Source organism: Prosthecobacter vanneervenii (assembly GCF_014203095.1).
GTDB classification, from domain to species: domain Bacteria; phylum Verrucomicrobiota; class Verrucomicrobiia; order Verrucomicrobiales; family Verrucomicrobiaceae; genus Prosthecobacter; species Prosthecobacter vanneervenii.
Window position 1 is genome coordinate 1 of sequence record NZ_JACHIG010000019.1, and the last position, 48,506, is coordinate 48,506.

General features: G+C 61.2%; 37 protein-coding genes and 1 pseudogene. 8 read left to right on the top strand and 30 right to left on the bottom strand.

Going from position 1 to position 48,506, the window contains the following annotated elements; genetic code table 11:
* Window positions 1–393 precede the first annotated feature (393 nt).
* From HNQ65_RS25315 to HNQ65_RS25335, 4 genes are all read right to left on the bottom strand, one after another.
* Entirely contained in the window at window positions 394–3,684 is a 3,291-nt protein-coding gene (locus tag HNQ65_RS25315; protein WP_184344433.1) for a tetratricopeptide repeat protein, read from the bottom strand.
* A 189-nt stretch (window positions 3,685–3,873) separates the two neighbouring features.
* Complete coding sequence (locus tag HNQ65_RS25320; protein WP_184344435.1) at window positions 3,874–4,770, bottom strand: hypothetical protein; 897 nt, start codon at window positions 4,768–4,770, stop codon at window positions 3,874–3,876.
* A 593-nt stretch (window positions 4,771–5,363) separates the two neighbouring features.
* Complete coding sequence (locus HNQ65_RS25330) at window positions 5,364–5,969, bottom strand: SOUL family heme-binding protein (RefSeq protein WP_184344439.1); 606 nt, start codon at window positions 5,967–5,969, stop codon at window positions 5,364–5,366.
* A gap of 315 nt (window positions 5,970–6,284) precedes the next feature.
* Complete coding sequence (locus HNQ65_RS25335) at window positions 6,285–6,626, bottom strand: nucleotidyl transferase family protein (protein WP_184344441.1); 342 nt, start codon at window positions 6,624–6,626, stop codon at window positions 6,285–6,287.
* A 189-nt stretch (window positions 6,627–6,815) separates the two neighbouring features.
* Here HNQ65_RS25335 and HNQ65_RS25340 point away from each other — a divergent pair, with 189 nt between their 5' ends.
* The gene (locus tag HNQ65_RS25340; protein WP_184344443.1) at window positions 6,816–8,849 is read left to right on the top strand and encodes a DUF1549 and DUF1553 domain-containing protein; all 2,034 of its coding nucleotides are present in this window, start codon (window positions 6,816–6,818) and stop codon (window positions 8,847–8,849) included.
* Window positions 8,839–10,266 (top strand): DUF1501 domain-containing protein, encoded by a 1,428-nt coding sequence (locus tag HNQ65_RS25345; protein ID WP_184344445.1) that lies wholly within the window; start codon window positions 8,839–8,841, stop codon window positions 10,264–10,266. Before HNQ65_RS25340 ends, HNQ65_RS25345 begins: the two co-directional genes overlap by 11 nt.
* Window positions 10,267–10,600: 334 nt before the next feature.
* Here the strand turns inward: HNQ65_RS25345 and HNQ65_RS25350 are convergent, their stop codons facing one another.
* Both HNQ65_RS25350 and HNQ65_RS25355 read right to left on the bottom strand, forming a co-directional pair.
* Window positions 10,601–13,279, bottom strand: coding sequence for a winged helix-turn-helix transcriptional regulator (locus tag HNQ65_RS25350; protein WP_184344447.1), 2,679 nt, complete (start codon window positions 13,277–13,279; stop codon window positions 10,601–10,603).
* A 22-nt stretch (window positions 13,280–13,301) separates the two neighbouring features.
* On the bottom strand, window positions 13,302–14,474 hold the full coding sequence (locus tag HNQ65_RS25355; protein WP_184344449.1) for a hypothetical protein: 1,173 nt from the start codon (window positions 14,472–14,474) through the stop codon (window positions 13,302–13,304).
* Window positions 14,475–14,892: 418 nt separating this feature from the next.
* Here HNQ65_RS25355 and HNQ65_RS25360 point away from each other — a divergent pair, with 418 nt between their 5' ends.
* From HNQ65_RS25360 to HNQ65_RS25375, 4 genes are all read left to right on the top strand, one after another.
* Window positions 14,893–15,783, top strand: coding sequence for a type IV toxin-antitoxin system AbiEi family antitoxin domain-containing protein (locus HNQ65_RS25360; RefSeq protein ID WP_184344451.1), 891 nt, complete (start codon window positions 14,893–14,895; stop codon window positions 15,781–15,783).
* 19 nt (window positions 15,784–15,802) lie between these two features.
* Window positions 15,803–16,657 (top strand): nucleotidyl transferase AbiEii/AbiGii toxin family protein, encoded by an 855-nt coding sequence (locus HNQ65_RS25365; RefSeq protein WP_184344453.1) that lies wholly within the window; start codon window positions 15,803–15,805, stop codon window positions 16,655–16,657.
* Window positions 16,658–16,755: 98 nt separating this feature from the next.
* A complete protein-coding gene (locus HNQ65_RS25370; protein ID WP_184344455.1) occupies window positions 16,756–18,018 on the top strand; it encodes a right-handed parallel beta-helix repeat-containing protein in 1,263 nt (420 codons plus the stop codon).
* An 83-nt stretch (window positions 18,019–18,101) separates the two neighbouring features.
* On the top strand, window positions 18,102–19,070 hold the full coding sequence (locus tag HNQ65_RS25375) for an alpha/beta hydrolase (protein ID WP_184344457.1): 969 nt from the start codon (window positions 18,102–18,104) through the stop codon (window positions 19,068–19,070).
* A gap of 499 nt (window positions 19,071–19,569) precedes the next feature.
* Here the strand turns inward: HNQ65_RS25375 and HNQ65_RS25380 are convergent, their stop codons facing one another.
* The gene (locus tag HNQ65_RS25380; protein ID WP_184344459.1) at window positions 19,570–22,266 is read right to left on the bottom strand and encodes a tetratricopeptide repeat protein; all 2,697 of its coding nucleotides are present in this window, start codon (window positions 22,264–22,266) and stop codon (window positions 19,570–19,572) included.
* Between the two features lie 795 nt (window positions 22,267–23,061).
* Between HNQ65_RS25380 and HNQ65_RS27070 the strand changes: the two are divergent.
* Window positions 23,062–23,262: pseudogene (locus HNQ65_RS27070) on the top strand (DUF1501 domain-containing protein); the annotation flags it as partial.
* An 816-nt stretch (window positions 23,263–24,078) separates the two neighbouring features.
* On the opposite strand, the gene HNQ65_RS25390 reads toward HNQ65_RS27070, so the two are convergent.
* The 5 genes from HNQ65_RS25390 to HNQ65_RS25410 form a co-directional block, all read right to left on the bottom strand.
* Window positions 24,079–24,882, bottom strand: a complete 804-nt coding sequence (locus HNQ65_RS25390; protein WP_184344463.1) for a hypothetical protein — start codon at window positions 24,880–24,882, stop codon at window positions 24,079–24,081.
* 483 nt (window positions 24,883–25,365) lie between these two features.
* The gene (locus HNQ65_RS25395) at window positions 25,366–26,853 is read right to left on the bottom strand and encodes a PKD domain-containing protein (protein ID WP_184344465.1); all 1,488 of its coding nucleotides are present in this window, start codon (window positions 26,851–26,853) and stop codon (window positions 25,366–25,368) included.
* 113 nt (window positions 26,854–26,966) lie between these two features.
* Window positions 26,967–27,758 carry a hypothetical protein gene (locus HNQ65_RS25400; RefSeq protein WP_184344467.1) on the bottom strand — a complete coding sequence of 264 codons (792 nt, stop codon included), beginning with the start codon at window positions 27,756–27,758 and terminating at the stop codon, window positions 26,967–26,969.
* A 287-nt stretch (window positions 27,759–28,045) separates the two neighbouring features.
* Window positions 28,046–29,083 (bottom strand): tetratricopeptide repeat protein, encoded by a 1,038-nt coding sequence (locus tag HNQ65_RS25405; RefSeq protein WP_184344469.1) that lies wholly within the window; start codon window positions 29,081–29,083, stop codon window positions 28,046–28,048.
* 152 nt (window positions 29,084–29,235) lie between these two features.
* Window positions 29,236–29,943: a hypothetical protein gene (locus HNQ65_RS25410; RefSeq protein WP_184344471.1), complete on the bottom strand. Its 708-nt coding sequence runs from the start codon at window positions 29,941–29,943 to the stop codon at window positions 29,236–29,238.
* 689 nt (window positions 29,944–30,632) lie between these two features.
* On the opposite strand from HNQ65_RS25410, the gene HNQ65_RS25415 reads away from it, so the two are divergent.
* Window positions 30,633–31,328 carry a hypothetical protein gene (locus HNQ65_RS25415; protein ID WP_184344472.1) on the top strand — a complete coding sequence of 232 codons (696 nt, stop codon included), beginning with the start codon at window positions 30,633–30,635 and terminating at the stop codon, window positions 31,326–31,328.
* Here the strand turns inward: HNQ65_RS25415 and HNQ65_RS25420 are convergent.
* The 18 genes from HNQ65_RS25420 to HNQ65_RS25505 form a co-directional block, all read right to left on the bottom strand.
* Window positions 31,310–31,882, bottom strand: coding sequence for a class I SAM-dependent methyltransferase (locus tag HNQ65_RS25420; protein ID WP_184344474.1), 573 nt, complete (start codon window positions 31,880–31,882; stop codon window positions 31,310–31,312). The genes HNQ65_RS25415 and HNQ65_RS25420 overlap by 19 nt on opposite strands.
* A complete protein-coding gene (locus HNQ65_RS25425; protein WP_184344476.1) occupies window positions 31,837–32,538 on the bottom strand; it encodes a hypothetical protein in 702 nt (233 codons plus the stop codon). Before HNQ65_RS25425 ends, HNQ65_RS25420 begins: the two co-directional genes overlap by 46 nt.
* Window positions 32,535–33,374: a hypothetical protein gene (locus tag HNQ65_RS25430; protein WP_184344477.1), complete on the bottom strand. Its 840-nt coding sequence runs from the start codon at window positions 33,372–33,374 to the stop codon at window positions 32,535–32,537. The genes HNQ65_RS25425 and HNQ65_RS25430 overlap by 4 nt, the downstream gene beginning before the upstream one ends.
* Window positions 33,374–33,655 carry a hypothetical protein gene (locus HNQ65_RS25435; protein ID WP_184344479.1) on the bottom strand — a complete coding sequence of 94 codons (282 nt, stop codon included), beginning with the start codon at window positions 33,653–33,655 and terminating at the stop codon, window positions 33,374–33,376. Before HNQ65_RS25435 ends, HNQ65_RS25430 begins: the two co-directional genes overlap by 1 nt.
* 12 nt (window positions 33,656–33,667) lie before the next feature.
* Window positions 33,668–34,462 (bottom strand): hypothetical protein, encoded by a 795-nt coding sequence (locus HNQ65_RS25440; RefSeq protein WP_184344481.1) that lies wholly within the window; start codon window positions 34,460–34,462, stop codon window positions 33,668–33,670.
* A gap of 9 nt (window positions 34,463–34,471) precedes the next feature.
* Window positions 34,472–37,201, bottom strand: a complete 2,730-nt coding sequence (locus HNQ65_RS25445) for a beta strand repeat-containing protein (RefSeq protein ID WP_184344484.1) — start codon at window positions 37,199–37,201, stop codon at window positions 34,472–34,474.
* A gap of 90 nt (window positions 37,202–37,291) precedes the next feature.
* Complete coding sequence (locus HNQ65_RS25450) at window positions 37,292–37,840, bottom strand: peptidoglycan-binding protein (RefSeq protein WP_184344486.1); 549 nt, start codon at window positions 37,838–37,840, stop codon at window positions 37,292–37,294.
* Window positions 37,841–37,938: 98 nt separating this feature from the next.
* Window positions 37,939–38,256 (bottom strand): hypothetical protein, encoded by a 318-nt coding sequence (locus HNQ65_RS25455; RefSeq protein WP_184344488.1) that lies wholly within the window; start codon window positions 38,254–38,256, stop codon window positions 37,939–37,941.
* 94 nt (window positions 38,257–38,350) lie between these two features.
* Window positions 38,351–39,097: an alpha/beta hydrolase family protein gene (locus tag HNQ65_RS25460; RefSeq protein ID WP_184344490.1), complete on the bottom strand. Its 747-nt coding sequence runs from the start codon at window positions 39,095–39,097 to the stop codon at window positions 38,351–38,353.
* Between the two features lie 5 nt (window positions 39,098–39,102).
* A complete protein-coding gene (locus HNQ65_RS25465) occupies window positions 39,103–39,351 on the bottom strand; it encodes a hypothetical protein (protein WP_184344492.1) in 249 nt (82 codons plus the stop codon).
* A gap of 144 nt (window positions 39,352–39,495) precedes the next feature.
* On the bottom strand, window positions 39,496–40,257 hold the full coding sequence (locus HNQ65_RS25470) for a glycosyltransferase (protein ID WP_184344494.1): 762 nt from the start codon (window positions 40,255–40,257) through the stop codon (window positions 39,496–39,498).
* Between the two features lie 92 nt (window positions 40,258–40,349).
* A complete protein-coding gene (locus HNQ65_RS25475; protein WP_184344496.1) occupies window positions 40,350–41,069 on the bottom strand; it encodes a hypothetical protein in 720 nt (239 codons plus the stop codon).
* 118 nt (window positions 41,070–41,187) lie between these two features.
* Window positions 41,188–41,478, bottom strand: coding sequence for a spike base protein, RCAP_Rcc01079 family (locus tag HNQ65_RS25480; RefSeq protein WP_221306298.1), 291 nt, complete (start codon window positions 41,476–41,478; stop codon window positions 41,188–41,190).
* Between the two features lie 259 nt (window positions 41,479–41,737).
* Window positions 41,738–42,355 carry a hypothetical protein gene (locus HNQ65_RS25485; RefSeq protein WP_184344498.1) on the bottom strand — a complete coding sequence of 206 codons (618 nt, stop codon included), beginning with the start codon at window positions 42,353–42,355 and terminating at the stop codon, window positions 41,738–41,740.
* A 467-nt stretch (window positions 42,356–42,822) separates the two neighbouring features.
* Window positions 42,823–44,970, bottom strand: a complete 2,148-nt coding sequence (locus HNQ65_RS25490) for a portal protein (protein WP_184344500.1) — start codon at window positions 44,968–44,970, stop codon at window positions 42,823–42,825.
* Window positions 44,971–45,394: 424 nt separating this feature from the next.
* Complete coding sequence (locus HNQ65_RS25495) at window positions 45,395–46,288, bottom strand: DUF3800 domain-containing protein (RefSeq protein ID WP_184344502.1); 894 nt, start codon at window positions 46,286–46,288, stop codon at window positions 45,395–45,397.
* A gap of 12 nt (window positions 46,289–46,300) precedes the next feature.
* Window positions 46,301–47,254, bottom strand: a complete 954-nt coding sequence (locus tag HNQ65_RS25500) for a toll/interleukin-1 receptor domain-containing protein (RefSeq protein ID WP_184344504.1) — start codon at window positions 47,252–47,254, stop codon at window positions 46,301–46,303.
* Window positions 47,255–47,260: 6 nt separating this feature from the next.
* A partial coding sequence (locus HNQ65_RS25505) for a type ISP restriction/modification enzyme (RefSeq protein ID WP_221306299.1) occupies window positions 47,261–48,506 on the bottom strand: 1,246 nt, incomplete at its 5' end.

Here is a 48,506-nt window from a genome sequence, read left to right on the forward strand (position 1 = left end):
CCCACCATGCAAAGCGTTGGGTTTTCATCGACATGTCTTCTTGCCTCGATGCACCCAATTTGCCAATCGACAGGTTTTCAAACACGACCTAGGGTAAAACTCCCCGCCCCTCAAACTGCATATTTTCCGTTGAAGGTGCTGGAATCAAGCGATGCGTGGGCGGCTGTCCCGGCTTGGATTGAATAAATTCGTACCTGAAGCGAGGGCTCTTTGACTGAACATCGAAGGCTGGCAGGTGAGAGGATCAAAAGAGAAAGGCCATGCACAAGCTCTTGGGTCCGATCTGCCAGACGCAAGTATTTTGTGTGCTCGTTTGTGCTTCTATCTGGTATCAACGATGCTGCTGCAACGCGCGGCCTTCGTGTGCTGCCTTTCAGTGTGGCGGGTGAATCCTCACGCCTTCGCCTCCGCCTTTGTCAGGGCATCCATCAGTTCATTCGACTTTCGTGTGTCAGGGTGGTTCCTGCCCAGCAGCTTCAGGCGGCCCTCATGGGCGCGCCGGGCATATTTCAGGGCTTCCGGCTGCTTCTTCTGCATGCCCAGGCACACGGCCAGGTGGTGGCAGGTTTCCAGCGTCTCCGCACTCTCCGCGCCGAAGGCATGCTGGCAGATGCCCAGCGTCTGGCGCAGTTCCTTTTCGGCCTCCGCATCCTTGTGCTGCCGAGTCAGCAGGTCTGCCAGTGCGCGGCGCGACTTCACGGTTTCCCTGGCTTCCGGTCCGAAGGCACGGGTCTCTGCGGCCACGAGGCTGCGGCTCTCCCTCTCCGCCTCGGCGTATTGCTCCTGCGTGATCAGCGTGGCGATGATGGCCTCCTGCAGGTCCAGCACCCGGCGGTGGTCCTGGCCATAGGTCTGGATGAAGGCGGGCATGTGCCGGCGCAGCTGTGCGGTCACCTCCGCGCCCCGGTCCTCCGTCTGGCGCCATGCCAGCAGCAGCGCGATCTGGGCCTGGGTGTGCATATCCTCAGCACCGAGCACGCGGAGAGAGATGTCCAGCACCTCGCCGAGCTCCTTGCATGCCTCTTCAGGCTTCTCCTCTTCGTGCAGGACACGAGCCAGAAGCATGCGCTTCCGCAATGTGTCCTCTGATTCCGCGCCAAACACCCTGGTATAAAGTGGCAGCACCTGGCGGTATTCCTTTTCAGCCTCGTCATCCCTGTCCATTTCAGCCAGCAGGCCGGCCAGCGTGCAGCGGGACTCCACAGTCTCTCTGGCCTCGGGCCCGAGCAGACGCGTCTGCGTGGCGATGAGGCTGCGGCACTCCTTCTCCGCCTCCGCGTGTTTCTTCTGCTCCATCAGTGCGTCGAGCAGCGTGGTCTGCAGTTTCAGCACCTCGCTGTTGTCCTGGCCATAAGTTTTGACAAAGGCGGTCAGGTGCTGGCGCAGCAGCGCCTCCACATCCGCATCCTGGCCCATGCTCTGGAGGATCTCCATGTTCATCACCACATCCGGCAGAGGGGAATCATCTGCGGGGCCGTGCGCGCGTGAGGCCAGGGCCAGCGCCTGATCAAACTCCTTTCCCGCCTCCTCCTCTTTCTTCTGCAGCAGCAGCAGGAAGGCGAGAGACGTGCGCACACGCAGGGCGGAGGCGGACTCCGTGCCAAACGCCTTGTCAAAGAGGGGCTGCAGCGCGCGGTATTCGGCCTCGGCTTCTGTCCATTTTTTCTCGTCCCTCAGGATGCCAGCCAGAGCGCTGCGCTGGTGCAGAGCAGACTCGCTCTCAGGACCGGGCCGCTTGCTGTAAAAGGCGATCACGCGGCGGCACACTTTTTCCGCCAGCTCATGTTGGTCATTTCTTCCCAGGTTTCTGATGAAGTCTCCCAGCCCGTAAAGAGAAAACGTGTGCGATTCCTCCGGTTTGATCACACGCTCGCAAAGCGCCAGCACCTGCTGGTATTCCGCCTCGGCCTCCGTCCATTTCTTCTGCTGGCTCAGGCTGCGTGCCAGGCCGCTGCGTGTGTCCAAAACGATATTGTTTTCTGCTCCAAGCACCTTGATCTGCAGCGGCAGCAGGCTGCGGTACTCCGCCTCGGCCTCCGCCCATTTTTCCTGCTGGCTCAGGGCATGGGCCAGACGGCTGCGGGTGTCCAAAGTGTACTTGCTTTCCGCGCCGAGCACATTGACCTGCAGTGGGATCAGGCTGCGGCATAGCTCCACCACTTCCGCGTCCTTGTCCTGGGCGGCCAGGGCATCCACGAGAAGGCTCTGGCAGAACACTGCATCCTTGCTCTCGGCGCCGAAGATCTTGATTTGGAGAGGTGTCAAGATGCGGCACTCCGCCTCCAGCTCCGCGTTCTTGTCCTGGGCTTTCAGAGCTCCGAGGAGATAGACATGGCATTGCAGCGTTTCCTCGCCCTCATTTCCGAGCGCCTTGTTTTGCAGCGGGATCAGGCGGCGGCACAGCTCCTCCACCTCCGCGTTCTTGCTCTGAGCAGCCAGGGCTTGGATGAGCTGGAGCTGGCTGTGCAGCGTTTCCTTGTTTTCGGCCCCGATCACTTTGATCTGGAGCGGGATCAGTCTGCGGCAGAGATCCTCAGCTGCCGCGTGCTTGTTCTGAGCAGCCAGGGCTTGGAGGACAGGTGTCTGAATCGCGAGCAGGCTGCGGCAAAGCTTGTCCGCCTCCGTGTGCTTGTTCTGGGCATCCAGGGCCTTGAGAAGATGGAGCTGCCAATCGAGCGCTTCCTTGCTCTCGGCTCCGAAGACCTTGACCTGCAGCGGCAGCAGGCTGCGGGATTGCTCCTCCACCTCCGTGTTCTTATTCTGGGCGAGCAGGGCTTCGACGAGAAGGTTCTGGCAATGCAGTGTCTCCTTGTTTTCGGCTCCGAAGACCTTGACCTGCAGCGGGAGCACGCTGCGGCAAAGCTTGTCCACCTCCGCATGCTTGTTCTGGGCAGACAGGGCTATGATGAAATAGGTCTGGCTGTGCAGCGTTTCAGAGCCCTCGGCCCCGAGCACTTTCGTCTGCAGCGGGTGCAGGCGGCGGTATAGCGCCTCCACTTCGGCGTTTTTGTTCTGGGTACCCAGCACGCGGATGAGATGGTACTGGCAGCGCAGTGTCTCCCTGTCCTCGGCCCCGAGAGTGCGCTCGTAAATGACCAGCCTCTCGCGGAGGTCCGCCTCGGCCTCCGCCTGTTTTCCCTGCCAGTACCAGCCCTCAGCCAGACGTCGGCGCGTCATCAGAGTGACTGGATCCTCAGCTCCAAGCACCCGTGTCGCAGTGGCCACGAGGCTGCGCAACTCCTCTTCAATCGCAGTCCCCGTAGTGAAGCTGCCTTTGGCCGCGAGCAAGGCGGACTGGCCGCGCAGTGTTTCACGATCCTCCGCGCCGAAGACTTTCGACAGCACCGGCAGCAGTTCGCGCAGTTGCGCTTCCGACTCCGCCACCTTGCCCAGCATGCGCAGGGCGTCTGCAAGCAGGAGGCGGGCGCGCAGTGTTTCCCTGGCCTCTGCGCCCAGTGCCTGCATGCGCGTTGCCACGAGCGCCTGCGCGGCCTTCTCTGCCTCGGCGTATCTGGCCTCCGCGTACAGCGCCTCCGCAGCCGCGAGGGCCTTCTCATCAGCCGCTGCAGCAGGGCTCTTTTGGCCCGCCTTTTCCTTGCCGCTCTCTGCGGCGCGTGCGGGTCCGGCACCCACGGTGGAATAGAGCAGGGCCAAGGAGAGCGCGGAAGACAGAAGCGGTTTCATGGGTTGGGAGCGTGGTGGGTTGCCATGATCAACCGCCGGTATCGGCTCGTCACGAGGTTTTTGATCTAGAACAAACTCTGCGGAGCTTTGTAAGTCTTACTCCAAGGGGACAGTAACTTTCGGCATGGTCCGAAGGTGACCAGGTGAAGGGGGCGCATAAGGGCCTCCTTTCACCTGGCTTGGGCTATCTCAATCACGTCCAAGGCTGTGTTGGCAGTTTGTGTTGCTGCGGGGGGGCGGCGACGGCGTAGGAACGGGGGCTGGGGCAGGAGGCGATACTGGTGACCGTTTTTTTTGCTCTTCAAGATCACGCATCCGCTGCGCCGCATCTTGAGTCGCTTTAAACGCCTGGCGATAGGCTTCTTCAGCCTGTTGGATCGCCTTCTCGTTTCCAGCCGTCCGAGCTTCTGATTCCTTGATCATCGCGTCCAGACTTTGAATTTGCGCAGCCGGATCGGCACCTGTTTCCTCCATGATTTTATCCACCTTGTCTCTCAAGTGTTTTGGCAGCCGCTTCCTTCCGTAGTCATACCCTTTCTTGGTCCATTTGAGAGTCTCTCGAAGATTTTGAAGACTACGGATATTATCTTGATTCGCTTGCAGCACCTGCTTTGCATCAGCGAGTTCTTTTGAGAGTCTTTGCTGCTCTGCCAGGCGGGCTTTGAATTGTCGCTTCGCAGCGCCCAGTTCTGATTTGTCTGCCAAATCCAAGACATCTTGGGTGGTCAGCGGCGGGGGGCTCGGGGCTGTGGATGCCAACGGGTTGCCGAAGCTAGAGTTGCCAGCATTGCCACGGCTGTCGGGAGCGGCTCCATAGGACTTGCTCTGCGGCGTGAGGTGTCCCCTGGCATCGGCTGCCGCAACCACATTATGGAAATAGTCGCTGCGGTGATCGCCCGCCTCCTCCGGGTTGCCGTTGTAGCGGTGCACGAAATCTTGGAATCCGGGCTTGGGCGGGGATGCGCCCTGGGTGCGGTACACGAGGTCATGGACCTCCGGTCTGCCGTTGAGGGCGGAATGGGAACCTGTGGCGTCATCATGTTCTTGGTGCTGAGGATCAAGGTCCTCGTGGGTGATGGGTGGCATATACCAAGGACTGGTATCATGGGACACAGACGACGAGGTGCCGGGGCTGCGGCTGGGTGCTCTGGCACCGAACTGCGGGCTGCGTGGGTCACGGAGAGCAGGGGAGTCCTGCCGACGGGCCTCATTACGCGGGCGGAGGTTGCCGTCCTCATCCATGTAGTGTGGGGAATCGCCGTTATTGTATTGCTGGCGCACGGCATCAAAGACACCGCTGGCCTTGGCGGCGGTCACACCGTCCTGGTGTGGTGTGGCCTCCTCCGTGTACTGGAGCTGGCGGGCGCTGGCCTGTGCGCCGCGCTGGGAGAGCGCCCGGTAGGTGGCCTCTGGCTCCCGCCTTTCAGGCAGATGGCTGCTGGCCCGCACCCCGCCGCTGCGCGGCATCGCCTCCGGGTTTTCATCATGATCATCGTCAGCCTCCAGATCAGGACGGCGGACTCGGGAGGCTGGCAGGTGAGAGGATGCAAAGAGAAAGGCCATGCCCAAGCTCCTGGGTCCGATCTGGCAGACGCAAGTGCTTTAAAGCCGGTTCAGCTGGGAAAGTAGCAGGAGGTGGTAGGCTGGCGTTTTGCGCCAGTCGGGGCAGGGCAGGGGCATCACGGCTTCAGAGGCAGCATCACCTCATTCAGTCGCTGCGCAGGCAGGGTAAAGGGGCCGTCATACACCGCATACACGGGCTCTTCCACCCAGGCGAGCTTCCGCGCCCGCAGCCATTCGCGCAGCTGGTCCATCGCCTGCGCACGGCCCGGGCCCTCCGGCTGGCCGCTGTAGGAGCACACCGCCACGCGTCGTGCGGGCAGCGTGGCGATCTCCACCGCCGCATCTCCGGCACGCGGCGCCTGCTTCTGATGGCTCTCCGGCAGCACAAAGCTCATGGTGCTCTTTTCCATCAGCACCGGCGTGGTCATGGAGATCTTTTCCCCTTTCTCATTCGCTCCGCCGATGTAGCGAAACAACCGCATGAAGCTGCCGCCGTTCTCCGCCCCGCGCGTGCGCGCGATCTTCAGCGCCGGATACTCGCGGATGGAAAGCCGCCCCTCCGCCACCACCGTCTGGTAGGGCGTGGTAGGGTAGTTTTTGCGCGAGGACGAGGCGCAGGACTGGCAGCCGAAGCCCACCCCCGTCAGCAGCGCCAGCGCCATGACAGAGGATGCCGGCCGGCGGCGCAGCGTTTGAAGAGCAGAGGAGAAAAAGCGTTTCATGGCAGGTGTGCAGAGAGTGAGCCCACCCATTCAACGCCTCCCCCCGCCGCACGGATTCTCATTTCACTGCCCAGCCCGCACTTTGCCGCACCGGCTGCCGCCCAGCACCTCTGTGCTGGGTGGAGGCCGCGCGACGCCGCCCCAGCGGGTGGCATCCGAGCAAAGACATGATTTCCGATTCTCTCCACATGGGTTAAGGTCATCTCGATCCGTCCCCCCGCTGTTTTTTGCTTTCCTAACGTGTCTGAGATGCTGAATGACCGTGTGCGCCCCTTGCAGCTAGGCTGAGTCCCGCACATCCGTGAAATCACCGCATCACTCCGGCTGCTGCCAAGGTGCTGCCGCAGGCGTGGCGGACGGCAGGGGTTGGAGTTGCTTTTGTGGCACTGGATCTTCAGTGGGCAGCTCTTCCGGCCAAGGTTCTGGGAGTGTTCTGGAATACCAAATCCAATACCCTCTAATTCGATACCGCAGGCTGAACCTGCGGTTGATTTCATTCCTTACCATCCTGGCCAGTTTGTCCGGAGGCGCCATGAGCCTTTCATTCTCTTTGGGCTTCGGCAGGGCTACCGCAGGCAGGGGGGTAAAAAGCATCACCACGGAAAGCGCCGCGCAGACCACCGTCATCAGGCAGCCGAGGCAGAGCAGCAGCCCCATGCCAAAGCCAGAGTCGGCACGCGCACCACCTACCCGACCCGAAGGGCGGCCGAACGACGGACGGCAGAGTCTATGCGACATGGGCACCGTTTTACCGGAGGCACAGGCGCGATGTCAATCCTAAGACCGCGAAGCATCCACACATCCGCACGTTCAGGGCAGGGGAGGCTCCCCACCCGCCTCCGCCCTTTGCCGCACCGGCTGCCGCCCAGCCCCTCTGTGCTGGGAGCGCCGGTGTCCCACCGGCTCTGGGTAACGCTCCGCCGCAGCCGCGCTGCGCCGCATCAGCACACACGCACCCCCATCCCCACGAAAGACCCCGCACCTGCAGCCCGTATGCTGCGGGTGATTCGGACTTCGCTGCTTTCCCTCTCTCTGCCGCTGCTTCTCCCCGCGCTCTGCGGCGGGCTGGGCGGTGGTGCGTTTGCGGCGGAAAAGGCGGCCGCTGCCAGTGCCGCTGCGCCTGCCGACACCTCAGGCATCGACTGGGCCAGGGCGCGTCAGCATTGGTCCTTTATCCCGCCCAAGGCGCAGGCTTTGCCCGCCGTGCGGGACACCGCATGGCCGCGCGGCCGGGTGGACAGGTTCATCCTCGCGCAGATGGAGCAGCACGATCTCACCCCTTCGCGCGAGGCCGAGCCGCGCACGCTGCTGCGGCGGCTGTACTTTGACCTCACCGGCCTGCCGCCCACGCCGGAGGAGGCGCAGGCCTTTCTCTCTGACACACGCCCGGGTGCCTACCAGAGGCTGGTAGATGATCTCCTGGGCCGCCGTGCCTTTGGCGAGCGCATGGCCTCGCTGTGGCTCAATCTCGCCCGCTATGCCGAGGACCAGGCGCATCAGGTGGGAAACAACACCTCGCTCAATCTCCCCAATGCCTGGCGCTATCGCGACTGGGTGGTGGCCGCCTTCAATGCGGACCTGGGCTATGACCAGTTCATCCAGCGGCAGCTTGCCGTGGATCTGCTGGAGCCGCAAAACAAGGCCGACCTGCCCGCCCTGGGCTTTCTCGGCCTGGGGCACAAGCTCTACGCCCGCGGCCGCCTGGATGTGCAGGCCGAGGAATGGGCCGAGCAGGTGGACACCGTCTCGCAGACCTTCCTGGGCCTCACCGTGGCCTGCGCCCGCTGCCACGATCACAAATTTGACCCCGTCTCCACGCGCGACTACTACGCCATGGCGGGCGTGTTTGCCTCCGTAAAAAAGGTGAGCCTCCGCCCCGATGGCAAGGATGAGGACGACAAGACCAACGCCGAAAAAATGGACCCCGGCACGCTGCACATCGTGCGCGATGATGAGAAGCCGCACGACCTGCCCATCTACCAGCGCGGCAATGTGGACACGCCCGGAGACGTGGCCCCGCGCGCCTGGCTGCAGGTGCTGAGCAAGGGCGAGCCCGTGAAGTTTCAGCAGGGCAGCGGCCGCGCCGAGCTGGCACGCCACATCGCCGCTGCGGACAATCCGCTCACCGCACGCGTGATGGTGAACCGCGTGTGGGACATGCTCTTTGGCCGCCCGCTGGCACGCACCACCAGCAACTTTGGCGCGATGGGAGACAAGCCCACGCACCCCGCGTTGCTCGATGACTTGGCCGTGCGCTTCATGCAGCAGGGCTGGTCCATCAAGCGCCTCGTGCGCGAGCTCGCGCTCTCCGCCACCTACCGCCAGAGCAGCCAGGGCAGCGCGGCGAATGCGCAGCTCGATGAAGCCAATGACCACCTCTGGCGCATGAACCGCAAGCGCCTCGGCATCGAGCCCCAGCGCGATGCCGTGCTGGCCGTGGCGGGCACGCTCAGCCCCGAGGGCGGCCGCTCCATGGACCTCGCCGCGGCGGATCATTACAAGCGCACGCTCTACAGCCAGATCAGCCGCAAGGAGCTGAACAAGACGCTCATGCTCTTTGATTACCCCGATGCCAATGTGCACGCCGCGCGCCGCTCGGAAAGCACCACGCCCACGCAAAAGCTCTACGTGATGAACAGCCCCTTCATGCAGGCGCAGGCGCGCGCCCTCGCCCAACGCCTGCAGCAGCATGCGCCCGATGACGCCGCACGCATCCGCCACGCCTACGCGCTGCTCTTTGCCCGCGAGCCCCTGCCGCAGGAGACGGAGCTGGCACTGCACTTTCTCCAGCAGCCCGCCGATCCCGCCGCAGGCATGAGCCCGTGGGAGCAGCTCGCCCAGGCCCTGCTGGCCACCAATGAGATGACCTATGTGGACTGACCCCTCACTCACCACCGCCGCAGGCCTGCCCCTCACGCGCCGCGCCACACTGCAGCGCCTGTCCGCAGGCTTTGGCGCCATCGGCCTCGCAGGCATGATGGGCGGCAAGGCCGGTGCCGCCGTGCGTCAGCAGATCACACCCAAAGCGAAGCGCGTCATCTTCCTCTTCATGAACGGCGGGCCGTCGCACATCGACACCTTTGACCCCAAGCCCGCGCTCAAAAAATACGAAGGCCAGCAGCCCTCAGGAAAGCTCTACAAAGCGCCCAAGACCAGCGGCTTCATGTCCTCCCCGCTGAGCTTTCAGCGCCACGGCCAGAGCGGCATCGAGGTCAGCGAGAGCCTGCCGCATCTCGGCAGCATCATCGATGACTGCTGCGTCATCCGCTCCATGCACACCAATGTGCCCAATCATGAGCCCGCGCTGCTCATGATGAACACGGGAAACATCCAGCCCATCCGCCCCTCGCTCGGCTCCTGGGTGCTGTATGGCCTGGGCAGCGAAAACGAAAACCTGCCCGGCTTTGTGGTCCTGCGCCCCACGCCAAACATCGTCGTGGGCCCCGCCTTGTGGAGCAATTCCTTCCTGCCCGCCGAGTATCAGGCCACCGGCGTCATCACCTCTGACATGGCCGTGGACAAGCTGGTGGCCAATGTGCGCAACTCCCAGCTCCCCGTCAAAGCGCAGCGCCGCCAGCTCGACCTCATCCAGAGCCTCAACCAGCTCCACGCCGCGCAGCGCGAGCACGACTCCGCGCTGGAGTCGCAGATCAAGGCCATGGAAACCGCCTACCGCATGCAGAGCGCCGCCAGCGATGCCTTCGACATCAGCCGCGAGCCCGAGAAAATGCGCGAGCTCTATGGCGACACGCCCTTTGGCCGCTCCTGCCTGCTCGCGCGTCGTCTGGCCGAGTCCGGCGTGCGCTTCATCAGCGTGTACTACACCAGCACCAGCAACCAGCCCTGGGACACTCATAGCAACCACTACCAGAGCCACCCCAAGCTCTGCGCCGACAGCGACCGCGCCTCCGCCGCGCTCATCAGCGATCTCAAGCAGCGCGGCATGCTCGATGACACCCTCGTCGTCTGGACCGGCGAGTTTGGCCGCACGCCCTACTCGCAGGAAGCCCCCGACAAGAACAAGCAGACCGACCCCATGAAGCGCGGCCGCGACCACCACCACACCGCCTTCAGCACCCTGCTGGCCGGCGGCGGCATTCGCGGCGGCCTGGCCTACGGCACCTCCGACGAGCTCGGCATGAATGCCGAGCAAAACCCCGTCCACGTCCACGACCTCCACGCCACCATCCTGCACCAGCTCGGCCTCGACCACGAAAAGCTCACCTACCGCTACGCCGGCCGCGACTTCCGCCTGACCGATGTGTTTGGGAATGTGGTGACGGATGTGCTGGGGTGAGGTGGGGGGCTCTTTGCGCGCTGCCGTGGAACTTCAGCAAGGAATCCATTGCGCAATGGTTTCATTGCACGAGTCGACTTCCACCTGACCGATGTCTTTGGCAATGTGATGACGGATGTGCTGCATGAGGGGGGGGAAGTCGTCCTCGAACTCCTACTCGAACTCGTCCTCGATCCTTGCGCTGCGCCAGCTCCAGACACTCACACAGAATGCCCCGCATGCATTGTAGCACCGGCTTCAGCTGCTCAGGCCAGACTCCGCCCGCCACGCAGCCCACATCTCACGTTCATGCTGTGACGCAACGCGTAAAGGTGGCCGCATGAAGGATGAGCGGTCAACCCGGCTCAGCAGACAGCCCCAGCGCTTGCTCCACAATCGCACGCTCAGGGGCCGCGAGATCCAGCAGAATCGTTCGGTCCTGCCCACCAGCTTTCACAAAGTTCACGATGGTGCGCAGGAGTCGCAGCGAAAGCCGGAAGTCCGGCACGCTTTCACCAGCCTTCTCCCACGCTGCCGCCCAGCCTTCCAGATTGTCAGTGGAGGGGAAAGGTGCTCCCTCTTGAAAGACTCTACCCATGTGCTGGACGACGGCTTCGCCGAGGAAGGGGAGGGTTTGGTGCTTGTCGAAAAGTTCGAGCAAAAGCGATATAGTATCTTTGCGTCCTGTAGGATTAAGTCCGACGGAAAAAACGACACCAATCAAATCGTATACATATTCTCGACATACTGATGAACAAGTGCTGTTCAAAGCCAATCCTTGTTCCAGCATTTTGAAGGCTTGTTTTTTTTGCCCTTCGGAGAGATGCACCGTTGCGAGAACAAGATAAGTGTCTGCTCGCGTTTCTACCGAGTAATCCAAATTTTCAACAATGTTGTCAAAATCGATGAACGCTTTCTTTAAATTTTTCAGTGAAAAATAAGCAATGCCTCGATTGTGTTTTGCTCGTGCAATCTCATCTTTGTCCGCATCATCGCTGTTAATTACAGCGGTAAAGTCATCGATTGCATTTTGATATTTACCCATATTGGCGTGAACTACGCCGCGCATGGAAAGCGTACTAATATTTAATGCTTTATTAGATTTTGACTTCTTCAAAACGAGAGTGAAATCAGCAATAGCTTTATGAAAATATTTAAGATTAAAGTAGTTTAATCCTCGTTGACACAATGATTTCGTAACCTGTTCAATTGAGGCTTCTTTATGATTTATTACCTCTGTATAATCCATAATCGCACGCTTTAAATCTCTTAGCGCTGTATATGCACAGCCGCGGTTGAATAAAGTCATGCATTTTAAATTCGAAGAAGCGTCTGCATGCGTGATAGCAAAAGTATAATCATTGATTGCTTCCGCCAGGTGGCCATTGTGAGCTTTTATAAGTCCACGCTCCATGTGAGCTGTTGCCAACTCTTTCATCTCCACTTTTTGAATATCAATGGCCGCCTCAAAGTCACGCAAGGCTTCTGCATTTTTCCCCACCTGTTTAAAAACCACCCCTCTCGCCGTGAGCATTCTTGCGCGCAGCTCTGGAGTGCCTGCTTCTGATATGGCCTCAGCAAGGCATTCTAGACACCCCTGCTCGTCGCCGTCAGTCAAGCATTTAAACGCCACGAGTGAGCTTTCGGGCAAGTTTGCAGTTACTTTGGCCCGCATTTCATCTGTCATCTTCTCAAGCTCTTTAATTCCAAGGTTGGCCAGTAAAAGCTTAACCCTAAGATTGCCTTCCTTCTTATTCTTTGAAATTGCAGCTTCAAAATAAGCCCGGGATTCGGAGGCTGAATCCGCCGCCCCCAGCCGTTCATCCAAATCCTTGTCATCATACCACACGCGCAAGAAATCCACGAGCAGCCGCAGGGGCTCGTGGTTGGACGTTTCCTTCACCTCCACGCAGATGCGCATGAGCGGCTCGCTGATTTCGTAGAGGGACTCCCGGCCGCGCTGATTGGCGGTGACGTAGCCCATTTCCCGCAGGTCCTGGAGCTGGCTGGAGATGGTCTGTGGGGTGGCAAAGAGGCGTTTGGCGATCTCCTTAACGGGCACGGTACCTTCAGCGCGGCAGAGGTGTTCGATGATCTTGCGCTGCTGCGCCGGGAGCCAGCGCAGACGCTCCTGATAGTAGGGGGTCAGCTCGTCCACCATCTTCATGAACGGGACTAGCAGCGAGTCCATGGTCTCACGCGTGATGAACTGAGACAGGACAATGTAGATTCGGTGATTGCCGCCGGAGAGGTGGTGCAGCGCCTGCACGCGGGAGCGGCCACGGCTCGTGGAGAGGAACTCCACCACATCCTGCTTGCCATGCAGCGTGGCGATGTTTTTGAGGAGTTCCGTGGCTTCGGAGACATTGAGCGGCTTGAGATGCTCGGTGTGGAAGAAGCCATGAAAAGGATTGTCCCTGTGGGTCATGGCGTCCACCAGCCGCTGCGCGGTGGCCACAAAGCACACGCATGCGTTTTCCTGGATGAAAGCGCGCAGCTGCTTCTGCCCGGAGTCTCCCAGGCTGGTGAGCAGGGCGTCGAGATTTTCAGTGACGACCAGCAAAGTATGGCTGCCCAGAGCCGCAAGCAGTCTGGCAGAGACGAAGTCGAGCGCCTGCGCAGGTTTGAGCTCGTAAGCCTCCGCCAGCTGTGCCTCCTGAAACTCTGCCGGGTAGCGCGCCTCCAGCGCGGCATGGATCTTGAGCAGCAGATCCAGCAGCGTGGTGCTGGTCTCGTCTTCATTGAGCCAGGCGATGCGCAGGCGGTCATGCACGCGCTCGTCTTTGCCAAGACGGCTGACGATGAGCGAGACAAGATGGCTTTTGCCACAGCCACGCGGGCCCACGAAGAGCTGGTAATGCTTGCTCCCGGTGGTGGCGCTGTCCACCACGCGGTCCACGGCATCCTGCAGGAGGCCCTGACGCTGCACCAGAATGGACTCCAGATGCGCAGGATCGGTGCGGCTGGGTGTGAAGACCCAGAGAGTGCCGGGCTCGATGGAGCTGCTGGGAATGACGGGCGGGCTGGTGCTCATGGTGGTGCAGAATAGATGAGGCTCAGAGACTGCGGTGGAGCTGCCACCAGCGGCGGATCAGCGGAAACTTGAAGGTGTGGCGGCCTTCGGCATTGCGCCGCAGGTAGTGGTCGCGCTCCAGCAAAGAGAGCAGCCGGAGGAGCATCTCACGATCGTCAAAGGTGCTGCTGGCCTTGAGCAGGGCTAGAAGTTCATTCACCGTGGGCGGCTGCTCTTTCACCGCCAGTTCGTCCAGAATGATCAGCACTGCGGGCTGATGATTGCCATAGTAGGTCCGCAGGCGCTCATGGTAGTGGCGGAGTTTCCACGGATCGCCGGCATCCAGCAGATGATCTGCCACCACACTCTGCGCGCTGTCCGGGCTGGCGGGGAGTCCCCGGCTCTTCAGTGCACGGACCACATGATGAATGTAGAAGGGAAAGCATCCGGCCTCCTGAGAGATGGCGGCTGCTGCCAACGCCTGATCGGAACACTGGAGCATTTCCCCCTGAATGAGCATCGCGGCCAGATGCGCGGCGTCCGGCTCTGCAATGGGATGCACCTCGATCTCCGCCATGTCATTGAAAGGATCATTGGCATATTGTTTGTCCCGCAGGGAGTGCAGCACATGGTGCAGACCGATGGAGCCAGTGAGGATCATGCGCAGCCCCGGCAGCGTCTGCCGCAGAGCACGCAGGGTGTCCAGCACCTCCATGGCCGTGCGCTCCCCCTCGCGGTCACGGATGTTTGCCAGCATGAAGGGCACCTCATCCCAAAGGAAGAGCAGCCGGGTGCTGCTGGAGTCGTTTTCATGGATCAGATCCTCCAGAGTCTGGGTGAGCATCTCCTTCCAATGAGTATTACTGGCGCTGGGCAGCTTGATGAGGCCTGCCACCTCCACGCCTCCGAGTGACTTGAGCAACTCCATGCCCCTCCGTGCGGCTTTCTGCTTTCCGCTGAGGAACTGATTCACTTCCTTGTAAACCACCATGGCAAACTCCATGGCTGTGTGGCAGCGCTCCAGATCCTGAAACACCGGCACCCAGCCTGAAGCCGGGGCGCTTCGCATTTTTTTAATGATGGTGGTCTTGCCAATACGCCGCTCCGCAGTGAGCACGATGCTCTGCTGCTCAATGACCTCCCACAGATGCTGAATGAAGGCATCCCGTCCAATGACGGAGTCTGAGTCGATTTCCCCACCTGGGTTTGATTTCATGGGTAAAACATACGTCTATTTTAACGTGCGTCAAATTTGTCGTATGTATATTCGGGTGCAAAAGAGGTGTCACAAATTCAGCCGCCGCCTCCCTCCCATGGCGGCTGCCAGTTTTTCCATGGGATTGTCCGAGGCGGTTGGGAGCGGCGGGGGCTTTTGTGAACACGGCACCTCCCGAAGCGCTAGAGGACAGTGACTCAGAGGATGCTGAATCTTAGATCAATGCGGCCAACAATTACCATTCAGCGGTTTAACTAAGCCAGATAGACTTGTCCTAAGGACAAGTCTATCTGGCTATAATCTCTTGTCAAGACAACAACCCCGCAGATGCTTTTGAATAAAGGGTTGACAATCGGATCTTTAATGCCTACTTGTTTATGTCCTTAGGACATAAACAAGTAGGCGAATAAATCACCGCATGGACCTCACCAAAGCCATCACCCTTTCCCTCGGAGAGGTGGCGGAGCCGGTCGTCACGGCGTACCGGCTTGGGGTCATTCTGCACCAGCTCTACGCTGAAAAGGCTTACCAAGGGGAGAAGATCAGCCGGCTGCAAAAGGACTTTGCCACATCGGCGGAGTTTCATCAGCGGCTGGCGGAGCTGCTGAATGCGGGTGTGCTGCGCCCGCTGCGTGGATGCAGCGCCACCGTGTACAGCCTGCTGGGCAGGCGCGATGACGATGCAGAGGAGATCGCCTGCAGCATCGATCCCTTTTGCTACCTCTCCCACCTCAGCGCCATGGCCCACCACGGGCTCACCGAGCGCATCCCCACCGCGCTGTTTGTGTCATCGCCAGATGCCAGGGCGTGGAAGCAGTTTGCGCTGGAGCGCATGGAGAAGGATCTGAAGCGCGGCTATGCGGCATATCGCGAGCACGGCCTGCCCCTGCTCACACGGCTGAAGCTGGACAAGATCGGGCGGCGGGAGGTGCACCGCTTTGCCTCCAGCCATCTGGGAGCCTACAAGAACGTGCAGGGCAAGACGCTGCGTGTCTCCAGCATCGGGCGCACGTTTCTGGACATGCTGCGCAACCCGGAGCTGTGCGGCGGCATGCGGCATGTGATGGAGGTTTTTGAGGAGCATGCCGCCGGATACCTGCCGCTGATCGTCAGCGAGATCACCCAGCACGGCTCCAAGATCGACAAGGTGCGCGCGGGCTACATCCTCGAAGAGCGCATGCATCTGCGGGATGCCACCGTCGAAAGCTGGGCTGCATTGGCGCAGCGGGGAGGATCGAGAAAACTGGACGCCTCCGCCGAGTATGTGCCAAAGTGGTCTGACAAATGGTGCCTCTCCCTCAACCTCTGATCCCTGGCATCCCTAATCCATGAAGGACGTCGGAGCACATGACATCGCCGAGTGGGTCCGTCAGGCTCCGAGCGATCAGCGCGAGCTGCGTCAGGCGGTGCACACGGTGCTGGCCGCCATCGCCAGCGATCCGCAGCTGCGGGCCTCCATGATCATGAAGGGCGGCATTCTTCTGGCGGTGCACTACCACAGCGCACGCTTCACGCGGGACATCGACTTCTCCACCGACATGAAGCTGGGGCAGGTAGATCCAGAGGACGTGCGGCGCCGGCTGGACGATTCCCTGCGCCTGATGGTGGAGACGCTGGACTATGACCTCGACTGCCGTGTGCAGGGCTGCAAAGTCAATCCGCCCAACCGGCCCAATGCCACCTTTCCCAGCATCGAGCTGAAGATCGGCCATGCTTACAAAGGCACACCCAAGCACCGGCGGCTTCTCCAGCTCCTGTCGCCCAGTGTTTTGTCCATCGACTACAGCCTCAATGAAGCCATCTCAAACGTGGACCAGATCGTTATCGGGCTGGATCAAAGCGTGAACGCCTATCCGTTTGCCGAGCTGGTGGCTGAGAAATTCCGTGCCCTGCTGCAGCAGGTGGATCGCAACCGCTACCGCCGGCAGGATGTCTATGACCTGGCGCTTCTCTCCCGTCTGCCACGCGATAAGTCGATGAATGCAGCCATTTTGCAAAGCCTGCTCATCAAGGCGCGAACCCGCAACATCGAGCCAACCCGCGAGTCTCTTGGCGATGAAGAGATCAAGCAACGCGCGGCGGCTGAATACCCCACACTCAAAGACGAAGTGCAGGGAGAGCTCCCAGACTTTGAATCTTCATACGCCGAGGTGATGGCTTTTTACCAAAGCCTGCCTTGGTAAAAATCGACGGCATAGAGCGCGCCCCCAAAGTGCGTGATGAGACCAGTACGCTCTTGCCCCCCGGAAAGCTCCTGCCTCCCACGCCCGTTGGTTCAGGCATGAAACGCCTTCTTCTCTGCCTTGCCCTTGTGTCTCCGCTGTCGGCTGCTGAGCGGCCGGAGGTGGTGACGCCGAGGCAGACGAGTGGAGATACGGCCGTGCAGCCGCGCTGGGAGGAGACGCTGGTGGTCACTGTGGGGCCGAAGGAGGCGGACATCGTGGGCGGGGATCAGCGCGCCATCCAGGCGGCGGTGGATCATGTGGCGCGGCTGGGCGGCGGCACCGTGCGGATCAAGGCGGGCACCTACCACCTGCGCAATGCGGTCTATCTCCAGTCAGGCGTGCACCTCCTCGGCGAAGGCAGCCTGACGGTGCTGATCAAGGAGCCCTCCGCCACGACTCCGCTCAAGCTGGACAGCGATTGGTATGATCAGGAGATCACGCTGCAGGATGCCAGCGGCTTCCGCGTGGGCGATGGCGTGTGCCTGCGCGCCAAGGACGCCAAGACCGGGCGGCAGACCGTCATCAAGCGCACGCTGGTGGCGCGCAGCGGCGGCCGCTTCAAGCTGGACAAGGCCCTGCGCGAAAACCTCTGGCAGATGAACGACTCCACCTGCGCCACGCTCCTTCCCCTGCTCAGCGGCGAAAACGTGAACGATGTGCGGATCGAGAACCTCGTGCTGGACGGCAACCGCGCGCACAATGCGGAGCTGGATGGCAACTACGCCGGCTGCATCTTCCTGCAAGACTGCAACCGCATGCACATCAGCGGCGTGACCGCGCGCAATTATCACGGCGATGGCATCAGCTGGCAGATATGCCACGATGTGGTAGTGGTGAACTGCCTGAGCGAAAACAACAGCGGCCTGGGCCTGCACCCCGGCAGCGGCTCGCAGCGCCCCATCATCCGCGGCAACATCCTGCGCGGAAACGACATCGGCCTCTTCTTCTGCTGGGGCGTGAAGTACGGCCTGGCGGAAAACAATCAGGTGGAGGGAAACCGCATCGGCATCTCCATCGGCCATCGCGACACGGACAATCTCGTGACCGGCAACACCATCCAGGGCAGCAAGCTCAGCGGCCTGCTCTTCCGCCCCGAGCGCGGGCCGGACTTTGCCGGACACCGCAACCGCATCGAGCAAAACCGCTTCATCGACAACGCCCCGGAAGGCGGCGCGGTCATCGACATCCAGGGCGGCACGGAATCCATCACCATCAGCGACAATGAGTTTGCGGAGACACGCGGCGGCAGGCCACGCGTGCTCGTCAAGGAGGGGCCGGAGACAAAGCACATCGTCATCACGGGCAGCCGCAAAAAATAGAGCGAGGGAAGGGGAGGGCCAGGCGCGTACCGGTTTCTCTGCACCGCACCCACGCCGCCATCCTGCCAGCCGCCGCTTTTCTCATGACACTCCGCGCCTTCACCACCCGACTCGTGCTCGCCACGCTCACTGCCGTCTGCTCCGCCACGGCGGCAGACGCGGGCAAGCCACCTGCTGCCACCACCACCCCCCCCACTGCTGCGGCGGAGGCTGCGCCCAAGCCCTCGCCCACCACACGCATCGCCCTCTGGCCGGGCAGGGCGCCGAATGGCGACGGCACCTTTGAAGACTGCGCGCTGGAGCTGGAGGTCTTTCTGCCGCCTGCGGGGAAAGGAAACGGCGCCGCCATCGTGCTCTGCCCCGGCGGCGGCTACATCCGCCATGTCACATCGCGGGAGGGCTACCCCATCGCCGAATGGCTCAATGCCCACGGCATCGCCTGCATCATTCTGGAGTATCGCCTGCCCAGGCTGCGCCACGCCGTGCCGCTGCTGGATGCCCAGCGCGCCCTGCGGCAGGCGCGTGCCAATGCCACGAGCTGGTATCTCGATCCGCAGCGCATCGGCATCCTGGGCTTTTCCGCAGGCGGGCACGTGGCCTCCACCGCCACCACGCATTTTGACGCAGGCCGCGCCGATGCCGCCGACCCCGTGGAGCGCCAGAGCTGCCGCCCCAGCTTTGCGTGGTTCGTCTATCCCGTCGTCACCATGGGGCCGTACACGCACACGGGCTCGCGCAAGGAGCTGCTGGGGGAAGCCCCGCCCGCAGACCTCGTCAGCCTCTACTCCAATGAGCAGCGCGTCACCGCAGACACACCGCCCGTCTTCCTCGCGCACGCTGTGGACGACAAGCCGGTGCCCATCGAAAACAGCCGCCAGTTTGTGCAGGCCATGCAGACCCATCAGCGCCCGGTGGAGCTGCTGGAGCTGCCCTCCGGCGGCCACGGTCTCAATGGCTGCAAAGGCCCGCTTTGGGAGCAGTGGAAAGCCGCCGCACTGCAGTGGTCCGCGCAGCAGGGCCTCATCCCGCTGCTGAAACAAGGCGCGCAATGAGCGGCCGGCGGAGCGGGTGCATCTTGATGGTCGCGGCTTTGCCTGCGCTGGAGATTGCGGGCGCGTGAGAAATCGTCCCGCCCGTCTCCGCCGGAGCATCGCGAGGGCGCCAGCATCGTGGTCCGCACAGTCCCCTGTGCGGCACGCCAGCTCCACGATTCCCAAGCCACACCAGCCGCCGCAGCACCCAGCGCTCATGTCTTGCCATGCTGGGCGCTTTCGCAGATCAGGCGACACGAGCGTGCGCCAGCATCGGGGTCCGCACAACGCGAAGCCAGCCGAAGGCAATCCTCTGTGCGGCTCGCCAGCCGGTTTCATGCACGAGTCACCGACCTCCACCAATCCGCAAACACACGCCCTGTGTGGGGATCAAGATGATCCCCCTCCGTCGGCTTGTGACTTCACCTTCAGACTTTTTTTAACGGATCGTGATGGCATGCTGTATCATGGCATTCCATGCTATGACGCGGCACGTCCTTTGCTGGAGCAGCCCCCTCCATCAAAGCGGCTGCCAGTTTTTCCAGGGGCGGGTCCGGGGCAGCTGGGAGGCGCGGCGCTCGGCTTCGGCGATGTCTTGAGGGGGCAGCTGCTCGCGGGTTTGCTGCACGCATTCGCGGGCGCCGTCTTCCTTCAGCGCCTCGGCGCGGAGAAACCACGCGAGCGCCAGCACGGGATCGCCAGGGTGGCCGGGGCGGCTTTCCAGCAGGAACCTGCCGAGAGCGATCTGCGCCGGGCCGTAGTCCTGGGCGGCGGCCTTGGCCAGCCACTCTGCGGCCTGCGCAGGATCTTTGCGCACGCCACGACCCCGGGCGTAGCAGCGGCCCAGATTTTCCTGGGCCTTGGGAAAGCCCAGTGCAGCGGCCCGCTCCAGGTGCTGGATGCCGCTGGCAGGGTCTTCATCCACACCCCGGCCATCGAGGTAGCAGAGCCCCAGCTCTGTCTGTGCGGGTGGGTAATGCTGCAGGGCGGCCTTCCGGAAGGCTTCGGCCGCCTTGACGTCGTCCCTTTCCAGGCCGGCGCCGGTGGCATGGCGCATGCCCACATCGTACTGCGCGGGCGCATAGTAGCAGGCGCTGGCGAGCTGCAGCCACTGCAGCGCCTCGGCTTCGTCCTTGGCCACACCCTCGCCAAAATGGTACATGAGACAGAGGCGGTACTGCGCTGATGGCAGTGTCTGCCAGTGCCTGTAGGTGGAGACGGCGTGGTCGCTGTCGCGCTGCACGCCGTAGCCGTCGCGGTAGCAGTCCGCCAGCTTGAGAATGGCGATAGGGTAGGGGTGCTCCTCAATGAAGGCCGTCAGCAGGCGCACCCCGCGCTCGGGATCGGCGGGCCGGCCGGTGCCATCGAGGTAGGTGCACGCCAGCGTGTAGCGCGCCATGCCGTGGCCCTGCCCGGCGGCCTGCTCCAGCAGACGCAGGCCCTCGGAGTAGTTCGTCAGCTTTCCATAGGGATCGATCATCTCATGGCCGAGCAGGTACTGGGACTCGGTGTGGCCCCTTTGCGCAGCGCGCTTGAGGTAGGGGATGGCGTCATCCGGATCTGCGGAGGCATCCCGTGCCCTGAGCAGGAGAAACTGGCCGTAGGCACCCAGGCTCTCGGTGCCGCCCTGCTCGGCGGCTTTGCGGTAGTAGGTGGCGGCCTCCTGCGGGCCCCTGCTAAAAAAGCAGCCCTGCTGCAGGCCCCTGGCCAGCGCCAGCTGCGCGGGCTCGTAGCCGGCGTCGGCAGCCTTTCGGTACCAGCGCTCGGCGGCGTCCGTGTCCCGCGTGAAAGAGGAGGGCTGGGTGTAGTACTCAGCCAGACGGAACTGCGCCTCGGCATCGCCCTTCTCAGCCTGGGCCAGCAGCTTTTGGCGCTGCTCCTCCTCTCCCGCGACCATGCGCCGGTACTGCTCTGGCAGCAGGGCCAGACGCTCGCTGGGAGAGAGCTGCCTGCCGCCACCCTGCGGCGTGCCGTGGGCGGAGGAGCCGGGCGCGGCGTTCTTCCCAAAGGGGCTGCCCTGCGGGCCATAACTCCCTTGTTTCCCACCGGTCGGCCCGATCGAGATGACGCCCCCGTCCGGCATCCTGGCCACGAGGCTGCCGTCGGGGTGGTTGATGACGGTCAGCTTGCCCTGGGGCGGGCTGCCTGCAGGCGGCTGCGCCGGAGAAGCGGGCGCGGGAGCTCCTGAGCCGGGCATTTTCTTGAGAGAATGGTGGTCGTCACGCAGGCCGGAGCGCGCCACGGTTTCAGAGGCCGCATCCGCCTGGCGCTGCCGCTCGCGCTGGGCTGCGGAGGGGGGGCGGGGCCGGTCGCTGTAGCCCGGGCCCACGCCAGCCCCGGCGCCGATGCCTGGGGCAGGCATCCCCGGCATCTGGGAGGCCAGGCCACGCCTGCCCGGGCCTGCGCTGCCAGAGAGCCCGCCATACAAAAACAAACCTGCCCCGCAGACCAGCAGGGCCGCAGCCCCGAGCCCCACCCAGGTCCAGCCCGAGAGACGCCGCTGCGGTGCCTGCTCAGGCGGCACGGCACTCTGCCCACGGAGAGGGCCCGGGTAGAGCGGAGGAGGCGGCGCTTTGGCAAACTCCGGCCTGCCCCCCGCCAGCGCCGTGAAAGCCGGCAGCGGCGGCGGCTGTGATCGCGCAGTGAGTGAAGGCGAAGGCGGTGCCTCTGCATTGAAGCTCGGCTGCGGCTGCGCCTGTGCAGTGAGCGGTGGCGAAGGCGGTGCCTGCACAGCGAAGGGCGAGGGCTGCTGTGCCTGCGCCACGGCTTGTGCCTGCGTATTGAAAACCGGCAGCAGCGAAGGCGGTGCCTCTGCATTGAAGGTCGGCGGTGGCTGCGCCTGTGCAGTGAGTGGCGAAGGCGGTGCCTGCACAGCGAACGGCTGCTGCTGTGCCTGCGCCATGGCTTGCGGCTGTACCTGCGCCGCCACCGCATGGCCGGTGCCGAGAGCGAAGGCCCTGGGGTCATACCCTGTCTGGGCCTCGGGCAGCAGCACGCGGTAGGGGTAGAGATTCAGCGGGCGCTCGCGCAGAAAGGCATACGCCTTGCGGATCTCGCCATCCCAGAGCTGTGCCTGGGCAGCCAGCTCGGCATTGTCTGGTGCCTGGTGCACCGGCCCCCACACACGCCACAGCGCATCCATGCAGGCCCGGTCCACCGCCTCGTGCGTGATGGGGGCAGACAGCCCGAGGAGGTGCATGGCATCAAACAAGGTCATGGGCAGAAAGACGGAGCGGAAAGCGGGGGCGGAAAATCAGAGCCGAGAGCGTGCAGGGGAGGGATCAGGGGACTTTTCAGGAAAGACCTCCCTGTTTAATTAAGCGAAGTCTGCAATAGATTCCAGTGGATAGAGAAATTGCAGAAATTTTCACACCGAATTAATACCATGTCCGGCTGCAAATCGGTCCCGCGGGTGGAAGCCAGCCCTCCGGCGGAGAGGGATCGTCCCGATCCCTCACACACACGCAAAGACCAACGTTCTCGCGTCTGCCAAAGGGCCTTGGGTTCGCAAAGACCAGCGTGCCCGCGCCACCACAAAGCCGGGCCTCCCGCATCATCCAGCGCCATCGCGATCTTCCACAAACAAGCGCCAGGTGTGGGGATCAAGATGATCCCCCTCCGTCGCTGGGACGAAGCTTCCGGGGAGCGAAGCCTCTGGCGGAGAGGGATCGTCCCGATCCCTCACGCTCTCGCAAAGACCAGCGCGCCCGCGTCTTCACAAAGCCGGGCCTTCCGCATCATCCAGCGTTCTCACTCACTCCACCCGCACCCACAGGTGCGGCATAGTGGTCCGCACAGTCCTCTGTGCGGCACGCTAGCTCCACGATTCCCAAGCCACACCAGCCGCCGCAGCACCCAGCGCTCATGTCTTGCCACGCTGGGCGCTTTCGCAGAGCAGGCGACACGAGTGTGCGCCAGCACAGTGGTCCGCACAACGCGAAGCCAGCCGAAGGCAATCCTCTGTGCGGCTCGCCAGCCTGGTGGTGCACGAGCCACCGCCTTCAGCACCCTGCTCCGCGGCGGCCTGGCCTACGGCACCTCCGACGAGCCCGGCATGAATGCCGAGCAAAACCCCATCCACGTGCACGACCTCCACGCCACCATTTTACACCAGCTCGGCCTCGACCACGAAAAGCTCACCTACCGCTACGCCGGCCGCGACTTCCGCCTCACCAATGTCTTCGGCAATGTGGTGACGGATGTGCTGGGGTGAGGGGGGACTGCACATACGTCCGTTCTGACGCACGTCCGCTCTGACGTAGGTTCCATGAGCAGAGTCCGCCAAGTCCTGGCATTCAGGAAAAACGATGCGCATGCATTGTAGTACCGGCTTCAGTCGGTCCGGTCAGACTCCAAATACGACGCAGCCGCCTGGTCACGAAGCAAAGCCGGAGCTTCAATGCAGCCAAGTCTCGCGTTTCCCACCTTGAACAGCAGTTGGCAGCCTCCCTTGGGCAAGACCTGAGCCATCCTCACACCGTGCAGTGAAAAGGTGGATAGGGCTTGCACCAAGGAAGACAACCTTTCCGCTCTCCTAGACCGGCTTCTTGCCTCATGGCTTAATGGTTAGATGAGGGCTATGCCCTCACGATGCTACTTGTCCACCCAGAGAGGGAAGACTTTGCCTTTTTTCGGATAGATCGTCTTGCCCGTTTTGGGACAAACGAAATATGGCCGAAAGATCAGCTTCTTCCCGTCTGGTGGAGGCAAGCGGAACAATTCGAGTTGTTTCACGGCCTTTATATAAGAAGGTTCCGCTGACGCCCACCTACAAAGGCGGCCATTGACAGGGGTACAGTGTGGAGGTACAATTCAATACGCACTAGGATTGCACCTGGTACCCTTTGCCCCGCGTCAGCGGAAATATGGGGACTTGGTTGCGCTTCGAGTACCGGCCTGATCTCTGTTCGTACCAGAGGTTGGGCCTTTTTTATTCCGCGCAGGAGACGACTGACTCGAAGTCTTTTGCTATCGCTCCCGCTGCTGCTAATGTTTTCATAATCGTCTAATATTGGTCTAGGAGGGGAAATTATTCGGTTTCATCATCCACTATTATGGTGAATGACAACCAGCTAGTGATGCGGTCCAACTCGGCTTTCGAGATTGTGAGCGGTGCTGTGATCTGGAATTTGCGGCGCTTCTGCTTGTCGAGATACAGAGTGTGCTTCTGTGTTTGATCGGTCTCATTTCCATCCTCTTCTTCCTCGGACTCCTTTTTTCGCTGCGGAGTCGCTGTAACGACATTTTCAGGAGAGAGCAACCCTGCAAAGCGGAGAGAAGACTCAAAAACTTTGGCACACCTTTTGCCGCACCCCTTAGAGACAACAAACTTGCGGGCAATATCATTACCAACCAGCTCGACATTCATCTTCTTGCCAGCATGTCCATTAAGGAACTCGGCATAATAAGGCACTCCCATGATGCTCTCCAGCAGAGCTTTGTTTTTTGAATCATCAGTCGTGGGAGAGACATAATCGCGCGCGCGGTCGAGGAGTTCAGCACCATTTGGGCTCAGAAGTCCGAACAATCGGGCAGCGACCAATTTGCGATAAAAAGGAGTCGAGCTTGGCGCCTCGTATTTGAAATGCTTCGCCACCTCTGGCATTTTGGCGCGCTCCAAGCCATTCGAATGGATCTCTGAGACGAATTGGATCATGATCTCTTCCAAATCGAACATCGGGAGATCCGTCGTGTAGTCCTTGCCTTCGACTTTAGTCGAAGTGGGTGACTTACCGTTTGACGCAGCCGTAGTCGGATCATCAACTTTGGGGGATTCCGCGGAAGTCGTGGTATTAGGATGCTCTTGCATACCTAATTCTACCTTGGCTTGCAAAAATAGTCAAGCATGGCGAAGGCACAATAACGCCATACATCGCTTTTTTCATCGCTTTTTCAGGCGATAAAAAAATCACTCCAGCCAAATGTCCATTTCAGATCATGTACACATTGCCTCAACATGAGCTTCTAAAGCACCACGTAATATTCTGATTATCAATAAACAAAAAGACTGATGAAAAAATGTGATAATCTGAATATGAAATGAAGTGAACATCGGACTTTAGGTTTGCTTTACAAGCTCGTCCTTTTTTTGACATTCATAAAAAATATTTTCCTGGCCTCTTGCACCCCTTGGAACCCAGTGCAAAACCTCCCCCCAGGGCCATCATGATGTTTGTAACCTCATCGATGTTTTTCCCAGGAAAGTCATTACAGACTACTTCCATCATCAACGCCGACCAGGCGTAAGTCGAGGCCGACGAAGTGGCAGTTGAACTTGTGATGCTGACAGGCAGCCGCGAAAAATAGATGCCCCCCCTCACTCCACCCGCACCCACAGGTGCGCCAGCGCCTTTTCCCCGCGCGCATTCACGTGCTCCACTTTCACGATGTAGTCCCCCGCCTTCGCAAAGCGGTGCGTGGTGACCGCGTAGCCGTCCTTCGCCAGCGCCTTGGCGTTGCCATCCGACGTCACCGCCACGGGCGGCGTGCCGTCGCCAAAGTCCCAGGTCTCGCCGCCGGCGTCGCGATAGGTGCGCACCTTGAAGGTTATCTCCTGGCCGGGCTTGAGATTCATCGTGGGCGAGAAGCTCGGATGGATCGCAGGCGGGATGTTGACCTGGTCGTCCCCGATCACCTGCACGATGGCAAAGTCGTAGCTCGTGTTCCCGGCGTCGTCCGTCACCTTCACGATCTCGCTGGTGCTGCCCGCTTTCGTGTAGGTGCGCTCAAAGCTCGCGCCGCTCTTCTGCGTGCCGTCGGAGAGCGTCCACTCATAGCGGGCGATCTTGCCAGACGCGGCCCAGGACTTCGATGCATCCAGCGTGATCGTCTCGCCCACATGGATGAGGTGATGCGGGCGCGCCACGGCGATCACCGCAGGCTTGTGCTCGCGCACATAGCTCTGCCACGCAAAGGCGTAGGCCTCCTGCGTGCCCCACTTGCCGGAGGGCTGGCGGCTCTTGATGCCAAAGTGCAGGTGCGACCACCCGCCGCTCGCGCCTTCCTTTCCCAGCAGGCCCATGCGCTGCCCCATCTTGACTCGCGTGCCCGGCTGCACCGCCTCATCAATGCTGTGGAAGTGGCTGTAGCGGTAATACCAGCCTCTGGCATCCAGCACATACACCACATCATAGCGCGGACGCACCGGCGTGAGCGAGTAGCCGTCCAGCGTCTGGTTCCGTGCGCTCACCACCAGCCCGTCCGTGGCCGCCACCACCTCCACCAGCCCCTCGCAGCCGCCGAAGTCGAGATCGTTGTGGTAATAAATCTTCTTCCGGTCCGGCTTGTCGCCGCCGTCGGCGTAGGTGGGCTCGTTGGAAAACTGCGTCATGGTCGCAAACCAGCGCTGCTTCAGCGGATAAACAAAAGTGCCCGGCTCGATCCACGGCGCGCCCGCAGGCCAGAGGCGCAGGCGTGCATCCGCCACCAGCCCCCAGGAATCCTCGCCGCTGTTTGCATTGTAGCCGCGGGTGATCGGGCAGTCGATCTGCACACCGCCCACGCTTTGCGGCAGGTGATAGTTCGCGCTCGTCAGCCACACCTCCGCGCCATTCACCGCCACCTTCACGCGGGCCTGGCGCACCGCATGCGCCATCGTGTCTGTCTTCTCCTGCAGGTCCAGCAGCTTCACCTGGGCCACACTGCCATCTGCCAGCTTCACCTCGGCGGCTTCGCCGATTTTCAGATCCACCGCGCGCAGCGTCGGCTCCTGCGTCGGCTCCGGCGGTGCGGCATGCAGGGCTGAAAGAGAAAGCAGCGCGGCGGCGAGCAGGGCCAGTGTGGAGAAGGATGTTTTGTATATCATGCGGCACCGAAAGAACGCACCCAACCCCACCGCCCTTTTGCCGACGGGTGTCTTCTCTGCGTATTTTTATCCTGCCGGGCACACTGCAGCACAGGCCGCGCAGGCGCATTCAGCTACTCATCGGCGCAGATCCTGGCATCCAGGTCAGCGGGGTCGGTGCGCGGTTCCACGTTGGGCTTCTTTTCTGTGACGCTGGCCCCCTCAAAAAGCGTGATGCCCACGATGCGCCCTACTTCGGGAGCACTCCGGTGAACCCCGGCAATCAGATACAGGCGGACACGGCCCACGATGAGGAAAGGGTGCAAAGAACCAGGCAGCGAAACCCTGCCATCTCTCACCGCCTGCGAATCGCCCGGCACTGCCCTTTCGATGGAATGCAGCACCAGCTCGGACATGAGCTGGATGCGGCCAAACTCCCAGCCGAGACTCGAATCCCAGAAGCGGAAGGTGGACACCTCCGCGTCGATGACCTGCAGACCGGGGCGCGAAAACGGCAGCGCGGCGCGGCGCCTTCTCAGCAGGGACTGCACCTCTGCTTTCATTTCTTTCAGCGCCAGGCAGATCAAGAAGCATGCGCTAAAGACCCCCAGCATGGTGAAGGGGGCTGCCACGGGCACGTTTGAAGCAAGCATGCTTTTGCCATAGGCCAGCACCCGCAGCAAAATGAGCAGGCCCAGGCCCAAATATAAAAACTCCATGCCTGCGCCCGCCCACCACACGTCTCTCCAGCAGCGCATGAAGGCCCAGGGATTGTCTTTGCAAGACTGGCTGTAAACACGCCTGATCTCGCTCACCGGCACATCGCCCATATCCAGACGGTGGCGTGTCTCCGGAGTGGTGGAGAAGAGCCTGTCCAGCCTCTGCTGCTGGCTTTCCAGCGAAGGCTGCTGGGTTTCAAAAGTCATCGTGCCACACTTTTAGTGTGATGCGGTGAAAAGGGCGAGATGAAAAATCAGCAGCCGGGATGGCATGCCAGTTCCTGGTGTGAGAAAGCCGCTGTGATGAACTTCACAAGCTCTCTGGGGGCCAGCATTCCCATGACACCCGCCACCCCTCCATCGGCTCGTGCTGCCACCCTCAGGCCCGTTCTAACACATCGTGGTATGACCCATAAAACAAAAAGATGCGATTTAACCGATAAACCAGCTTTATCGGAAATAGCGCATAAATCCTCCCAAGGCCCATTCCGCCTTCACGCCTTCGGCGCTTCCTTCGTCAGCTTCTCCACCAGCTTTTGCGCGGCCTGGGTGTCAGGGTGGTTCTGGCCCCGGGCTTTGAGCCAGCCTGCCAGCGCGCGTCTGGCGTAGGGCAGGGCCTCTTCCGGCTTGTGCTGGGCCTGCAGCCCCAGCGCCAGATTGTAGCACCCGCTCAGCGTGTCCGGATGCTCGCGGCCGAGCGTGCGCTCCTGCACGAGCAGCACGGCCTGCATCTCCCGCACGGCCTCTTCTTTTTTGCCTTCATGGTTCAGCGCCCCCGCCAGATTGGCCCGGCTTTGCAGCGTGTCCCGGTGCTCCGGGCCCAGCACACGTGTCTGCAGCGGGATGAGCCTGCGCAGCTCCGCCTCCGCACGGCCAAATTGGCGCTGGTCATTCAGGCTCCACGCCAGCTTGACCCTGCTTCCCAGGGTCAGGACATCCTCCGGGCCGGACACGCGCTCGCGGATCTCCAGCAGCTTGCGTATTTCCGGTTCGGCTTCCGCAGGCTTGCCCAGGCGCAGCAGTGCGTCGGTATAAAAACTGCGCGCGCGCAGCGTGGTGGCGTCTTCCGCCCCCAGCACCTTCTCCGCCACGGGGATGAAGAGGCGGTAGGGCTCCTCCACCTCCGCAAATTTTTCCTGATACGCCAGTGTCTCCAAAAGCATCGCCTGGCAGTCCAGGGTGTCCTTGTCCGCAGGGCCCAGCACCCGGACCATGGCGGGCAGCAGTGCACGGCCCAGCTTTTCCGCCGCGGCACTCTCGTGGCGGGCGTTCAGCACCAGGCCCAGCAGCAGGCGGGCCTCCAGGGTCTCCGCCGCATCCGCGCCCAGCTTTTGGGTGCGCGCCTTCACCAGCGCGAGTGCGGACTTCTTCGCCTCGCTGAATTGGTGCTGCGCATAGAGTTTGGCCGCAGCGTCATAGGCTGCCCCGCTGATGTCCGGCCCGCTCTCCGCCGCCATGCCCGATGCCGTCATGCCGATGAAAAGGAACAAAGCGCACATCAGTGCAGAAGCGGGAGCGAAAAGCCTTTTCATAGAGCGTGCAGTGGGGCCGGGGGTGCATGGATTAATGAAGCACCCACCCAAGGCGGCAAGCACAAAGCATCGACTTTTGCCTAAATAAAAATGCCGAGCCAGCAGGCTCTGGCTGCGGGCCGCCCGCCGCCGCTCACTAGGATGGAAGGCACTCAGCGCGGTGACCCCGGAGCCGCTTTTTTCGGACGCACCGCCTGCAGCTTTTGAGCTTCCAGATTCTTGTCCGGATGCAGAAACCGCCACTGGGCCTCATCGCCCTCATGCCTTTCAGGCGCATCAAAATTCGGCAGATCCTCCCGTGCCTCGGGATTCGTGGGCAGGCGCCTCCACCAATGCCTGTCTGGCGGCTCCTCCGTGCCGGGATGCCGGCCCTCATGCGAGGTGTCTCCATCCAGGCCCTCCAGCAGCCTGCCCGCGGGACCTTTCTCCTTTGGCACGATGCGGTAGGGCCTGCCCCTCTGCCGGCGCATCTCCTCCGCCATGGCACGAGTCGCCGGAGGCGTGATCATCGGGTGAATGGCAGACGGCGGCCTGGGCGCAGGCTGTGGATGGTATGGCTGCAGATCCGTGTGCGGCACCTGCCATCTGCCGCCAGGGGGCTGCCCCGGAGGCGGCAGCTGCCCGCTCAGGCTGCGGGGCACGCCTTGCCCGTCCAGCGTTCTTTCAGCGCCATTGCGCCATTCAGACTTCTCCGTGGCCATCTGCCCGCCCAGCCCCTGCTGCTCCTTGCCCCAGAGCGGGTGCTTTCCGCCCACATCCGTATGCTGCCGCTGGCTGGGAGTCTGCTGCCCGGCGCGGGTGCCCCAGGGGGTGCGTGGTGCTAGGAAAAGGTGGCCGGGTCTGGGGGTGTTCGGGTTCATGCCAGAACTTCTTGGGATGCCTTTTCAGACTGCAAGCCCTTTTGGCCTCCAGCATGGTATAAAATACTCCGAGCTACCATGATGGAAAACCTCCCCCAATCTCACCACACACAGCGCCCTCAACCACCAACACCCCTCCCATCCCACCACGCCACCCTCGTCGCCGCGCCTCTTTACTGGGAGCGCCGATGTCCTCATCGGCTCTGGCCGAACGTCCCAGCGCCCCCATCCTCCAACACCCCTCCCATCCCACCACGCCGCCCTCGTCGCGCCTCTTTACTGGGAGCGCCGATGTCCCCATCGGCTCCGGTCGAGCGCCCCAGCGCCCTCATCCACAAACATCACTCCCATCTCCCCACGCCGCCCTTCGTCGCCGCGGCTCTTTACTGGGAGCGCCGATGTCCTCATCGGCTCTGGCCGAGCGCCCCAGCGCCCTCATCCTCCAACACCACTCCCATCCCCCCACGCCACACTTCGTCGCCGCGCCTCTTTACTGGGAGCGCCGATGTCCTCATTGGCTCTGGCCGAACGTCCCAGCGCCCTCATCCCCGCAACAACCGCCCGTGTCACCATCCCAATCAAGGCTTCCGAGGGCATTTTTCTCATCCAGACCAGCAGGCATCTTAAATTCCAATTCAACTTGCAGGTTCGCTCTTAAGGCTATCTTCCCGCCGCCCAACCTTGTGCTCATGAAACACCTGCTTCTCACCCTCCTGCTGGTCTCCCTCACCTCTGCCACTGCCCTCGCAGACAGCCCCGAGGCCATCCTCAAAGACTACCGCAAGCAGGCTGTAAAGGCTGTGGAGCGTCTGAATCAGTCGTTGGAAAAAACTGCCACCCCGATGATCACCAAGCTCGTTTCTAGCGGCGACACCGCAGGGGCCGAGCTGCTTACGGCGCAACTCAAAGCCAAACTTGCTGGCGAACCCGTGGCAGCACCTCAAGCCAGTGCCGTGCAGCTTTTCTCCCTCTACGATGAAGCCCGCGCCAAGGCTCTTGCCCCCGTGCAAAAGTCCAGCATCGCGCGCATCGACAGCCTCTTGAAAACCGCAGGCGGAGCCAAGCTGGAAACAGTCACGGAGCTTGGGAAAGTAAGGGAAGAAATTGAGGCTGGAAAAGTTTCTGGCGACTCCAATTTGCCAACGGAATGGGCTTACAAGCGTACACCTTCAGACAGGGAGGAAGCGGCTATATCGCTGAATCCCGGAGGAAAGCTTGTTATGAATGATGGAAGTGTAAAAAAGACAGGCACTTGGAGACGCTCCGCCGACAAAGGCATTGTAACTTTACTGTTTGAGGATGGCGATAAATGGACTGTTGAGATCAAGGACGGTATTGGCAAGATTCAACGTAGTATTGGTGTCCGTTACATGGTCGCCAAGTAATTCACTGGCTTGGAAAGCCACCAAGAATTAAATGGAATTTCTTTAATCGAATGAATTGTTAATCGATGGTTTTTGGCAAATTCATTGACCGCTTTAATAGTTAGCGGCCAGGCTGTATCGTAATCATGCCCCGCGAAAATGCCACCTGGCTTCAACTTAGGCCACCAGTGGGCTAAAGTTGCACCTGAATCCTGGCCGGTATGGGCGTATCCATCGACGTAGATTAAATCGAAACAGATGTTTTCTAGTATTTCGTTTTTTGCAGCTTCCTCAAATGTCTGACGTATCACTATGGCCCTCGGATCTCTGAGGTTGTTACGTGCTACCGTCTCCTCATGTGCAGGGTGTCTCTCATCATTCCATTTATCTATTGCGTATAGTTTTCCAAGATGAGGGTGATGATTGAGAAGGGCAGAAGAAAAGTTGCCGCATGCCACTCCTAGTTCTGCAACGACTCCACCGCTGGGGACTAGGTAGCCGAGATCGATTCGGCGCGCTGGTAGCAGCTTCAGATCCATATCGAGTCCTTTCTTCGGCTCAGGTGCTTCAAACATCTCACCCATGGATCTTTCAGAGGCTGAATGATGCAATCTTGTCCTTGCCACTCGGTCTTATCACACATTCCGATACGCGATGCGATGCACATCAAAGTATGAATGGGCGTCGCTGCTGCAGGCATGTCCAATCTATAGAGAGGCGATTTAATCCAACTGATGTTGGAAATTGTTGATGTCCATGAATCAAGGGAAGCTTCTATTATCTGTTGTGTTTTTTGATAATTGCCAGCGAGTAGTTCAGCATATGCAAGGATGCACTTTACTCGTAAAGCACTTAGTATGGAAGGGGGGTGGTTAACATAATGGCTGGCGTTGTTGAAAACAGCTGCTTCTTCAGCTGCAGCCTCCATGTCATTCAGTGTAAAGTAGTAAAATGAGGCGGCTGCCTGGCTCGTGGTCCATCTTGACAGTAAAGTGGTGCTCTCTGGCGGATTTAATGCTAAACCGATGACTCGGTGCATCATGTCAGAGTGTTTTATATGTCCTTCAATGCCCCGGTATGTTAACCAGCATCGAGCGTGCCATCGGAATTCAACGGGAAATTCGGAGGCGGTATCCGCTTCCAACAGGCTCCAAGCTGCTTTCCATTTTTCGTCTATCGTCGCAGCGGAATGCAACTCCAGCATCGATGCTTTCTCTATTGCTGTCTTCATGCCAGTTCCACGCTGAGTGCCAGGTGTTCTCTTGCCACGCTGTCGCACAGTTCTGCGGCGGCGTATCCATGTGCTTCCTCCATCACGCGCAGGTGCTGCAGCTTTCCGGCCAGCGGCACGCCGGCGGCGTGTATGGCGTAGATCACGCGCGGCACATATGGAAACATGCCGTGCTCGGCGTAGCCGCGCAGCCAGTTCATGGAGACGGGCAGCAGGCTCAGCGGGATGCCCAGCTCACGCACGGCGGCATTGAGATAAAACTGGTCGCCAAAGTCTCCCACAGGTGGGCGTTTGCCCTGCTGCACATCACGCCAGATGACGCGCGATGTCGCAAACACGGCGGCATGCTGCGGCTTGGAAAGATCACAGCAGAAGAAGCCGCTGTTGAAGTAGCTCAGCGCATCCAGGCCATGGGCCTCGATGTCATAGGACGCAAAGGATTTGGGGTGCTTGTGCCCGTGATCGCGCACCGCGCACCAGTTGCCAGACTGCCACACGGGCGGGAAGCTGCGCACCGGCCTGAAGTCCAGATCGCAGAAGACCATTTTTCGCGGACCCACCAGCAGGTCCAGCTTCATCTTGGTCTCGTAGCCTTCGGAGTCCGCGCATTCGATCACCAGCACAGGCAGTCCAAAATGTTTGCGGAAGGCGGCCACGGCCTCGTCGCGCAGATGAGCATAGGCGGGCGTGCAGATGGTCACGCACACGGCCTCGGGCTCGGACATCGCGGAGAGCCTGCTTTGGTGCAGGCGTGGGTCGGGTGTCTTGGGCGTGTCCGCCGTTTGGGGTGGTTGGTAGGGGTTTCTCATCTTGGGGTTGGGCTGGGTCTGTTTCATCAAAAATAGGTAAATCCTCCTCCGCCCACCCCGCTGAAGTCCCAGCCCCAGCTGCCGCCTTTGCTGCCTCCGCCTGAGCTGCCGCTTCCGCTGCTTCCACCACCGCTGCTTCCACGCATGCCCTGGGCGGTGGTAAAGCTGGGCCGCTTGTTTCCGGCGCGCACGGTCAGGTTGTTTTGGGTGATGCCTGGCGTCACGGTGATGCCCGGGATGCTGTTGATCCACTGCCGGGCCAGCCAGGGGCTGCCCACTTGCATTTTGCCGATGGAGGTCTGGATCATGCGGGCCTCTTCTTATTGGGTGATGTCGCGGTCATCGATCGGTGGATAGGCCTCCACCAGTTCGCGGAACCAGAAGCCGCCGATGTTTTGCGGCGTGTCCTCCACCGGGTACACCTCCCAGTCCGTCATCGGTGTGGCGGGGTATTCCACCACCTGCAGATCATTGCCGATCTCCACCTCCGCCGTCCCCGCGTCAAAGAGCACCTTGCCGCTCGTCTGAAAACGTGGAAAGCGGCAGCCCGGGTGCAGGCATTCGGGGATGTTTCCCTCGCTGCCGTCAAAGCTCCACGTCACCGTGTCCGTGATCGGTGTGGGAGACCGGCTCGTCGTGCGCGGCCACGGCCGCTCGGAGAGAAAGCGGCTCGTCTTGAACCACGTCGGGTACATCGCCCCGTCGCGCGTCTTGCTGCGCACATGCACCACATTGCCGTCTTTCTGATTGCCGGAGAGCGACAGGTTTCCCTGCTCAAACCACAGCTTCAGCAGCACCGTGGGCCAGAACTGCATGCGCTTCACCCACGACACCTGGAAAGGCGTGTTGCGCTCCAGATTCGTGCGCGTCCGGCCAAAGATGAAGGTGCGCTTCTGGTAGTCCGCCTTCATGGAGTGCACCAGCGTGTAGCCCTGCAGGCTCGGCGGGATGGCCTCGGCGTTTTTGATCCACGCCGGGCAGTCGCTCCACAGCACCACGTTGCTCAGAAAGTCCGGGATCATGTCGTTCACGCTTTCCTTTGCGGTGATGGAAAAGCCGCGCTCGGCAGGGTTGGGCGTGTCCACCCAGTCAAAGTTGGAATTGATCGAGGGCATGGTCTTTGGTTAGGCACGTGGTTGCGATCCCCAGCCGACGACCTGGTCTTTGCGGAACTTGTACGAAATCCCGCTCTGCGAGGTGAAGATCAGCCACGTGGCCACACGCGCATACTGGCGCGGCTTCACATGCCCCACCTCGTCGGAGAGACGGCTTTTGGGGCTGTTCGTCGCAGCCGTGCCATCGTCTAGGTAAAGATTGGCGCCGGTGCCCGGCCCGGGCACCACCCACGCGGCAAATCCGCCATACGAGACGGCGGTGCTTTGGGCAAAGGCGGTCGAGGGAAAGATGTCGCGGTAGGGTTCGCTCACCTCCTTGCCGGAGGTGCCCAGGCTGGTGCCCGTGTCGCTCACCATGCCCTCCTCGCTCAGCGCGCCGGTCCACAGCGGCACAAAGCCGTCCCCGCGTGCGCCTTTGAGATAGATGTACGTGTCCGTCGGCACCGCCTGCACATAGAGGTACAGGCTGTTCGCCGCGCTGGTGCCCGCCGCTGCGGTCACGAGCACGCTCGTCGTCCCCGCCAGCCCCTCGGGCGTGGTGCAGGTCAGCGTGCTGTCATTCACCACCGTGATACCAGTGGCTGGTAGTCCGCCAAACGTCACACCGGTGGCCCCGCTGAAGTGCGTGCCGTAGATCGTCACGCTCGTGCCGCCTGCAGAGGCGCCGATGGGTGGCGACACGCTGCTCACCGTGGGCAGCGCCTCCTTGTAGGTAAAGAGGCTGTTCTCCGCATTGCTGCCATTGGGCGTCGTCACCACCACGCTCCTCGGGCTGCCCGCACTGCCCGCCGGGGTGGTGCAGGTCAGGGTGCTGTCATTCACTACCACGATGCGCGTGGCGGCCACGCCCCCGATCGTCACACCCGTGGTCCCGGTAAAGTTTGCACCGGAGACCGTCACCGTGGTGCCGCCCGCACTCGTCCCCTGCGCTGGCGAAATGCTGCTGACCGTCGGCGCGGTGAGTGCATACGTAAAAGGGGCCACGCTCACACTGGAGCCCCCGGTGGTGGTCACCACCACATTGGGTGTGCCCACGCTGCCCGCGGGTGTGATGCACGTGATGCTCGTATCGCTCACCACCGTCACATTCGTCGCCGGCACGCCGCCGATCGTCACGCTCCCGGTCGTCAGCAGGTGCGTGCCCGTGATGCTCACCAGCGTGCCGCCCAGCGTCGAGCCCGTGCTCGGAGACAGGCTGCCCACCGTAGGCAGCGGAGGCACATAGCTGAAGAGGCTGTTGGCAGCGCTGGTGCCGCTGGGCGTCGTCACCAGCACGCTGGCGCCGCCTGGTGCACCCACCGCCGGCGTGGTGCACGTCAGGCTGGTGTTGCTCACCACAACCACATCCGTGGCCGGTACGCCGCCAAAGGTCACGCTGCTCACCGCAGAAAAATTCGTCCCCGTGATCGTCACCGTGGTGCCGCCATCCGTCGTGCTGCTGGAGGGCGTCACACTCGCCACGGTGGGCGGTGTCAGCACATAGCTATAAAGGGTGTTTGCCGTATTCGTGCCGCCAGGCGTCGTCACCTGCACGCTCGCCGGGCCTGCACCGCCACCCGTGGGCGTCGTGCACGTGATGCTCGTGCCGCTCACGCTCGTGATCGTCGCCGTCACTCCGCCAAATTTCACCACAGCGTCCGAGGTGAATCCCGTGCCCGTGATCACCACGCTCGTGCCGCCATTCACCGTGCCGCTCGCCGGAGACACGCTGCTCACCGTCGGCGCAGCCAGGTAGGTGTACAAACTGTTCGCCGCATTGCTGCCACCGGGCGTTGTCACCACCACGCTCGCCGTTCCCGCGCTGTGCGCAGGCGTCGTGCAGGTGATGTGCGTGCTGTCCACCACCGTCACACTGGTCGCCGCCGCACCACCGATCGTCACGCCCGTCGCGCCGCTGAAGTTTGTGCCAGTGATCGTCACGCTCACACCACCGCTCAGCGGACCGCTCGCCGCCGAGATGCCGCTCACCGTCGGCGCTGCCGCATAGGTGTAGAGCGTGTTCGCCGCATTGCTGCCGCCCGCCGTCGTCACCACCACGCTCACCGCGCCAGCGCTGTGCGCCGCCACCGTGCAGGTGATCGTTGTCGCATTGTTCACCGTGTAGCTCGCCACCGCCGTGCCGCCAAAGCTCACGCTGCTCGCCCCGGTAAAGCCCGTCCCCGTGATCACCACGCTCGTGCCACCGCCAGTCGGTCCGCTGGACACCGAGAGGCTCGTCACTGTCGGTGCCGCCACATAGCTGTAGAGCGTATTCGCCGCATTCGTGCCGCTCGGTGTCGTCACCAGCACGCTCGCCGCGCCCGCGCTGCCTGCCGGCACCGTGCAGGTGATGTGTGTGGCATCCACCACGCTCACGCTCCCCGCCGCCGCACCGCCGATCGTTACGCCCGTGGCCCCGATGAAATTCGTTCCCGTGATCGTCACCGTCGCGCCTCCTGTCAGCGGTCCGCTCGCAGGAGAGATCCCCGTCACCGTGGGTGCGCCCTGGTAGGTGTACAGGCTGTTGGCCGCATTCGTGCCGTCGGCGTTCGTCACCAGCACGCTGGCCGCCCCCGCGCTGTGGGCCGGAGTCGTGCAGGTGATCGTGCTGTCATCCACCACGCTCACGCCGGTGGCCGCCGTGCCACCCAGGGTCACCCCCGTCGTCCCGGTGAAGTTCGTCCCGTGGATCGTCACAGAAATACCGCCGGCGAGAGGTCCGCTGGGCGGGGAGATGCTGGTTACAGTAGGAGAGGCCATGGTGTCAGCTTGTTCGGTGTGGTTTCAGGTTTTGAGCAAAAAAGAGGAATCACATGCCGCATTCGGGCATGGTCTGGTAGAAACTGGTATTCAAGGCTCCAAAAGCAGCCGCATCAGCGCCGCGCAGCCGCTCTGGCGGCTCACCGCCTGCGGGTCGTAGTGGCCGTCCGCCGTGTACTTGCCGCAGCGGTACAGGTCCGTGTAGCTCCACAGGTAGGGGGAGGGGACCCCGCGCCTGCGGTAGCCTGTGCCATTGTAGTTCTCAAAGGCCACCAGCGCCGCCCCCGCGCTCCAGTCCCGCACCTGGTCCAGCCCGTCGCACACCAGGGCATCCACCGCGCTCTCCTCCCACGTGAAGGGCGGCTTCCCCTTCAGCGGCCGTCCCTTCGGCACCTGCACCGTCCGTGCGCTCAGCGGGTCGCCATTGTGCAAATGCTGATGGAAATCCAGCCCGCACTCCATCGAGTGCAGCACCGCAGGCACCCACCACGGCATGCCAGGAAACTGCCCCGCCACCTCCGCGTAGCGCTGCCGGTGCATCCGCATCCGGTCCACCTCGCCCTGCACCTCCGCCGCATGCTCAGACCGGATCGTGCACGACTCAAACTGGCGGGCATAAACATCGGCGAGTCCTGACATGATCAATGAGGGTTGAGGTTTGTTCGTCTGTCACGCCTCCATCACTTGGGGCATGTTTTTAGGTTTTAGATTTCAGCTTTCAGTTTTCAAAAAGTCCCTCACGGCGTCACCGCCGTCACCGGCCCCTGCGCGCTTGCAGTGTCCGCAGCACTCGCCTGCGCCGTCTGGATCGCGCTCTGCAGCTCAGGCAAATTCTTGAGCTCCTGCGCCGTCACCGCCGCCACAGCCGCGCCCGAATTCCCGCCGGAGAGCAGGAGCGCCCCGCCACCCGCGATCAGGTCCTTCTCCGCATCGCCCAAAATCTGCGCCCTCACCGCCGGCGTGTTGATCTTCACCACCTCCGCGTTGGTGCAGGCTCCCAGCCCCATGGCAGCGGCCACCGCCGCGATGATCAAGATGAGTGCGTGTGTCTTCATGCTGTCTCGTGTTTGAAGTTTTCTTCCTAGCGTTGTTGGGATCCTCTTCAGGCTTTGCAAGTCCAAGTTCATGTTTTTTGAGCGGTGGTCCAAATCACGCCCTCAGGCTCTCCTGCCGCTGCTCATCCACACACTCCTCCGGCATCTCCGCCACATCATCCATGCTGCCGCAGTCGCATGCTTCACCCTCATGGAGAATGGCATCACATGGTATCTTCTGATCCTCCAGATCATTCGCACTGATCAGCCTCATCAGCGCCTCAAATTTCTCTCCCCGCTGCAGCCAGGTGCCATGCCCTTGCGCATCATCGCTGTGGTCTGCTACCACGCAGGGAAAAAGCCGTGCAAACTCCCTGCCGCGCAGCCCCAGGCTCCCGTAGCCCAGCCCCAGCCAGGCCAGCCAAGGCCTCGTCATCCGCGCAAACTTCAGCGCCCCGTCATTCCGGCTCCCATAGACGTGCACTCGTCGCACCAGCCCCTCGCGAATCGCCTCCGCAAAGTCCTCCTCATCCGCCGCAGGAGAAATCAGGTGCGCCGCATCGATCTCCGCCCCGCACGCCTCCAGCACCCGCGCGATCAGGTCGCACCCGTTGCTATGTCCCACCAGCACCAGCCGGTAGCCCGCACGCCGGTAGTAGCCCACCTTCTTTGCGATCTCATCCGCACGTTCTCGCTGGTGCACACGCCGCAGCAGCGCGCTGCACGCATACTCAAATTTCTCCGCCACCACCCCGTCAGGCAGCCGTGTGTTCACCCATGTCACAAACCGGTCCGTCCATCCCTCCGCATCCCCCGGATTGGTACGTATCCCGTTGATCGCGATGTAGCACGTGCGTTTCATCTCATTCATGCCCTGGTTCCTCCCAGCTCAACTTTCGCCGTCAGATCCGCGATCACCTTCGTCTGCATCGTGATGATCACATTCCGCAGCTCGATCCTGTCCGCCTCGCAGCGTGCGCTCGCCGTCTCCAGTGCGCTGATCCTCATCTCATACTGGCTCGCCAGCTTCCGCGCGATCACATACACCGCCACCACCAGCAGCCCCGCAAAGCCAAACTGCGTCATCAGCGTGTCAAAAAGCTTCGTGTCATTCATCGTTTTTAAAGGGGAGTGCGGATACTCCTGTCCGCCGTTGTTGTCATCGTTTCAAAAAGGGAACGCGCACACTCCTGTCCGCCATTGGCTGTCAGGATCACTCCCCATTCCAGCCATGCGCGCACATCCGCCCGCCAGGATTTCTCAGGCTTTCTCACTCAGTCGCGGCTGCCTGCGCTGGCCGTCCCAGTTCTCACCGCACACCGGCTCGCGTGCGCACACATGATGCACAAACACCCCCGGCAGCAGTCGGCGCTGGCTCTCCGGCCACCGCAGCGCAAACATCACATCATCATGCGCCGCCGTCCCCAGGCTGTAGGGGTACGGCTGCTGGCACGAGCAGTGCCACAGCTGGAAATAGCCGATCGGCACATACCCATGCAGCGTGTCCACAAATCGTGCGCTCACGCTCCGGTTCATGCGCGGGTGCAGGATGCAGCCATGCTCGTGCTGCTCCGCCTGGCGTGCCTCCGCCAGCTCCTCCAGCCCGATCACATCCACCCGGTCCGCCCCATACATGCAGCTCCGCTCCAGATGGTGATGATTAAAAATGAGCCGCCTGAAATTTCCCGGCAGCGCGATGTCCGCATCCAGGTGCAGCCGCCAGCCATGATGCTGGAAATAATTGAACCCCGCATTGATCGCCGCGCCCTTGTTAAAGCGTCGTCCGTTCTTCCGGTGCAGATCCGTCACCACCAGCATCGCCCCGTGCTTGCGTGCCACCTCCTGCGTCCTTCGGTCCTCATGGCTTGTCACCACGATCATGTTGTCCAGCTGCGGCATGTTCAGCTTCAGCGTCGCATCCAGCATGTCATCAAACCCCACGCTCACCGTCACCCCCTCCAGCCTCAGCGCCTCCCGCTCCATGAGTGTTTCTGTCGATAGTGAATGGGGATGAAAAGACATAAAATGTGAATGGGTTGAAAAGTGTTGTTTTAATGGTGCAAAAAAAGCGTCTTTGGCCTCCACGAGATCTGACATGCGCTGAAATCACGCTGTCACAAATGAGCCGGATTCGTCCGCGCCCACAGCAGCGCCGCTTCAGCATCCCCAAAGCCGTAGTTCCAGATGCCCAGCTCGGCGAAAAGCTGCTTGCCAGCACTTCCGCAAAATATGGAGTTTTGCGTGAGGTACGTGGGTAGTCCTTGCTGCGGCGTTCCAGGAGCTGCATCCACTCCGTTCGACCAGCAGCGCACTGGCCCGCCCGACGTATTGGCAAAAATCTCGCACACTGCATCTGTTGTCCCCAAAGGCGGTGATAGATCCGACTCCATGGTGAATTGTGCCAGATTGGTTGCTCCAGACGAAAGATGAAACTCTCTTCCTGCCCAGCCAACGATGGTAAAGCCCCGTTGCCACATTGCCGGCTGCAGCGACTGCTCTATCAGGTAGCATGTATCCCCGGGCTGAATGGAGTAATCCAGCAAAAGCATCTGACTGCTGTAGCTTTCCTGATCCTTCAAAACAGAAGGCCCACCATTGATGCCGCCAGTCAGAACCAACTGCGGCTGATCAGCCACATTGTTTTGGTACAGATCCCTCCATCCCATGGCCCCAAAGACCTTCACCACGCGGAGTAGCGATGCCCCTTTAAAATCCGCAGCCGCCGCCACATCCAACCTGCCATCCGCCCTGCTGTAGATCAGCGTCTCATCATTATCCGACTCACGCCGCACTTGCACCAAAGGACCCGTGTAAGATGCCAGTGGACGTCGCACCACACTCCAAGCATCCCGCAGTCCACTCGAGAGCCCATCCAGCGCCCCCGCAAACCCTCCCCCCGTCTTCCCAGACGGCAGCCCCACAGATAGCCCTTGTCCCAGTCCGATCATAAAATCACAGCGCGACAAGGTTCGTGGCCGTCGTGGCCGTGGCATTCACGCGGCTCGTCGTGATCGGCAGCACAGCGCCTGCGGGCACGCCTGCAAACACCACCGCCACACCGTTCTCATTCACCGCCGCCACATCCCCCGCGCCGCCCACATACAGCGCACGCGCCGGGCCGCCCTTGATCGGGTACGTGTCAGACGGCGTCACTGGGCGGAAGGAAGAATCAGGCACCATCCCTTGCAGGGCGCCGGGGATCGATTTCGGGTCAAGGGGAGTGCGTCTTTGGGCAGCAGGCATGGTCGTTGTTTGTTAGGTTTTGGTCCGTCAAAAAAGTGTCACAATCTGGTATCGTCTGAAAAATCCGGCCTCTCGACCGTCCGCCACCTGCCGTTCCTGTCATCACCTCTCCAGTCAGGATGCCGCGCTACACACAGCGCCTTAGCGCATCATCTCGGAGCAGGTTCGCGCATCGCGTCTCACAGGATCCGGCAGGCGCAGACCGTGGTCGCAGCCTTCGCCCGGGCAGGGCAGGGGAGCACGCCTCCACGCCTCCGGCTCACATCGCAGTCGTCCGGCTCACCTCGTTAAAATTCACGCCGTCATACACAAAGCTCATCACAAACTTCTTCCCGCTCACCGTCCCTGTCGCCAGCGTGCCCGTCACCTTGAAGTTCGTCCCAAAGGTCAGCGTTCTGCTTGTCGTCCCGCTCGTCGTCACCACCAGGCAGTACGTCCGGCCAGGCACCGCCCCCGTCGTCACTCCGCTGATCGCCTCATCCTGTCCCGGCGTCAGCGTATAGCACGACACACTCGCCCCAGGCGCAAAATTCACCGTGCCCCCCGCCGCCAGCACCGCCGTCGCGTGCAGGCTCAGCGTCCCGCTCCCGTCCGGGATCGTCACCGTCCGGCTCGCCGTCGGATTCGTCACCACCAGCGCCGTCACCTTGCTGTCAAACGTGCTCCCCTCAAACTCCAGCCGCCCACGGTACGCATTCACCACCACGCTGTGGTCCTTGCCCACCAGCGCATGACTCGTCAGCGCCAGCGGCGCGGCTGAAGGCGGCGCATCACTGCCAAAAATCTTCCTCAGCATCACATCCACGCCATCCACCGCCACCGCGGTCATCGTCAGTGCGGCCATCAGCGTCATCAGTATTAGAGCGTGCTTCTTCATGGTATCAGTGTGTTTTGTTGTTAGGTTTAGATTGTCCTTCCTCAAAAAATCTGCTTCTCCACATCATCCTCGGCTTGCCCCATCGAGGCGCGTAGCGCGAAGAACGTTTCCTCATCCCATCCGCTCCGCCAGCCACCTGCCAGCTCCGCATCAAACTCGTCCTCGTCCTCGATTCTGCCGCTCCTCCTCGTCCCATCCGCCCCGCCAGCCACCTGCCGGCTCCGCATCAAACTCGTCCTCGTCCTCGATCCTGCCCCTCATCCTCGCCTCACTCACTCCCATAGTCCTTGGGACCCACTCCCCACCGCGCCAGTACTTTCTCCATCTTTTTTCACTCCCTCATCCACCATACCAGCCCCTGGCATCTTCCTCTTCCTCTTCCTCTTCCTCTTCCTCTTCCTCTTCCTCGCATCCAGCATCCAGCATCCAGCATCCAGCATCCAGCATCCAGCATCCAGCATCCAGCATCACCCCGTCACACCCATCGCCCCCGCACCCCCCATCGCCCCCGCACCCCCCATCGCCCCCGCCGCAGCCTGCGCCCCCTGCTGCTGCTGCTGCGCCTCCAGCGCCATCAGCCCCTTCACCCGCTCTTGCTCCTCCGGCGGCAGCAGTCCCAGGCAATTCTCCAGCTTCACCACCGGCCGGCGCACCATCTCCTCCGCATTTGCAAACTCCAGCGCCTTCAGCGCCTGCACAATGCCCACGCGCGCCCCCGCCTTGTCCGTCTCCGGCAGCCCCGCGTAGCCCTGCTCCAGCTGCATCATCACCTGCGCCGCCTGCAGCCGCTCCTGGTTTTGCTCCTGCGTCAGCAGCATCACCACATCGATGTCCAGATCCCGCACCTGCTCCGGCGTCATCCGCACCAGCTCCTTGTCGTGGCCCTCGCCCCACACAAACGCCTCCTCCCGGTCAAAATTCGCATACAGCAGCTTCACCGCATAGCTGAATCCCCGGCCCTTCGCCCGCCGCAGCCTCCGCACCGGCTTCTTCAGCAGCACCGCCGCGCGGCTCATCAGCGCCTTCACACCCGTCGCCGTATTGCTCTCCGGCACACTGCTCAGATCCCCCTGGCTCGCATTTGTGATCCCGCTCCTCAGCTGCGCCAGTTGCATCCCCGTTTGGAAAAGCTCCATGCTCCGGCTGTCCGCATCCGGCAGTTGCGCAAACTCCACACACTCACCCAGGCTCTTCCCCGCCTTCGGCCGGATCGACTTCCCAGGCCCGATCACCAGCGGCCCCCCATCCTCATCCACCATCAGGTTCTCCTCATGGATCGCCGTCAGCGGATTCGCGTGCATCTCGTTCCTGAAATTCACCTGATTCCACAGATTGTCCGTCCCCGTCTGCAGATACGCATACTTCGCGAAAAATCCCCTGCCATACAGCCGGTGCGGCACCGGCTCCCACACCTCGCACTTCACCGGCAGCTCCGCATTTGGCGACACATTCGCCAGATAATCCGCCCACACGATCCAGTCCTCCCCCTGCGGAGGAAACACCACGCACATCCGCGCCTCCTGCCCGTGCCCAGTCACATCCCCGCGTATGTACCCTTCGATCAGGCGCACCCGTGTATTAATGAGCTTCTCCGCCTCCTCCACTCCCAGCGGCTCCTCCGCCGCAGGCCTGCTCACCGTCGCATCCGCCGTCCGCTCACGTCGCAGCTCATCCTCCGTATGCAGCCGCGCCTCCGCACAGCGCGCCAGCCGTATCGCATCCTCCTTCGACAGGTTAAACCTCCGCATCGCCTCAAACGTGCTCATCTCCACCGTCAGGTACACATTCGTATGCCGCAGCTCCAGCTCCGGCGCATCCTCGCGGAAGCTCACATCATTAAAATGCACCGGCACCGCCTCCACCCCCTGGCGGATCACCGACTGCCTTCGCTCAAAAGCATCGCGCCACTCCAGCCGCCCCGTCAGCCTCCCGCGCATCCCCGCCGCCTGTGCATCGCACGTCACGTGGCGGCCCGCATCATCCAGCACCGGCACCCCGTCCATATGCAGGCAGGGCGTCCGCGCCTCATGCTCATCCACCTCCACTGCATACATCATCTTCATAAAGCACTCCCCCAGAGTCACCGCCTGGTCGATCCCCTGGCACTGCGCATCCACAAACCTCCCGTCGCGAAACGTCCACTGCAGATGGTGCTGGATGTCATCCGCCAGCTTCACATCCGTCCGGCCCACCGGCGACGCCGCAAACCACGGCTCCCCGCCAAAGATATCCTGCTCAGCCTGTGCCGCCGCAAACTCCGCCAGCGCCGCCACGATGTTCACCGACTCATTCGCCACATCAAACACGCTCGCCGCATCCTCCACCTCCAGCTTCTCACGGCGTGCCCGCGCCCGGTGGTCAAAAATATCCTGCGCCTCCTGCGCCCACTTCAGTCGGTTCGCCCGCCACTGCACCAGGCCCGCATCATACTGCGCCTTCTGCGTCCGCGCCCACTGCACCAGTCGCACTGCGCGTGTGCCCCCGTCCGCCGCCAGCGCATCCTCCAGCGGAGTCTTCTGGCGTTTGCGCACCAGCGCCGCCTTCGCCCTCAGCGCCGCCACACTCAGAGCCACCGCGCCCTCGCGCACACCATTCGGATCAGGAAGAAGAGCCATGAAAAAAAGAAAAAAGTTAAAAATCAAAAACAAAAAAGTCAGTCCCCATCACACCCACCGTCCCCGGATACCACATCCTACCATCCAGCATCCAGTCACCGCGATCTAGGATCTAGGATCGAGCATCCAGCCCACCACCCTCCGGGCTCCTCACCTCGTCAGGCCATCCTCACCACCCCCAACCCCTTGGGCCCCCATTTCAAACCGCAAGCCATAATTTTAACCGATACCCAAAAAAGCTCGCTGGCTCGATTAATAGTTTTATTTTGACTTAAAGCACTCATGATCAGTGGTAAATAGGGGCGTCAACCCCTTTCATGGGAAGGCCTGATCAACTTTGTTCTTTACTAAACGATCGACCCTGACGACTCTAGACACGCTGCACGCGAAATTCGGCCACGCGCCGTGAGAGCCCACAAGGCTCCTATACGTGCGGCTTTTTCTTTTTCTGGGGTTTAGGTCCGAATCGCGCTTCCAGAGTCAGAGGATTGCTGGGCGTAAAAAAGGTTCCGTGCTCGCGGCCAAAGTGCAGGTCATGGATCTGGCTGATCTGCGGCCAGACGGCGTTCAGGTAGCGCTCCTCATGCGTCACTTCACCTGTCTGGGCATGCACTCGGGGCTCGTAGAATCGCTGCAGAGCCCAGAGAAAATAATCCGCCGCCTGCAGGCACACGGTTTCGCGTGGGTTCGTCACGGTAGTGTGCCAGGCATCGGCACCACCCCGGGAAAAGCCAAAGCTCCGCTCAAAGTCGGCCTCTGCATGCTCCAGCGCAGTGCGCAGGGCCGCATTGCGGTCCTTGCTGCCCCGTTTGGCGATCCACAGGCGATATCCGTCCGCCATGCGGCTAAACTTCCCCAGAACCGACCGCGCCAGTTCATCATACAGGTGGTCCGGGTTGTAGCGGTAGCCCGGCGCCTCTTCACGCTTCTTTTCCTCCCGCAGGCGGATCACCTCCTTGTCACACACCACCGCGCGAAATCGCAGCGCAGACCCCATGGAGCGCAGCAGATCAAAGACCTTTACCCGCACCTCGGGCAGGTCGTCCTTCGCATGCAGCAGCAGGGCGGTCTTCCGGCGTTCGGGCTTGAAGGACTCCGCAGAGGCAAAGTAGGGATCGGCCACCATCTGTTCCCGCAGGTTCCTCAGGGCCTCAATCAGCTTGTCAGGCTCATGGACCTCCAGCATTCCCAGAAAAAAGAAACGGGAGCAGCCTTGCTGGCCGATGTTGTTGCGCCCCTTGGCATCAAAAATGTCCGGCGTGCCCGCTTCATCCACGTAGAGATGGCATAAATCTTTGTCTGTCTTGGCGTCACTCATGAGGGCACTCTGTCAGCGTTGCAGGGGCTCGATCAGCATTGACCAGAAAAACTCGGCCCCGCCTTCTGAAGTCAGGTGGCCTTTGTTTTGACCGCTGAGCATGGACTGCATGCCCATCGGTTTGAGCGACAGAGCCTGTTCGCCCACTTCCACGTTCAAGGCTTCATTAAAGCTGTTTGCCTGACTTGACTCATCGTAGGAAAAGGTGATGCCGCCGGTGAAGCCGCGCCTGCCACCCTGATGGACAGAACAGGCGGTTTTTTTCTTTCCATGGCGGTAAATCGCCGCGCTGAATGAATGGGCATCAATACGGCGGAAGCGCGTTTCGATCTCCGGATGCCGCTTTTGCAGCTCTTCCAGGGAACCCTCAAAAAACCGGGCGATGAATTCAAAAGCCTCGTCCAGAAAACGGTCCTTGTCTGCATCCGTGAAAGACTGCCGCAGCCGCAGATTGCTCGAGCGCGGAAGCTCAGTCGTCTCTTCATGCCTTGTCCGCACGGCGGGCCGTGGGCTTGGGCTCGGTTCCCTGGGCGTCTTCGGCAGCGCCGCACGGATCTGGCGCACTACATCCAGAAATGCCTCGTCCCTGTCCGCCCATTTGGAGATGGGCTTGCCATCGGTAGGGGCGGCCAGCAGCCTGCCAAAGGGCGCACGCGTCCACTCGCAGGGCCGTAGAATGATCGGAATGACACGCGCCATTCCGGCCTCATGCCGCGCCATCGCCTGCTGTACCTCGATATCGTAGCAGTACCCCGAAGCCAGGAAGTCAGAGCTTACCAGCAGGAGGATGATCTCGGCCGTGTTCAGCTTCTCATCAATGACCCCGGCAAACTCATCGCCAGCAGTGATCTTGCGGTCATGCCAGGAGGTGATCAGCCCCTCTCGCTTCAGCATCGCCAGGTGCGTCTCCAGTTCGTTGCGCAGAGACTCGTCCTTGTGGGAGTAGGAAAAGAAAATGGAGGCCATGGCGGTTCAGTCGGACTTTACTGTTCCAGTGGTTGAAAACGCCCCCGGCCATCCGCCGTGCGCTTCGATCACTTCATCAATCTCCTGCATCAGCCGGATGGTTTCAGACAGCGCGACCACGATCCTTTGGTAATGGACAATGTCGCTTTTCGTGAGGGTGCGGCCTTTACGATATTTAAGCCATTTATCACAGATTTGGTAGCCGCCGATGTTAAAATTCCACACAGGCTCCGAAACGCCGTGGAAGCCGCTAGGTCCTCCGATCGTACCGCCGCGCGCGCCAGCAGCATTAATCCATACTGTATTATCCGAGTACTCAACGTTGGTGACTTCTCTCGAGTTGCCAATGAATTCGGTAAGAAAATTGTCAATCATAGGCGATTCCAAAGAGTGCAGTGCCACTAGTGTGCTGCCGAGCCGAGCTAGCTCTCGCATTAAAACCAAGTTTCCGGTTAATGGCAGACGTGGAAAGTCAATCTTTAAGAATTCCGCATAACGGCTTCTGTATCCCGGGCTATAGAATACAGCATAGATGTAATGGAAGATGTCTTCTGGTGTCAGGTTCGCAGGCAGGTTGTGAGGTCTTCTTGGTGGCAAGCCCAACTTTGCCGAAAGTGAGTGAAGAAAAGTGGGGGAAAAGTTAGTGCGCTGCTCTCCTTGAAGATTGAAGGTTTGCTGTGACGTCCGTGGGTCGGGGTAGGTGTAAAGAGGGAAAAATGTTACGTTGTCGAATGGCGAAACTGAATCTTTATCCACGACTGTGCCGGCTACAAAAAAGCTATTGACGTTGCCTCGGCGAGGATTGCGGACTGTAAGCAAGAGTCTGTTAGGTTGGAGTGCGCTCCACATCAACGGGGTGCGCGGGTAAGCCATGAAACCTTTAGTGCGCCCGCTAAAATATGTCCAACGGGCATCGAATGGATGATAGGCGACTTGAATTATATTACCGTCGTTTTTCAGGACGTCCTGCTTGGCCCACTCAATAGTCCAATCACGACCATCTTCTGCTAATTGATATTTTTCTGCTAGATCAGCAGATGAAAGGTTGCGAAGATCATCGAGTGTGACTTCAAGCTCCTTTTTTGTAAACTTATAAACTAAGCTGTCACGTTTAGTTTGCACCCCTGCATTACGCTCGATAAAAACTTCGCCTGAAATGCTAGGCCGTGTTTGAAAACCCTCAAGAGCCATATCTGAGCCAGTCGATGACGGAGGCAAACTGAATGAGGGAGAGGAAGTGGCGAGCAAGCTT

What these genes read in the sequence shown, in the direction of transcription:
- HNQ65_RS25315 (WP_184344433.1), bottom strand. Translation starts at nt 3,684, where the DNA reads ATGAAACCGCTTCTGTCTTCCGCGCTCTCCTTGGCCCTGCTCTATTCC.
- HNQ65_RS25320 (WP_184344435.1), bottom strand. Translation starts at nt 4,770, where the DNA reads ATGCCACCCATCACCCACGAGGACCTTGATCCTCAGCACCAAGAACAT.
- HNQ65_RS25330 (WP_184344439.1), bottom strand. Translation starts at nt 5,969, where the DNA reads ATGAAACGCTTTTTCTCCTCTGCTCTTCAAACGCTGCGCCGCCGGCCG.
- HNQ65_RS25335 (WP_184344441.1), bottom strand. Translation starts at nt 6,626, where the DNA reads ATGGGGCTGCTGCTCTGCCTCGGCTGCCTGATGACGGTGGTCTGCGCG.
- HNQ65_RS25345 (WP_184344445.1), top strand. Translation starts at nt 8,839, where the DNA reads ATGTGGACTGACCCCTCACTCACCACCGCCGCAGGCCTGCCCCTCACG.
- HNQ65_RS25350 (WP_184344447.1), bottom strand. Translation starts at nt 13,279, where the DNA reads ATGAGCACCAGCCCGCCCGTCATTCCCAGCAGCTCCATCGAGCCCGGC.
- HNQ65_RS25355 (WP_184344449.1), bottom strand. Translation starts at nt 14,474, where the DNA reads ATGAAATCAAACCCAGGTGGGGAAATCGACTCAGACTCCGTCATTGGA.
- HNQ65_RS25360 (WP_184344451.1), top strand. Translation starts at nt 14,893, where the DNA reads ATGGACCTCACCAAAGCCATCACCCTTTCCCTCGGAGAGGTGGCGGAG.
- HNQ65_RS25365 (WP_184344453.1), top strand. Translation starts at nt 15,803, where the DNA reads ATGAAGGACGTCGGAGCACATGACATCGCCGAGTGGGTCCGTCAGGCT.
- HNQ65_RS25370 (WP_184344455.1), top strand. Translation starts at nt 16,756, where the DNA reads ATGAAACGCCTTCTTCTCTGCCTTGCCCTTGTGTCTCCGCTGTCGGCT.
- HNQ65_RS25375 (WP_184344457.1), top strand. Translation starts at nt 18,102, where the DNA reads ATGACACTCCGCGCCTTCACCACCCGACTCGTGCTCGCCACGCTCACT.
- HNQ65_RS25380 (WP_184344459.1), bottom strand. Translation starts at nt 22,266, where the DNA reads ATGACCTTGTTTGATGCCATGCACCTCCTCGGGCTGTCTGCCCCCATC.
- HNQ65_RS25395 (WP_184344465.1), bottom strand. Translation starts at nt 26,853, where the DNA reads ATGATATACAAAACATCCTTCTCCACACTGGCCCTGCTCGCCGCCGCG.
- HNQ65_RS25400 (WP_184344467.1), bottom strand. Translation starts at nt 27,758, where the DNA reads ATGACTTTTGAAACCCAGCAGCCTTCGCTGGAAAGCCAGCAGCAGAGG.
- HNQ65_RS25405 (WP_184344469.1), bottom strand. Translation starts at nt 29,083, where the DNA reads ATGAAAAGGCTTTTCGCTCCCGCTTCTGCACTGATGTGCGCTTTGTTC.
- HNQ65_RS25410 (WP_184344471.1), bottom strand. Translation starts at nt 29,943, where the DNA reads ATGAACCCGAACACCCCCAGACCCGGCCACCTTTTCCTAGCACCACGC.
- HNQ65_RS25415 (WP_184344472.1), top strand. Translation starts at nt 30,633, where the DNA reads ATGAAACACCTGCTTCTCACCCTCCTGCTGGTCTCCCTCACCTCTGCC.
- HNQ65_RS25420 (WP_184344474.1), bottom strand. Translation starts at nt 31,882, where the DNA reads ATGTTTGAAGCACCTGAGCCGAAGAAAGGACTCGATATGGATCTGAAG.
- HNQ65_RS25425 (WP_184344476.1), bottom strand. Translation starts at nt 32,538, where the DNA reads ATGAAGACAGCAATAGAGAAAGCATCGATGCTGGAGTTGCATTCCGCT.
- HNQ65_RS25430 (WP_184344477.1), bottom strand. Translation starts at nt 33,374, where the DNA reads ATGAAACAGACCCAGCCCAACCCCAAGATGAGAAACCCCTACCAACCA.
- HNQ65_RS25435 (WP_184344479.1), bottom strand. Translation starts at nt 33,655, where the DNA reads ATGATCCAGACCTCCATCGGCAAAATGCAAGTGGGCAGCCCCTGGCTG.
- HNQ65_RS25440 (WP_184344481.1), bottom strand. Translation starts at nt 34,462, where the DNA reads ATGCCCTCGATCAATTCCAACTTTGACTGGGTGGACACGCCCAACCCT.
- HNQ65_RS25445 (WP_184344484.1), bottom strand. Translation starts at nt 37,201, where the DNA reads ATGGCCTCTCCTACTGTAACCAGCATCTCCCCGCCCAGCGGACCTCTC.
- HNQ65_RS25450 (WP_184344486.1), bottom strand. Translation starts at nt 37,840, where the DNA reads ATGTCAGGACTCGCCGATGTTTATGCCCGCCAGTTTGAGTCGTGCACG.
- HNQ65_RS25455 (WP_184344488.1), bottom strand. Translation starts at nt 38,256, where the DNA reads ATGAAGACACACGCACTCATCTTGATCATCGCGGCGGTGGCCGCTGCC.
- HNQ65_RS25460 (WP_184344490.1), bottom strand. Translation starts at nt 39,097, where the DNA reads ATGAAACGCACGTGCTACATCGCGATCAACGGGATACGTACCAATCCG.
- HNQ65_RS25465 (WP_184344492.1), bottom strand. Translation starts at nt 39,351, where the DNA reads ATGAATGACACGAAGCTTTTTGACACGCTGATGACGCAGTTTGGCTTT.
- HNQ65_RS25470 (WP_184344494.1), bottom strand. Translation starts at nt 40,257, where the DNA reads ATGTCTTTTCATCCCCATTCACTATCGACAGAAACACTCATGGAGCGG.
- HNQ65_RS25480 (WP_221306298.1), bottom strand. Translation starts at nt 41,478, where the DNA reads ATGCCTGCTGCCCAAAGACGCACTCCCCTTGACCCGAAATCGATCCCC.
- HNQ65_RS25485 (WP_184344498.1), bottom strand. Translation starts at nt 42,355, where the DNA reads ATGAAGAAGCACGCTCTAATACTGATGACGCTGATGGCCGCACTGACG.
- HNQ65_RS25490 (WP_184344500.1), bottom strand. Translation starts at nt 44,970, where the DNA reads ATGGCTCTTCTTCCTGATCCGAATGGTGTGCGCGAGGGCGCGGTGGCT.
- HNQ65_RS25495 (WP_184344502.1), bottom strand. Translation starts at nt 46,288, where the DNA reads ATGAGTGACGCCAAGACAGACAAAGATTTATGCCATCTCTACGTGGAT.
- HNQ65_RS25500 (WP_184344504.1), bottom strand. Translation starts at nt 47,254, where the DNA reads ATGGCCTCCATTTTCTTTTCCTACTCCCACAAGGACGAGTCTCTGCGC.